Source organism: Ekhidna sp. (assembly GCF_040220215.1).
In the GTDB taxonomy this organism is placed as follows: domain Bacteria; phylum Bacteroidota; class Bacteroidia; order Cytophagales; family Cyclobacteriaceae; genus Ekhidna.
Genome location: NZ_JAVJTR010000023.1, coordinates 115,343 through 173,013 on the forward strand (window position 1 = coordinate 115,343; position 57,671 = coordinate 173,013).

At 38.5% G+C, this 57,671-nt stretch carries 55 protein-coding genes (2 of these 55 running past the window's edge); 18 read left to right on the plus strand and 37 right to left on the minus strand.

Annotated elements, in window-relative coordinates:
* Positions 1-828, plus strand: partial view of a 1,4-dihydroxy-2-naphthoyl-CoA synthase gene (locus tag RIC88_RS16080; protein WP_350218589.1) — the 3' portion only. Its footprint begins 21 nt before the window's first position; only the last 828 of its 849 coding nucleotides appear in the window; the start codon falls outside the window, past its left edge; its stop codon occupies positions 826-828.
* Between the two features lie 62 nt (positions 829-890).
* On the opposite strand, the gene RIC88_RS16085 is transcribed toward RIC88_RS16080, so the two are convergent.
* From RIC88_RS16085 to RIC88_RS16095, 3 genes are read right to left on the minus strand one after another with little or no spacing between them, the layout of a single operon-like run.
* Entirely contained in the window at positions 891-1,814 is a 924-nt protein-coding gene (locus RIC88_RS16085) for a FecR family protein (RefSeq protein WP_350218590.1), read from the minus strand.
* Positions 1,815-1,871: 57 nt separating this feature from the next.
* Positions 1,872-3,275, minus strand: coding sequence for a carboxypeptidase-like regulatory domain-containing protein (locus tag RIC88_RS16090; protein WP_350218591.1), 1,404 nt, complete (start codon positions 3,273-3,275; stop codon positions 1,872-1,874).
* Positions 3,265-3,822, minus strand: coding sequence for an RNA polymerase sigma-70 factor (locus RIC88_RS16095; protein ID WP_350218592.1), 558 nt, complete (start codon positions 3,820-3,822; stop codon positions 3,265-3,267). The genes RIC88_RS16090 and RIC88_RS16095 overlap by 11 nt, the downstream gene beginning before the upstream one ends.
* Before the next feature lie 5 nt (positions 3,823-3,827).
* Here RIC88_RS16095 and RIC88_RS16100 point away from each other — a divergent pair, with 5 nt between their 5' ends.
* The 3 genes from RIC88_RS16100 to RIC88_RS16110 all read left to right on the plus strand — a co-directional run bounded on the left by RIC88_RS16100 (position 3,828) and on the right by RIC88_RS16110 (position 5,929).
* Positions 3,828-4,847 (plus strand): AMP-binding protein, encoded by a 1,020-nt coding sequence (locus tag RIC88_RS16100; RefSeq protein ID WP_350218593.1) that lies wholly within the window; start codon positions 3,828-3,830, stop codon positions 4,845-4,847.
* Positions 4,841-5,497, plus strand: a complete 657-nt coding sequence (locus tag RIC88_RS16105) for a hypothetical protein (RefSeq protein WP_350218594.1) — start codon at positions 4,841-4,843, stop codon at positions 5,495-5,497. Before RIC88_RS16100 ends, RIC88_RS16105 begins: the two co-directional genes overlap by 7 nt.
* A gap of 87 nt (positions 5,498-5,584) precedes the next feature.
* A complete protein-coding gene (locus tag RIC88_RS16110) occupies positions 5,585-5,929 on the plus strand; it encodes a DoxX-related protein (RefSeq protein ID WP_350218595.1) in 345 nt (114 codons plus the stop codon).
* A 76-nt stretch (positions 5,930-6,005) separates the two neighbouring features.
* Here the strand turns inward: RIC88_RS16110 and RIC88_RS16115 are convergent, their stop codons facing one another.
* From RIC88_RS16115 to RIC88_RS16130, 4 genes are all read right to left on the minus strand, one after another.
* Positions 6,006-7,055 carry a PA0069 family radical SAM protein gene (locus RIC88_RS16115; RefSeq protein WP_350218596.1) on the minus strand — a complete coding sequence of 350 codons (1,050 nt, stop codon included), beginning with the start codon at positions 7,053-7,055 and terminating at the stop codon, positions 6,006-6,008.
* Positions 7,056-7,086: 31 nt separating this feature from the next.
* Positions 7,087-7,350, minus strand: a complete 264-nt coding sequence (locus RIC88_RS16120; protein WP_350218597.1) for a hypothetical protein — start codon at positions 7,348-7,350, stop codon at positions 7,087-7,089.
* 49 nt (positions 7,351-7,399) lie between these two features.
* The gene (locus RIC88_RS16125; RefSeq protein WP_350218598.1) at positions 7,400-7,936 is read right to left on the minus strand and encodes a rhomboid family intramembrane serine protease; all 537 of its coding nucleotides are present in this window, start codon (positions 7,934-7,936) and stop codon (positions 7,400-7,402) included.
* Positions 7,937-8,009: 73 nt separating this feature from the next.
* Complete coding sequence (locus tag RIC88_RS16130) at positions 8,010-8,471, minus strand: hypothetical protein (protein ID WP_350218599.1); 462 nt, start codon at positions 8,469-8,471, stop codon at positions 8,010-8,012.
* Between the two features lie 142 nt (positions 8,472-8,613).
* On the opposite strand from RIC88_RS16130, the gene RIC88_RS16135 reads away from it, so the two are divergent.
* Positions 8,614-8,937, plus strand: a complete 324-nt coding sequence (locus RIC88_RS16135) for an Hpt domain-containing protein (RefSeq protein ID WP_350218600.1) — start codon at positions 8,614-8,616, stop codon at positions 8,935-8,937.
* 3 nt (positions 8,938-8,940) lie between these two features.
* Here the strand turns inward: RIC88_RS16135 and RIC88_RS16140 are convergent, their stop codons facing one another.
* From RIC88_RS16140 to RIC88_RS16170, 7 genes are all read right to left on the minus strand, one after another.
* Positions 8,941-9,588, minus strand: a complete 648-nt coding sequence (locus RIC88_RS16140; protein WP_350218601.1) for a SanA/YdcF family protein — start codon at positions 9,586-9,588, stop codon at positions 8,941-8,943.
* Positions 9,585-10,244, minus strand: coding sequence for a TrmH family RNA methyltransferase (locus RIC88_RS16145; protein ID WP_350218602.1), 660 nt, complete (start codon positions 10,242-10,244; stop codon positions 9,585-9,587). The genes RIC88_RS16140 and RIC88_RS16145 overlap by 4 nt, the downstream gene beginning before the upstream one ends.
* Positions 10,245-12,839, minus strand: coding sequence for a DNA gyrase/topoisomerase IV subunit A (locus RIC88_RS16150; RefSeq protein ID WP_350218603.1), 2,595 nt, complete (start codon positions 12,837-12,839; stop codon positions 10,245-10,247).
* An 81-nt stretch (positions 12,840-12,920) separates the two neighbouring features.
* Positions 12,921-13,547, minus strand: coding sequence for a SatD family protein (locus RIC88_RS16155; protein ID WP_350218604.1), 627 nt, complete (start codon positions 13,545-13,547; stop codon positions 12,921-12,923).
* A 10-nt stretch (positions 13,548-13,557) separates the two neighbouring features.
* Positions 13,558-14,112, minus strand: a complete 555-nt coding sequence (locus RIC88_RS16160) for a hypothetical protein (protein ID WP_350218605.1) — start codon at positions 14,110-14,112, stop codon at positions 13,558-13,560.
* Entirely contained in the window at positions 14,112-15,992 is a 1,881-nt protein-coding gene (locus RIC88_RS16165; RefSeq protein WP_350218606.1) for a DNA topoisomerase IV subunit B, read from the minus strand. The genes RIC88_RS16160 and RIC88_RS16165 overlap by 1 nt, the downstream gene beginning before the upstream one ends.
* A gap of 141 nt (positions 15,993-16,133) precedes the next feature.
* The gene (locus RIC88_RS16170) at positions 16,134-16,550 is read right to left on the minus strand and encodes a hypothetical protein (protein ID WP_350218607.1); all 417 of its coding nucleotides are present in this window, start codon (positions 16,548-16,550) and stop codon (positions 16,134-16,136) included.
* 57 nt (positions 16,551-16,607) lie between these two features.
* Between RIC88_RS16170 and RIC88_RS16175 the strand changes: the two genes are divergently transcribed.
* On the plus strand, positions 16,608-17,813 hold the full coding sequence (locus RIC88_RS16175; RefSeq protein WP_350218608.1) for a sterol desaturase family protein: 1,206 nt from the start codon (positions 16,608-16,610) through the stop codon (positions 17,811-17,813).
* Here the strand turns inward: RIC88_RS16175 and RIC88_RS16180 are convergent.
* From RIC88_RS16180 to RIC88_RS16195, 4 genes are all read right to left on the minus strand, one after another.
* Entirely contained in the window at positions 17,810-18,328 is a 519-nt protein-coding gene (locus tag RIC88_RS16180) for an SRPBCC family protein (RefSeq protein ID WP_350218609.1), read from the minus strand. The two genes, RIC88_RS16175 and RIC88_RS16180, sit on opposite strands and share 4 nt — an antisense overlap.
* A gap of 7 nt (positions 18,329-18,335) precedes the next feature.
* Positions 18,336-18,653, minus strand: a complete 318-nt coding sequence (locus tag RIC88_RS16185) for an ArsR/SmtB family transcription factor (protein ID WP_350218610.1) — start codon at positions 18,651-18,653, stop codon at positions 18,336-18,338.
* Between the two features lie 469 nt (positions 18,654-19,122).
* A complete protein-coding gene (locus RIC88_RS16190; protein WP_350218611.1) occupies positions 19,123-21,762 on the minus strand; it encodes an ABC transporter permease in 2,640 nt (879 codons plus the stop codon).
* Positions 21,759-22,082 (minus strand): PadR family transcriptional regulator, encoded by a 324-nt coding sequence (locus RIC88_RS16195; protein WP_350218612.1) that lies wholly within the window; start codon positions 22,080-22,082, stop codon positions 21,759-21,761. The genes RIC88_RS16190 and RIC88_RS16195 overlap by 4 nt, the downstream gene beginning before the upstream one ends.
* 707 nt (positions 22,083-22,789) lie before the next feature.
* On the opposite strand from RIC88_RS16195, the gene mnmE reads away from it, so the two are divergent.
* The 5 genes from mnmE (at position 22,790) to RIC88_RS16220 (ending at position 27,255) form a co-directional block, all read left to right on the plus strand.
* Complete coding sequence (mnmE, locus tag RIC88_RS16200) at positions 22,790-24,154, plus strand: tRNA uridine-5-carboxymethylaminomethyl(34) synthesis GTPase MnmE (RefSeq protein WP_350218613.1); 1,365 nt, start codon at positions 22,790-22,792, stop codon at positions 24,152-24,154.
* A gap of 245 nt (positions 24,155-24,399) precedes the next feature.
* Complete coding sequence (locus RIC88_RS16205; RefSeq protein ID WP_350218614.1) at positions 24,400-24,759, plus strand: helix-turn-helix domain-containing protein; 360 nt, start codon at positions 24,400-24,402, stop codon at positions 24,757-24,759.
* Positions 24,756-25,907, plus strand: coding sequence for a phage integrase SAM-like domain-containing protein (locus tag RIC88_RS16210; protein WP_350218615.1), 1,152 nt, complete (start codon positions 24,756-24,758; stop codon positions 25,905-25,907). Before RIC88_RS16205 ends, RIC88_RS16210 begins: the two co-directional genes overlap by 4 nt.
* Positions 25,908-26,093: 186 nt before the next feature.
* Positions 26,094-26,408: a hypothetical protein gene (locus RIC88_RS16215; protein ID WP_350218616.1), complete on the plus strand. Its 315-nt coding sequence runs from the start codon at positions 26,094-26,096 to the stop codon at positions 26,406-26,408.
* Between the two features lie 10 nt (positions 26,409-26,418).
* Complete coding sequence (locus RIC88_RS16220) at positions 26,419-27,255, plus strand: class I SAM-dependent methyltransferase (protein ID WP_350218617.1); 837 nt, start codon at positions 26,419-26,421, stop codon at positions 27,253-27,255.
* Positions 27,256-27,495: 240 nt separating this feature from the next.
* On the opposite strand, the gene RIC88_RS16225 is transcribed toward RIC88_RS16220, so the two are convergent.
* The 13 genes from RIC88_RS16225 to RIC88_RS16285 form a co-directional block, all read right to left on the minus strand.
* Positions 27,496-28,470 carry a proline dehydrogenase family protein gene (locus tag RIC88_RS16225; RefSeq protein ID WP_350218618.1) on the minus strand — a complete coding sequence of 325 codons (975 nt, stop codon included), beginning with the start codon at positions 28,468-28,470 and terminating at the stop codon, positions 27,496-27,498.
* 331 nt (positions 28,471-28,801) lie between these two features.
* Positions 28,802-29,236, minus strand: coding sequence for an SRPBCC family protein (locus RIC88_RS16230; protein WP_350218619.1), 435 nt, complete (start codon positions 29,234-29,236; stop codon positions 28,802-28,804).
* A gap of 300 nt (positions 29,237-29,536) precedes the next feature.
* Complete coding sequence (locus tag RIC88_RS16235; protein WP_350218620.1) at positions 29,537-30,964, minus strand: serine hydrolase domain-containing protein; 1,428 nt, start codon at positions 30,962-30,964, stop codon at positions 29,537-29,539.
* Positions 30,965-30,974: 10 nt separating this feature from the next.
* On the minus strand, positions 30,975-32,564 hold the full coding sequence (locus tag RIC88_RS16240) for an alpha/beta hydrolase-fold protein (RefSeq protein ID WP_350218621.1): 1,590 nt from the start codon (positions 32,562-32,564) through the stop codon (positions 30,975-30,977).
* Between the two features lie 106 nt (positions 32,565-32,670).
* A complete protein-coding gene (locus RIC88_RS16245; RefSeq protein WP_350218622.1) occupies positions 32,671-33,558 on the minus strand; it encodes a DUF5050 domain-containing protein in 888 nt (295 codons plus the stop codon).
* A 16-nt stretch (positions 33,559-33,574) separates the two neighbouring features.
* Positions 33,575-34,465 (minus strand): TolB family protein, encoded by an 891-nt coding sequence (locus RIC88_RS16250; protein WP_350218623.1) that lies wholly within the window; start codon positions 34,463-34,465, stop codon positions 33,575-33,577.
* Position 34,466: 1 nt separating this feature from the next.
* Positions 34,467-35,315, minus strand: a complete 849-nt coding sequence (locus tag RIC88_RS16255) for a TolB family protein (RefSeq protein ID WP_350218624.1) — start codon at positions 35,313-35,315, stop codon at positions 34,467-34,469.
* A gap of 199 nt (positions 35,316-35,514) precedes the next feature.
* Positions 35,515-36,390, minus strand: a complete 876-nt coding sequence (locus RIC88_RS16260; RefSeq protein WP_350218625.1) for a TolB family protein — start codon at positions 36,388-36,390, stop codon at positions 35,515-35,517.
* 658 nt (positions 36,391-37,048) lie between these two features.
* Positions 37,049-37,531, minus strand: a complete 483-nt coding sequence (locus RIC88_RS16265) for a dioxygenase family protein (RefSeq protein ID WP_350218626.1) — start codon at positions 37,529-37,531, stop codon at positions 37,049-37,051.
* A 53-nt stretch (positions 37,532-37,584) separates the two neighbouring features.
* Positions 37,585-38,007 (minus strand): DoxX family protein, encoded by a 423-nt coding sequence (locus tag RIC88_RS16270; RefSeq protein ID WP_350218627.1) that lies wholly within the window; start codon positions 38,005-38,007, stop codon positions 37,585-37,587.
* A gap of 128 nt (positions 38,008-38,135) precedes the next feature.
* Entirely contained in the window at positions 38,136-38,786 is a 651-nt protein-coding gene (locus tag RIC88_RS16275; protein WP_350218628.1) for a DJ-1/PfpI family protein, read from the minus strand.
* An 11-nt stretch (positions 38,787-38,797) separates the two neighbouring features.
* Positions 38,798-39,415, minus strand: a complete 618-nt coding sequence (locus RIC88_RS16280; RefSeq protein ID WP_350218629.1) for a YceI family protein — start codon at positions 39,413-39,415, stop codon at positions 38,798-38,800.
* Positions 39,408-40,109 carry a dioxygenase family protein gene (locus tag RIC88_RS16285; RefSeq protein WP_350218630.1) on the minus strand — a complete coding sequence of 234 codons (702 nt, stop codon included), beginning with the start codon at positions 40,107-40,109 and terminating at the stop codon, positions 39,408-39,410. Before RIC88_RS16285 ends, RIC88_RS16280 begins: the two co-directional genes overlap by 8 nt.
* Before the next feature lie 135 nt (positions 40,110-40,244).
* Between RIC88_RS16285 and RIC88_RS16290 the strand changes: the two genes are divergently transcribed.
* Positions 40,245-41,072 carry an AraC family transcriptional regulator gene (locus tag RIC88_RS16290; RefSeq protein WP_350218631.1) on the plus strand — a complete coding sequence of 276 codons (828 nt, stop codon included), beginning with the start codon at positions 40,245-40,247 and terminating at the stop codon, positions 41,070-41,072.
* 85 nt (positions 41,073-41,157) lie between these two features.
* Here the strand turns inward: RIC88_RS16290 and RIC88_RS16295 are convergent, their stop codons facing one another.
* Positions 41,158-41,805 (minus strand): hypothetical protein, encoded by a 648-nt coding sequence (locus RIC88_RS16295; RefSeq protein WP_350218632.1) that lies wholly within the window; start codon positions 41,803-41,805, stop codon positions 41,158-41,160.
* A 150-nt stretch (positions 41,806-41,955) separates the two neighbouring features.
* Here RIC88_RS16295 and RIC88_RS16300 point away from each other — a divergent pair, with 150 nt between their 5' ends.
* On the plus strand, positions 41,956-42,195 hold the full coding sequence (locus RIC88_RS16300) for a DUF4287 domain-containing protein (protein ID WP_350218633.1): 240 nt from the start codon (positions 41,956-41,958) through the stop codon (positions 42,193-42,195).
* Between the two features lie 9 nt (positions 42,196-42,204).
* Here RIC88_RS16300 and RIC88_RS16305 read toward each other — a convergent pair whose 3' ends face one another.
* The gene (locus RIC88_RS16305; RefSeq protein WP_350218634.1) at positions 42,205-44,601 is read right to left on the minus strand and encodes an ABC transporter permease; all 2,397 of its coding nucleotides are present in this window, start codon (positions 44,599-44,601) and stop codon (positions 42,205-42,207) included.
* Between the two features lie 146 nt (positions 44,602-44,747).
* On the opposite strand from RIC88_RS16305, the gene RIC88_RS16310 reads away from it, so the two are divergent.
* The 4 genes from RIC88_RS16310 (at position 44,748) to RIC88_RS16325 (ending at position 49,018) form a co-directional block, all read left to right on the plus strand.
* Complete coding sequence (locus RIC88_RS16310) at positions 44,748-45,104, plus strand: hypothetical protein (protein ID WP_350218635.1); 357 nt, start codon at positions 44,748-44,750, stop codon at positions 45,102-45,104.
* A 329-nt stretch (positions 45,105-45,433) separates the two neighbouring features.
* Positions 45,434-45,727 (plus strand): helix-turn-helix domain-containing protein, encoded by a 294-nt coding sequence (locus tag RIC88_RS16315; protein ID WP_350218636.1) that lies wholly within the window; start codon positions 45,434-45,436, stop codon positions 45,725-45,727.
* Positions 45,728-45,816: 89 nt separating this feature from the next.
* Complete coding sequence (locus tag RIC88_RS16320) at positions 45,817-47,118, plus strand: DNA double-strand break repair nuclease NurA (RefSeq protein WP_350218637.1); 1,302 nt, start codon at positions 45,817-45,819, stop codon at positions 47,116-47,118.
* A 1-nt stretch (position 47,119) separates the two neighbouring features.
* Complete coding sequence (locus tag RIC88_RS16325) at positions 47,120-49,018, plus strand: ATP-binding protein (protein WP_350218638.1); 1,899 nt, start codon at positions 47,120-47,122, stop codon at positions 49,016-49,018.
* Between the two features lie 9 nt (positions 49,019-49,027).
* Here RIC88_RS16325 and RIC88_RS16330 read toward each other — a convergent pair whose 3' ends face one another.
* Entirely contained in the window at positions 49,028-49,927 is a 900-nt protein-coding gene (locus RIC88_RS16330; RefSeq protein WP_350218639.1) for an SANT/Myb-like DNA-binding domain-containing protein, read from the minus strand.
* A gap of 106 nt (positions 49,928-50,033) precedes the next feature.
* Between RIC88_RS16330 and RIC88_RS16335 the strand changes: the two genes are divergently transcribed.
* Entirely contained in the window at positions 50,034-51,560 is a 1,527-nt protein-coding gene (locus RIC88_RS16335) for an LA2681 family HEPN domain-containing protein (RefSeq protein WP_350218640.1), read from the plus strand.
* Between the two features lie 6 nt (positions 51,561-51,566).
* Here RIC88_RS16335 and RIC88_RS16340 read toward each other — a convergent pair whose 3' ends face one another.
* The 3 genes from RIC88_RS16340 to RIC88_RS16350 form a co-directional block, all read right to left on the minus strand.
* Complete coding sequence (locus RIC88_RS16340; RefSeq protein WP_350218641.1) at positions 51,567-54,374, minus strand: TrlF family AAA-like ATPase; 2,808 nt, start codon at positions 54,372-54,374, stop codon at positions 51,567-51,569.
* A gap of 270 nt (positions 54,375-54,644) precedes the next feature.
* Positions 54,645-56,408, minus strand: a complete 1,764-nt coding sequence (locus tag RIC88_RS16345) for a hypothetical protein (protein WP_350218642.1) — start codon at positions 56,406-56,408, stop codon at positions 54,645-54,647.
* Positions 56,409-56,419: 11 nt separating this feature from the next.
* On the minus strand, positions 56,420-57,671 hold the 3' portion of the coding sequence (locus tag RIC88_RS16350; protein WP_350218643.1) for a lamin tail domain-containing protein. Its footprint extends 74 nt past the window's final position; only the last 1,252 of its 1,326 coding nucleotides appear in the window; its start codon lies beyond the right edge, outside the window — the gene reads right to left on this strand; the stop codon is at positions 56,420-56,422.

A 57,671-nucleotide genomic window follows, 5' to 3' on the forward strand; every position in this document is an offset into this window, starting at 1 on the left:
TGGAAAACAGCCGAAGGCTTTGAAGATATTACCTACAAGAAATGCGGCAAAGTAGCCCGCATTGCCTTCAACAGGCCTGAGGTACGAAATGCTTTCAGACCTAAGACGGTTGCAGAATTGTATAAGGCGTTTCTTGATGCGCGAGAAGATGTCAACATTGGTGTAGTGCTGCTAAGTGGTGAAGGTCCCTCTGCTAAAGATGGTGGCTGGGCGTTCTGTAGCGGTGGCGATCAAAATGCAAGAGGACACCAGGGCTATGTGGATGAGGATGGCATGCCTCGCTTAAACATTCTTGAAGTGCAGCGATTGATTCGATTTATGCCTAAAGTTGTCATTGCGGTAGTCCCTGGATGGTCTGTCGGTGGCGGCCACAGCTTGCATACTGTTTGTGATTTAACGCTGGCAAGTAAAGAGCATGCCATATTTAAACAAACCGACGCTGATGTAACCAGCTTCGATGGCGGCTATGGTTCCGCTTATCTGGCTAAAATGGTAGGTCAGAAACGAGCAAGGGAAATCTTCTTTTTAGGCAGAAACTATTCTGCACAGGAAGCATTTGAAATGGGAATGGTCAATGCAGTGATCCCTCACGATCAGTTGGAAGATGAGGCCTATCAATGGGCACAGGAAATCCTGGCAAAATCCCCTACTTCCATCAAGATGCTGAAGTTTGCATTCAATCTTACTGATGATGGTATGGTTGGTCAACAGGTATTTGCCGGAGAGGCCACAAGATTGGCGTATATGACAGATGAAGCCAAGGAAGGAAGGAATGCTTTCTTAGAGAAGCGAAAGCCTGACTTCAGTGATATCAAGTGGATTCCTTGATCAAAAAAAAAGTCCCATCATGTGTTGTGATGGGACTTTTAAAGATTGTAATTATTAGTTCATTAGCACCCTTTTCCTTTGAGTATTGCTTTTCCATTGGTGTATTCAAATTCCACTCCGAATGTTCTTGCGATAATCTCAAGCGCATCTTTCGGCTTTTTCTTATTGAATTTGGCTGTTAGCTTACATTCTTTGAATGAAGGATTTTCGAAGGACACTTCTATTCCATACACATCCTCAATGACAGACTTTACCTCTGACATTCTTGAATTGTTAAAGCTAATAATCTTAGTTTTCCAGGCGAGATAATTAAGATTGTTATTGTTCTTCTTGATTATTCCCTTGTTCACGCTATTGATTAATCCCATTTCACCCTTGCTAAGAGTGACAGCCACTTCCTTTTTTCCATTTTTCATTTTTGACAGTTCCACAAGCCCAGACTCTACGCATACTTCTGTCTTGGCTCCATAAGTATCTATGAGAAAGCTTGTGCCTAACACTTCAATCTTTGCATTATCCGTGTGGATGATGAAAGGTCTGGATTCATCTCTTTCAATATCAAAATAAGCTTTACCAGTAACCCTTACCTCTCTTATATTGTCTGTAAATGCAATAACCTCAAGGCTAGATTCACCATGAAGGGAAATTTTACTTCCATCAGTAAGCTGTTTGTTTGAAAAATTGCTGTCTGTGGAGTTTTGGTTCAATACAAAAAGCAATGAAATGGCCAAGACTAACACTGCCGCACTAGCATATTTCACCCAACTTTTCATCATAAAAGGTACTTGCTTAGCTGAACTTTCTTTCAAAATTTCGCTTAGTACACCTACCGGAGCATGAATTTCAAGCCCGCTGTTTAACCAAACAGTCTTAGCCTCTAAAAATGCTTTTGCATTAGATTCAGACTCTGATCTCCATGATTCGATCAAGGATATTTCGTCCTTATCTGCTTCACCAATAAAATATTTTGCCAGTACTTCTTCCATTTTCTTCTTATCGTCTGGTTATTAACAACTTATAAGCCTATACCCCTTAAGTCTTTTTTACAAATTATCGTATTTCGGATCATAATTAATTGGGACCAGATCTGCTATCCTTTCCCATGACCAATACCCATAAGTTGTTATTCCAAACCTATCCATTATTTCACCAGACAAATCTAATCTAACAGATCCTTTCAATAACTTCAAGATTGAAATTTGATTATCTGGTTGGTGTAACAATACACCTTCTTTTGAGATTTGGTCTGGGTACAAAAGGCCTATATATTCACTTAAGCGAAGAAATTTCTCGCTCTCCTTTTCTTTTCTAAACTCAACTATCAGATAATTCTTGAAATCCAAAACATAGTGGTCCCCTTTAAATACGAGGATATCAGTAACATCTAACTCCTGGTCCTTATCAATCTCGAATTTGTCAATATTTCTTAATTGATAAACTCTAAAACCTTCTTTCTTTATATCTCCACTTAAAAGGGATTTTTTGAAATGATTAAAAGATCCATAATAGCTATCTCTTCTATTCCTTCTCCAAGATCTTTTTTCACTTCCATTTAATGGTTCAAGATTACTAAAACGCATTTTTCCTCGAAATCTTAAGTCATTCTTATTTTTTATGAAAGACTCCAAAAAATAGTTGATTCTATATCCTAACGCATCATTTCTAATTTGAATGGGCTGCTGTGCAAAAGCTATTAGCGATTCATCTGAATTATCGAAACTAAAATTAATCACCTCTGGATTTTCGATAACACATTGTTCAGCATTATTAGATTGACTTAGGATTTCCCTTCTAAAAATTGAATAATGATGCATCCAGCTATTTTCATTTTTATGTATACGATTTGAAATGACCTCAACTTCTTCCAACTGTCCCAAATCCAATTCCATTTGATGGTTTTGTATTCTTGCGCCCCCATTATTTTCCGAAATTTGATAAACAGCGTTTTCAAAACCTACATAAGAAAATACAATGTTATAAAATCCCGGAGGGATTGATTCTAGCTTATAATTACCATCTAAATCGCTGGATACCCCTATAGTAGTACCATCAAGAAAAACATTGGCGTCATTTAAAGGCTGTCCGTTTTCATCGGTCACTTTACCTGAAATGCTGAAGAAGTTCTTCTTTCTTATTACTTGCTCAGGTGGTTCATAATTCAAAATGATCTGATCTTTGAAAAAGGTATATTTTAGCCCCGTGCCAGCCAAAAGCTTGGATAAGAATTGGTCAATTGGCATATTTTCAGCTGAAATAGCATAAAGACTACCCTTTGGAAGTAAATTCGAATTGTAACTAAAGAAATAGTTTGTTTGTGCACTTATACTGTCAAAAATGACGTCAAGCCCAACATTATAGAAATCTCCATTTATTAGATCGTTCTTTCTGTTTTGACTGATGCACTGAAGTGAAATAACAATCAGGCATAGCAAGAAACTAGCTCGCATCACGTAGATTTTTAAGATCTTGCAAGCTTTCCCTTAAAACTTTTAGTGCCTTGCCCATCTGAACTTCTACTGTTTTTACTGAAATCCCCAAATGATCCGCAATTTCCTGATACTTTAATCCTTCGAACCTACTTAACTTGAAAATCTCAGAGCATCTGGGAGGAAGTTTGTCTATTTCAGCATAAATACGCTTTCTGGTTTCGTCCGGGTCTTTGATGTCAAAGTCATTCTGATAAGTAGACTCCATCATTTGAACAACATACTGACGGTAGCCATCTTTTACCTTTTCATGCTTGATTGTGTTTAGGCAGGAATTATGTACAGATCTGTACAGATAACTCTTAATGGACGAGTCCGCGGAAAGGGTGTCACACTTTTCCCAAAACTTAACAAAGACGTCTTGAACGATTTCTTCAGCCTCTTCACGAGTATCCATGAACCTTGAGGCATACAGTACCATTATTCCATAATATTGATTGAAGACGAGTTCAAATGCCCGCTTATCTTTGTTGATTAATCTACTTACTATTACCTCTTCGTTTTCCAAGCGCAGTGATTATAAAATCTAAAAATTTCGTTTTAAAGTTAGAAGAAATTCTAAAAGATAATCTTCCAACAGAAAGATATAACGAGTTAGAAAACTTTGTGTTGAAATTAATTCACAGTTGGCATTCAGGCCAGCAATCTTTTACTCATCAAACTTCCGGTTCAACAGGAAGACCCAAAAAAATAGAAATTAGTAGGGAGAAGATTGAATTAAGTGCCAGGGCTACCCTAGCTTTTATAGATCCTAAAGGCATGATTAAAACATCACTCCTTTGTTTAAATCCGGCACATATAGGGGGAGCGATGGTCATTTACAGAGCGCTGATTTTCAATCAAGACCTAACACTTACTACTCCCTCGTCCAGCCTGCTGAGTGAATTAGAAGACAATCAAATGTTTGATCTTGTCTCTATGGCTCCTCTACAATTCAAGAGCTTAAGTAAACACGAGATCGAAAGATTCAAGATAATCTTAATAGGCGGAGCTCCAATGCCAATTATAAAAAACGAGTATGCAACCTCCATCTACTCAACCTATGGCATGACCGAAACAGTGTCGCATATTGCATTGCGGCCAATTGACAAGGATATTTTTAAGACAACAGGTGATACTACTATAAAACAAGGTAGTGATCAATCACTATCTGTAAAAGGCTCCATAACAGACCACAAATGGCTGGAAACCAATGATATCATTGAGTATGTTGATCGCAATTCCTTTAAATGGATTGGGAGAAAAGATTTTATTATTAATTCAGGAGGAATAAAGGTTAATCCTGAAAAAATTGAAGACCATTTAAGTTCTCAATTCAAAAAGGCCTTTATGGTCGGATACATCCCTGACGCAAACCTTGGAAGAAGGGTTGTCATCCTGTCAAGTGAGAATCCAAAAAAAATCGACTTTTCCGGGCTTAATAAATACCATATTCCAAAAGAGATTTTTTGGAATCAAACCATTTTTCAAACAGAATCAAAAAAAATAGATCGAAGGAAGACACAAGAACATTTTGAAAAATCTTTATGGTGATCACTATATCATATCAGCCCCAACATTTGGCCCCTCCTTTCGCCTATGCGGCAGTTTTCAAATTTGAAATCGGGAGCAAGGAAATCACGGCCGAACTTACTTTAGAATATCTGGGACGTGACACAATTTCTTTAGATGAATTAAAAGCAGAAGGATTTACCAAGAATGATGATTATTCCTGGAGAGGTGTTATTGACCCGAAATGGAAAGCCGATATTCTGTCTTTTTCGACTTTACAAATTCAATCAGAACCTGATAGCGAAATTTACTTACACATCGCTATTGAGGATGAACAAAAAGGCTTTGCGAAAGACATCCAAAGTGCGGACGTCCTATTTCAAGAGTTGCTACAAGCTGTCATCGAGCAAGATCAAATAGAGGCTCCACTAAAAATTCAGCTAAGATTAAATAATAAGCCCTATGAGATAACGTGGGAATTCTCAAAAAGAGTAATTAATAAAAATGAAATAGAAAGCAAAGATTGGGAAACAGGAAGGGAAATCATGAATCATATTTATGCTCTGGATTTTGATAAATTAACAGGAATAAGAAAACCTTCTTCGGATTCTGTTTTACTGGATGAATTGTGGTATCCGATAAATGATAACATCAAGAATAATTTGATATCAAATTTGGAAAATTTGGGCTGATCGATCATGAAGGATTTTTGTGATTCATGGCTAAAAAATGTATCTTCAAGGAGATTAACATTCTATTTTCAACCTTAATTCAACCAAATGAAAAGCTTAGGATTTATAGGAAAACTCATGTATGCTGGGCCACTGGTAATGTTTGGAATAGCGCATCTGACAAGTGCCGATGATATGACGGGAATGGTGCCTGATTTTCTGCCAGCACCATTAATTTTTGTCTACTTGACAGGAATTGCGCTCATTCTGGCTGCTATAGCAATTGTCATAGGGAAAAAAGCCAAATTGGCCACACAACTTTTGGGGTTAATGCTGCTTTTATTTGCCCTACTCATACATCTGAAAAACTTTGGAAGCGATCCTTCTATCTTTTTAAGAGATATAGCATTAGCCGGGGCAGCATGGTTTATGAGTGCCCATTTAAGCGACTAATCAAAACCTTATTCTATAAATAATTATAGGTAAGTATGAAGAGGAAGCCCCTGACGATACTGTCAGGGGTTTTTTATTAGAACAAGCTGTAGCTCCCTCCCTTTCTAAAATGGGAGGTCTCTAACGGTGCAAATGATCGATCTTTGAAGTATTTCCTCTTGCTTACTTCAAATAGCTTTCTGATGACTTCTGATATTTTACCATCTCCTTTTATACGTCGACCAAACTCCACATCATTCACATTACCTCCATGTAGGTCCTGTATTTGATGCCACACTTTCTCCACCCTGTCTGGAAATGTCTTTTTAATCCAGTCATGGAAAATAGTCCCTATCTGACCATTAAGTCTTACCACCGTATAGCTGGCAAAAGAAGCTCCGGCATCTGCTGTGGCTTTTAATATTGCTGGTATTTCATGATGATTCAGTCCGGGAATGATTGGCGCGTTCATTACCCCTACAGGAATATTATTATGGGCTAGTTCCTCCATTGCCTTTAGTTTCTTTATCGCACTAGCGGTCCTGGGCTCAAGCTTTTGCCTGAGTTTTTCGTCAAGGGTTGTGATAGAGAAAATCACATGAACAAGATTAGCTGAGGCTAATTCTTTTAGAATATCGATATCCCGGACAACTAAAGCATTCTTTGTAATAATTCCTACTGGATTTTGATACTTATTGAATACTTCGAGCAGTTTTCGAGTGAGTTTAAACTGCTTTTCTAATGGCTGATAGCAATCAGTGTTACCACTTAGCATGATGGTTTTAGGTTTCCATGTAGGCTTCAGAAATTCCTTCTCCAACATTTGAGGCGCTTCGGGCTTTACAATGATCTTGGTCTCAAAATCAAGCCCTGCACTAAACCCCCAGTACTCATGAGAATTACGGGCATAGCAATATATACAACCATGTTCACAGCCTTGATACGGATTGATGGATGCAGACATACCAATGTCTGGACTCTTGTTTGTAGAAATTATCTTTTTAGGTGTCTCAGTGAATACCTCAGTCTTAGGCTTGTCAGTCAACATCTCTTCATCCAAACCATCAATTTCATCCGTGCTAATGTGATGATTTAAAAACTTGTTTGGTACGTTGATTTGCGCTCCTTTTCCTTTGATATAATCCACAATGTGAAAATACTAAAATTTTTAGTATTTTCTATTGGCACTCATCCAATTTCTTTTGAAGATTTTCAATTTTAAGACTTAGCGATTTATTCTCTAGTTCGAGGTTGTTTATTTGTTTTTTTAATTCGGTAATGTCTAAAGTTTTATTGTAGGCTACATCGGTTGTTTCGGCGCTTTGGAATGTGTCGTCTACCTTGTATTTAGCAAGTTCTTCTTCCAATACTTCATACTTTTTTTGACTAACGCACCCGGTAGCACAAACTGCAATGAACAGCAGCATAATAATCTTTTTCATATTTAATTTGTTTTAATTAAAGAGTAAAACAACATATGGATACAAATGTTTATTTGTTCCTCAGCAACATCGCAGTAACTAACCCAACAACAGCTCCCATCAAGTGAGACTCCCAGCTTACCCTATCATCGAACGAAAGTAAACCATAAGCCATACCTCCATATAGAAATATGACACTGGCGCTAATGATCACAGACTTAAAATTGCGATTGAACAAACCGAAAAAAACCAGGAAAGAAGCCAGAGCATAAATAAGGCCGCTAGCACCAATATGAAAGAAAGGTCTTCCAAAGATCCAAACTAAAAGGTTGGTGAAAAAATATGCTTGCAGAAACACCCGTTGTGCGATTCTTGGGAAGAAAAAGAAAAGGGTGCCTCCCAGGACCAATAATGGAATGGTATTGGATGCCAGGTGGTTGAAATTGCCATGCAGTAATGGAGCCATTACAATACCAATCAAGCCTGAAACCTCACGTGGATAAATCCCTAAATAGCCTAAATCCACCTTCAAATAAAACTCCACAGTAAACACAAGCCACATAAAGAAGCAGAGCCTGAGAGGTGGAACTATTCCTGACTTGTGCATTGGGTTAAATTAATTAAAAAACCCTGATCTCAATGATGAAATCAGGGTTCTAAATGTTTTACTTAGGTGTTCGCTATTCGATCTCTTTGATCATCTTCAACTCCATCAACCTGGACTCTTCATAACTCACAGAGAGATAACCAAGAACTCCACCAGAAGCTTCTGCAATCTTTTTTGCCAGGTCCTTTAGGCTTGCATGAAATTTTATGGCAAAGTTTTTGTTCACCTTAGGCAGGATGAAATTTAATTTTCTCAACTCTGTGGTAATAGCAGAAATACGTGCTTCTGTTCCTGAAGGAAGGTCATCTACCAGCTTATTAAAATTAGTTTCGAATTGCTCACTGACCAATTTGTAGAATTCAGCAAGCTGCTCTCTTGATCGGCTCTGTTTATTACGAGCGATATCAATAGCTTCTCTTCGTTCGGATTTATCAATCTTACCGTCTGCTCCGGCAATTAATATAGCTACATATACAGGGGCCTTGAGCATCACCTGTATTTCATCTTCTCTTAGGGATTCTAATTCTGGGATCATTCCTTTTTGGGATTTCAAATTTTCGGCTCGAAAATACAAAATAATTTCCGCGTAGGTGACGACATCAACCCTAAATTTTGTCTATGATTTTTACCTAGAAGAAATTGATTGATGTTAGATTTATCATCGGATTAAGCGAATTATGGAAAAAATAGATTTTACCTACTTAGAGGTTTTAAGTGAGGACGATGAATCATTCAAAGATGAGTTCATTGAAACGTTTGAAAGTACCTATCTGGAACTTGTGGAAAAGATGCGAAAAGAGCTTGAAAACAAAGACTTGGATGCACTTTCCAAATCCGCTCATCAATTGAAGCCATCTGCCAAGATGATTCAACTTCCCTGTGCTTCAACATTGGAGGAGATTCAGAACCATCCGGAAAAAGCATCTGAAGAAGTTTTGAAAGATATTGATAAGCAATGTGAAGATGCACTAAAACAATTAAAAGACTGGGTTGGAAGATGATTGCTAGATAGGAAGTTGGATTTCCTCCCCCATATATTTTGGCTCTCGCTGCAATACATAAAGATCCAAAACTGCAATTGTACGCGCAAGGATTTCCCGAATGGCAAGTAAATTCCCAACTGGCCCTCCATCATCTGCAGAAACCGCTACGGCCTCCATTCCAAAATATCGGGCGATAAAAAGGGAACGATAGCAGTGAAACTCCTGGGTAACAATTGTTACTCTACTTTGTCCAAAAACCTCCTTACATCTCACGACAGAGTCTAACGTTCTCAGACCAGCAAAATCAAGCGAAATATGTTCTTCGGGTATGTTTAGGTCCCCCAAGGCCTGCAGCATATCCCTGGGCTCGTTATAGTATTTGGTACGATTATCTCCACTTACCAGTATATGCTTGACTTTCTCATCCGCATGTAACAAAGCTGCTGTTTCCATTCGCTCCACAAAGAAACGGTTGGGTTTACCCTCAACAGTTCGTTTGCTTGTACCCAGGACCAATGCCACTTCATTTGAAGGGACTTGCACAGGATCATAGATTAGATTTTTTGTGGACTGCACAACCCAAATATTTGTCCCCAGCATGAAGAGCAATAATGTGATTGTGATCCAAAAACCCAGGCGAATAAGTTTTTTGGCGGTGATTTTTATCATACTTCAACTCCTTTCGATCTTAAAATTATATCAGATTCCCGAACAATCTTTCTGTACCACTCGGATCTAAGAACCAGCATCTCCTGATCTGTAAGTGGTGGCCATCTATTTAGCTTTGATTTTAGAACAGTCAAACAAATGGCAGCACTGACTGACAAATTAAAACTCTCGGTAAATCCACTCATAGGTATATGAACAAACCCGTCAGCCTTTTTCCCTGCCTCCTGTGTTATTCCGTCTGCTTCTGTCCCGAAAACGATGGCAGTTTTTATAGACGGATCAATGTCTTCAATCGATTGTGACTTCTCATGTAATGAAGTAGCATAAATCTGATATCCATTCTCCCTGAGTGATTGATAACATTCTGACACATTATCCTCAGCTCTATTGTGATGATGCAACGTCACCCACTTTGCAGCACCCTGACTGATGATCGGATTGACCTTGTAGTCATTCTTGTTTTTGATGAAATGAAGGTCCTGAATACCCATACATTCTGCTGTTCGCAATACCGCACTTACATTGTGAGGTTTATCAATATCCTCGAACACAAGTGTCACATGTCTTGTTCGTTGGTTAAGCACCCGCTCGATATGCGTCTGCTTATTTTCAGACACAAACTGTTCCAGGATATCGATGACCTGTTGCGGATTCATTTACTCTTTCTTTTCACCAAATAAACCTAGCTGATTTTCTTCTTCTTCTACTTCACTCTTGATTGTATTCTTGATCTCATCTAAATCGATAGTTGACTGCTTTGGTTTCTCCTTTTCCTCTTTGATCAAATCCACCGAGATGACCTGCTGTACCGGAAGTTTATTACCGATCGCTTTCCACCCTTTGATATCGATCAGATTCATTAAGTCAAGTTTCTTCTTCTCATGCTTGCGTCCATCCTTGTAAGTAACCTCTACGTCAGTATTTATTCCCTTTGAAATGAACATTAGCTTTGAACTTCTTGCTTCAGTTACAAACGAAAATTTCTTATCAGGCGTATTTGTTTCAATGATGAATCGCTTAACGAAATAATTCTTTGACTCACCATCATAGTGAATCGCATTGAAGGATGCATCTGGTTCGAGTTTATAAATACCCATCAGGCTGTTAAAATCATAATGATTGGTCAGTTCAAACGAAGTGGTCTCGTAACTTCCATCTCTGTAGAAAGCGACTATTTGATCTTCTGACTTGAAATTACCGAGGAAATCACCTCGATCCTCTCGGTTCAACCTCCCTACTGTAGGATCATACCAGATGTCTACGCCTCCAAGTGTGGATTTTCCCTCTTCCTTCAGGACAATTTTTCTTATAGGATATTTGGTCAGGATGTTTCCACCCGCTCCCCTGCCTTTGATCTCCAACTCAGAAAAGTCAAAATCAAACACTTTCTTTCTGGCCTTGCTTGCCTGTGTTAATGATACAGTAACAATCTCAGCTTCGCCATTCGGATTGGCAGTGAAGTAGTGCACCTTCCCCTTTCCTCCTTTGGTGAGATCATACTCACGATCTCTTGTTACAGAAAGCACCTGAAATCTCTTCACGTAAGAATTTCCTGACTTGGCATCTACATAAGCCATATTGTAGACCATCCTCTCATCGTTTTTCTTAAATACTCCAGCGTACAGAATATCCTTTCCAACAAAAGTTTTGTCTTGGATTCGGGTTACCACGCATTTACCTTCTTTGGTAAAAGCAATGATGTCATCAATATCCGAACATTCGCATACGAACTCATCTTTCTTCAAACCATAACCAACAAACCCATCCTGCCTGTTGACGTATAGTTTGGCGTTATTAGCTGCAACAATATTGACATTGATAGTATCAAAGTTGGTGATTTCCGTCTTACGTTCACGGTTTTTTCCATACTTGTCCAGTAAGTTTTGATAGTATGAAATAGCAAACTCAGTGAGATTATCCAGGTTGTAATCTACCAGTGAAATCTTTTCTTGTAGCTCTTTGATTTGAGCATCTACCTTGCTTGTATCAAAGCGGGTAATACTGCTCAACGGCTTATCTATGAGCCTTTTGTAATCTTCATTGGTGATTTCCCTATAGAACTGCTCAAAGAATGGACTAAACAATTTATTAAGGACTTCATAACACTTTTGGAGGTCCCCCGAATTTTCATAATCAGGATGTTTGTACATTCCCTCATTGATAAAGATTCTAAGCAAGTCACTAAAGAATATTTTTTCTTTTAGCTCTGCTTTTTCAATCTCCAGCTCCTGTCTGAGTAAATCAATGGTTTGATCTACCGACTGCTTCAGAATCTCCGAAACGCCTATGAAATGTGGTTTGTCATTAATGATGACGCATGCATTTGGTGAAATTGAAACTTCACAATCGGTGAATGCATATAAAGCATCCATGGTAATATCCGGAGAAGTGCCTGATGCCAGACTCACCAAAATTTCAATATCCTTAGCGGTATTGTCAATGACCTGTTTGATCTTGATCTTGCCTTTGTCATTGGCTTTTACAATGGACTCAATCAATGAAGTGGTAGTGGTTCCATATGGAATGTCACGAATAGCTAAGGTCGACTTATCTACCTCTTCGATAGTGGCTCGCACGCGTACTTTCCCACCTCGTTTGCCGTCATTGTAATCTGTGACGTCAATTTTACCGCCAGTCAGGAAATCGGGGTATAGTTTCACCTTCTTTCCTTTTAGGGTCGCAATACAACCTTCCAGAATCTCACAGAAATTATGTGGAAGCATTTTAGTAGAGAGCCCTACAGCAATCCCTTCTACTCCTTGAGCTAACAATAAAGGGAACTTCACCGGAAAGGTGACCGGCTCTTTTTTTCTACCATCATAGGAAAGCTGCCATTCGGTGGTTTGTGGATTGAAGATAACCTCCAGAGCAAACTTGGACAGCCTGGCCTCAATATAACGGGCAGCAGCTGCAGAGTCTCCTGTACGAACATCCCCCCAGTTACCCTGCATGTCAATTAACAGATCCTTCTGCCCCAGGTTTACAATCGCATCGCCAATGGAGGCATCTCCATGTGGGTGGTATTGCATAGCACTGCCGATGATGTTAGCGACCTTGTTATAGCGCCCATCATCCATTTCCTTCATGGCATGCAGAATCCGGCGCTGAACAGGTTTCAGGCCGTCATTGATAGCAGGGACTGCTCGCTCCAGGATTACATATGATGCATAATCCAGAAACCAGTTTTCGTACATCCCGGATATCGGGATTACATCGTGTATCTCTTCCTCGTTTTCGTGTTCTTCTCCCATTTACAAATTATTCATTACCGGATCTATGCCCGTTCACATTAAAAACTATAACTCACAAATCTGATGTTGTCAAACATAATTCTATCCATTAACCAAATGATGAATTAAGTCTTTACACAACAAATATTCATCTATCGCCAGGCTCTTCCTTCTTCTCCACAACGTAGATTCATCTTTTTGATGGATTTTGGCCAGTGCTTTATAATCATGCCCTTGTAAAAAGCCCGAAACCGTACTTCTGTCTTTAGGGTGCCAACCGTCAATGAAATGCTGCGTTACCCTCATCATCTTGTTAAGCTCAGTAGACGACTTGGTTGAAATATAGAATCTACAGGTGTCTTTCTTCATTTCATTCAACCTTTTCCTTGCGTTTATCAATCCTGAACCTAAAATTTCCTGAGCAACTTCCGGATTGATTGCTGTTTCAACCAAACCTTCATAAAGCACGTACCTTAGTTTGAAATCAAATTCCTCTTCAAGAATGTATTCCTCCATGGCAAGTATGATGTCTATCCCTGTCAAAGCAGAAGAAACTATCCCCTGAAATTCGTCACCAGGTGCTATGGTTAGTGGCGATTCTATTGACTCACTGTATATCTTGTTCGTATAGCTAACCAACACCTGAAAATCAGCCATTAGCTGATTGCTGTCTTGCTCATTACTGGCAACTAAATCCGCCATCAATATGTGTCGCTTCCTTGCCTCCATGATGCAGAGTTTAATTTATTGCGTTTTTTTTACAAAAAATCATATTTTGCGTAATTTTCACAATCAATTGCTTGGTAACAACCTTTTCAGAGCCGATCTTTTCTTTATACTCTCGATGAGCCTTTCTTACAAACGATCTGATTCGATTTAATTCGGCATCTATCCGTTTGTAGTTGAAAGGGTACCAAAGCGAGGGTTTGCAAAACACTTCATCCCCAAACTGGTCATGATGGTAAAGCTTGAATTTATATAACCCATCCAGGCTCACAATTTCAATATCCTTTACATTGTAATAGGGTATTTGAATTTCATAATCTCCCTCCTTCACATACAGATTATCTTTGTCATATTCAATTTCCCTAATCCGGCCGATTGATTTTCTTATTTCAGGAAACCAGTAGAATACTAAAAAAAGAGGATACCCTATTCCCATGATGATCCCAATGAAATCACCTTTCGTACTAAAGGCAAAAGCATAGAATGAAATAAAAAGGGTCATAAAAGTAACCATCACAATCTTGTATCCTTTCACATATCTGGATGATAATGACTTTGACCGTTCCATCAAGCAACCTCTTCGACAATTTCCTTCACTTCAGAAACCAAGTCTTTCTCCACTCTCAGCTTATCAATGATGAATTGCTGCCGGTCTGGTGTATTCTTACCCATGTAAAAGGTTAACAGATCAGTAATACTGGTGTCTTTTTGCAAGATGACCGGATCCAGACGAATATCATCACCGATGAACGCGGCGAATTCATTGGGTGAAATCTCCCCTAACCCCTTGAATCGGGTGATCTCCGGCTTATTTCCAAGCTTAGCGATAGCATTCCTTCGCTCCTCTTCGGAGTAACAATAGATCGTTTCTTTCTTGTTTCTTACGCGGAACAATGGGGTATCCAGTATGAAAATATGGTTGTTCCGTACCAATTCAGGGAAAAACTGCAGAAAGTAAGTCAGTAGTAGCAATCGAATATGCATACCATCCACATCGGCATCTGTGGCAATGACAATCTTACGATATCGCAACCCTTCCAGCCCATCCTCTATATTTAGTGCATGCTGAAGCAGGTTAAATTCTTCATTTTCATAAACCACCTTCTTCGTATGGCCAAAGCAGTTGAAAGGCTTACCACGAAGCGAAAACACAGCTTGCGTTTGCACATTTCGCGATTTGGTGATGGATCCGCTAGCTGAATCCCCCTCCGTGATAAACACCATCGTTTCGTCTTTGATGGTGTCGTCACCTTTTTTATCGTTGAAATGAATTCTGCAGTCCCTTAGCTTCTTGTTGTGAAGGTTGGCCTTCTTCGCCCGCTCATTCGCAAGCTTCTTGATTCCTGCTATTTCTTTACGCTCGCGCTCCGACTGCTGAATACGTTTCAATAAAGCATCAGCGGTCTCTGAATTCCGATGAAGAAAGTTATCCAACTCGGTCTTTACAAAATCATTGACAAATGTTCGCATAGTTGGACCTTCCGGACCTACATTTTGAGAACCCAGCTTAGTCTTCGTCTGACTTTCAAATACAGGTTCCTGTACCCGTACGGCAATCGCCCCGATGATGGCAGATCGCACATCAGAAGCCTCGAAGTTTTTTCCATAGAACTCACGGATGGTTTTAACAATCGCCTCCCTAAAGGCCGCTAAATGAGTACCACCTTGGGTCGTGTATTGACCGTTTACGAACGAGTAATATTCCTCCCCGTATTGGTTGGCATGAGTCAGAGCCACCTCAATATCATCTCCTTTTAAATGGATAATCGGGTATCGAAGATTTTCAATATCCGCCTTATTGGTCAGCAGGTCTTTCAGTCCATTTTCGGAATGATACTTCTTGCCGTTCAGAACGATGGTGAGGCCAGCGTTAAGGTAAGCATAATTCCACATCAGGTTGTCCAGGTACTCAGGAATGAAGTGGTAATTTTTGAACACGGTATCATCTGGTTCAAAGATGATCTGTGTTCCATTTCTTCCTTCCGCTTTTTGAACCTTTGCATCGTTAGAAACTTCTCCTCTTTCAAACTCCGCAATCTTAGTTTCTCCGTCACGGTAGCTCTGAACTTTAAAGTATTTTGAAAGGGCATTTACCGCTTTAGTACCTACCCCGTTCAGACCCACAGATTTTTGGAAAGCACCTGAATCGTACTTACCCCCTGTGTTAATTTTACTCACACAATCCACCACTTTTCCAAGTGGAATTCCACGACCATAATCCCGTACGGTCACCCGGTGATCCGTCACTTTCACTTCGATGGTCCGACCATGTCCCATCATGTGTTCATCGATACTGTTGTCGATGATCTCTTTTACCAATACATAGATTCCATCGTCCGGCGAGCTGCCGTCTCCCAGTTTTCCAATATACATACCGGGTCTGAGCCTGATGTGCTCTTTCCAGTCAAGGGACTTGATACTATCCTCGGTATAAATCGCTTCAGCCATGCAATAAAATCGTTATAAATGATTTAATATTCTCTAATCCAAAGTAATGATAAAAATCCAATACTTACACGTAACAACCTAATACTCAGAAGTAGTTTTACTTCAAATAAGTCAATTTAATAAACTGAAATAGAGTGAGTTCTACTTCTTTTTGAAATACAAAAAAATCAAACCGATTACCCAAATAATGATGAGAATAGGCCCCATATAATTCAAGTAAGCAAAGCTTTCCGGTTCAATATGAGCAGGGTTATTCCACACCCCAATAAAGCCAACGATCAAGGTGATGTTGAAATTGATTACGAAGATGATAGCGTTCAGCCAGGCCTGTGGTTCTTTGGGTAAGTACTTAGCTCCGAGCGAGGTGACGAGTTTCAAAATGACGTTCACCACCACAAACCCTCCTACTGTGTAATAGAAAAATGTTTGCTTATGAAAGTCCTTCAACTCCTCCACATTCAGGTCAACCATAATCGGTAGATAGGCATACACCAACAACAGAATGGCCATAAAAAAAATGATTGATAATGAGTTAAGGACTTTCGTGGCTTTAATCATGGCCGCAAATCTAATCGGACTTCCAGATTATGTGCGCTCCAATCGCTAATTTTGAATATGGATTTTAATCCCGTTATTCTTTCCATTCCTATTTACTTCCTTTTGATAGGTTTTGAATTGATTTATCAGCTGGTTAAAAAGGCGAAGGTCTATCGAACCAATGATGCAATTTCAAACATCAGTTGTGGTATTTCCTCTCAGGTGACCAATGCTTTGTGGGGGGTTTTATCTGTTGCTTTATACCAATTCGTGTATGAGTATGGTGCTGTTTTCCAAATTCCTGATACCTGGTGGACGTGGGCGATCCTCTTTATCCTCGTGGACTTTTTCTATTACTGGTTTCACCGATCCAGTCATGAAATAAATTTTCTATGGAACACAGCCCATGTGGTGCACCATCAAAGTGAAGATTACAACTTATCGGTGGCTCTCAGACAATCCTCTTTCGGAGGCGTTTTCTCTATGCTGTTTTATTTGCCGCTGGCTTTGATGGGGTTTAGCGCGTATGCATTTTTAACAGTTAAAGGACTTAATCTCATTTATCAATTCTGGATTCATACAGAAGCTATTGAGAAGCTACCCAGGTGGTTTGAGTATGTATTTAACACGCCTTCGCATCATCGGGTACATCATGGAAGGAACCCGAAATACATTGACCGGAACCATGCAGGCACGCTGATGATTTGGGATCGCATGTTTGGGACCTTTCAGGCAGAAGAAGAAAAGCCTACCTATGGAGTTACCAAGCCCACAAACACATGGAATCCTGTCTGGGCCAATGTGCTCCCGATTGTAGACATGACCAATCAGGTGAAGGCAACCCCTGGTTTCTGGAATAAGCTCAAAGTACTTTTCTACAAACCCGGATGGCAACCCGTCGAGTTGGGTGGCTATCAAATGGCGCCTGAGGTTGATAAAAAAACGTATCGCAAGTTTGATGTACACCCACACATGCCGATGATCCGGTATGTATTTGTGCAGTTTATTTTGGTGCTTGGGTTTGCCTCCTTATTTCTATTTACACAATCCAACTATACCCTTGAAATCAAGTTAGCCATGGCCGGATTCATCATGTGGTCCATTGCACAGTTAGGCATTCTTATGGAAAACCGAAGGAGTTGGATACCTGCTGAATATATTCGTCTTTTAGCATCCGGAGCACTTATCGTTTTCTTGCTAGGTGGAACTACCTCCTACATTTTAGCAGGAGGATTTGTCTTCCTGTTCAGTTTTTGGCTCTTTAAATCATCTCAAAAGGTCTAAAAGTACTTTTCACCATATTCCTGCTCGAATCCCATGTGAATACTCCAAAAGCCTTTTGGTTCTCGATTGCTCATGCGATCTACCAGAATGTCTAAGTGCGTATGCCAGCCGGCCAGTGTGCCTACCAATGCATCTTTCGTTTGTTTCAGGTTCTCATGCGTCAATGTCAGCTTTACCTGATCTCTCTGTTCTTCCAATTTGATTGTAACCAACCCTTCCCATTCCAGAACCAGCAAATAAGGAGCTTCGCTCGTTTGTACAATTGCGATTGATTCAAACCCATCACCAAAGTCTTTATATTTCTCAGGTGTAGGTTCCGAAGGTGTGCCTAGCCTAGAGTTGTGAAACACCAATTTCATTTCGCCACCGGGCTGTAAATCAGTTTCACCTCCGGCAAACCATAGGGCACGCTTTTCCCCATCGGTCAGGTATTCCCATACCCGCTCGATTGGTCCGGGCAACATCCGTTCAAATTGTAATGTGTGATCTTCAATAAGTTTTCCGTATTTATCCATGATATAGTTAGTTAATGTTGTCTTCGTCTTTTAGCAAGGCTTCCAGTTTATCCAAATTCGTATTCCAGAATCTTCGGTATTGATGAACCCACAAAGCAATCTCTCCCAGCTTGTCCAGGTTCGCATGGCAGTGACGCTCTCTTCCCTGTTTCACGGTAGATACCAGCCCGCATTCCTTGAGGATTTTCACATGCTTTGATACAGCAGGTCTGCTCATATCAAAGCTGTCTGCCAGCTCATTAACATTTCTTGGTTGATGAGAAAGAATATCCAATATCTCTCTCCTTGTTGGATCAGCCACTGCCTGAAATACATCTCGTCGCATAATATGAAACCTGTTGGTTACAAGTATACTAAAAAAGAAACCAATTAGTTACGTTTTGGAAAGAAAATTAAGGTTCTTTATGTTCAAAACATCCCTATACCCACTAAAGTGGATATTTTGTACGAATTAATAATCTAATATGGCGTGTGTCACCCTGAGCCTGTCGAAGGGTGTGGGTTGTGCGCAAGGAAATAAGAACGATAATGTCGTCTTCGAGGATCTCAGACTGACAATAAAAATCACACAAAGTTTGACAGAGTGCGATTTTAAACCAAAGAGAACCGTCATTCAAAGACTCTCCGGGCTAATCGTTGGCAGCCACAGGAATACTTTCAATTCAAGGAGACTCCTCGCCTTTTCTCCATAGCTCTAACCAACAAGAAAAGGCTCTGAGTGACGTTGAGATAGATTCTTTTGGTTTTTAGTCCACAAGTCGGGGCTCGTCAGAACCATAACCCTTATGCTATCCTCACTCCTGCCTTAAACTCTCAACCGGATTCATTAAGGATGCTCGGATCGTTTGGAAACTTATTGCCAGACCACCAATAACTAATACCGCTCCTGTGGCCAGAATAAAACTCCAGGGATTAATAACGGTACGTTCTGCGAAATTTTGCAGCCAGTAATCAATCGCAAAGTAAGCTATTGGCCAGGATAGAATAGAAGCGATAAGTGCTGTGCGAACCATATTATTAGATAGTAGCCACACCAGCGTTTGTACACTCGCTCCCAGCACTTTGCGAATGCCCACTTCTTTTCTCCGTGATGAAATATTGAAGGAGATAAGGCCGACAAGTCCTAAACAGGCAATCAGGATGGATAAAGAGGCAAGCACTGTAAATATCTTTCCGGTAGCCCTTTCATTTTGATACAGCTTTTCGTACTCATCATCGTAAAAGAAGTACTGAAACGGATGGTCGTTCGTATACTCAGACCACTTTTGTTCCATGAATTCAATTGTCTTACGAATCTCCTGACCACCATTGAGCTTTACGCTGATGTATTTTGAAGATCGATCAGGCATCAACTCAAGCGAAACGGGTACGATCGGTTGATGCAACGATTCAATGTAATAGTCCTTCATCACGCCAATAATTGTAAGGTATTCTCCTCTATGCCATGGAGAGGTCAACTTCTGACCGATGGGGTTTTCATACCCCAGGGCCTCAACTGCAGATTCGTTTATTACCACGGCATTTGAATCTGCTTTATATTCTTTGGAAAAGAATCGACCTGCTACCAATTCCAAATCCATGACCTCATCATAGTGGAAGCTGATCTGATTATTCGGGAAAAGAAACGTCTCATCACGATCTACCGAACGATACGATCGTATGCTGTATCCTTTCCCCGGTAAGGTTAGCGAATGTACCACCTGTCGAACATTGGCATTGGTTTTTAACTCATCTTCAAATACCTCTAAATGATCCTGCAATGCATCCGGTCGTTGGATGACCAGCACCTGCTCTTTATCAAAGCCCAGGTTTTTTGTAAGCATGTAATCAATCTGATTGTAGACCACCAGTGTAACGATGATGATCACGATGGAGGCCGTAAACTGAATAACCACCAACCCATTTCTCAGCCAGCCTGAAGCTCCAACTGGTGACAAAGTTGTTTTCATGGCTGTAATTGGATGGAATCGTGAAAGCACAAATGCAGGATAAGTACCTGCGAGTACACCCACTCCAATAGAGAGCGCTAATAACAAAATTAAAACCCATGAACTGGAGAAAATTCCAAAAGCAAGTTCCTTTTGAAGGATAATCTCAAAAGAAGGTTTGAGCATATAAGCCAGAAATGCCGTTAGAAAGCCTGCGAATAAAGCCAGTAATACAGATTCAAAAATGAATTGTTTGACAAGTAATGACCAACTGGAACCCATCACCTTTCGAATGCCTACTTCACGTGCTCTTGTAGCAGACTGTGCAGTGGCCATATTCACATAGTTGAAAATAGCGATGCAAAGAATGATCAATCCAATAACGCCATAGATGTAGATATAAGAGAGGTTTCCAGGTGGTACCAGCTCCTTCCCAAAATCTGACTTCAGGTGAATGTCTTTGAAAGGAAATAAGTTGTACTTCACCTGGTTTCCGGAAGCTTCCCATTCCCCAATGGATTGCCCGGTGTAATACTCAATCTGTGGAGCCATGTACTTGTAGAAAATATCCTGCATTTTCGTTTCCAGCTCCGTTACACTGGTCTGGTTATGAAGAAGTAAATACGTATGTGCATTGCTACCTATCCAGCTGTTCCCATCATACACATTCGGCAGGCTGCTCAGGGATGCGAGCATGTCAAACTGAATGTGTGAATTGGCCGGTGGGTCTGCAACCACGCCGGTGATTACATAAAAAACAGAGTCTGCTCCCAGGATTAATTTTTTACCTATGGGGTCATCGTTTCCAAAATACTTTTTGGCATAGGAATCGGTAAATACCACCGATCGGGCTTCTTTTAGGGCCTCATTTGAGCTCCCTTCGATCAAGGGAAAGCTGAACACACTAAAAAAGGAAGCATCCACATACAACAGTCCATTTTCAATGAATTTACGACCGGACTGCTCTACTAAAATGGGATCATTTTTAACTACACGGACAGCATTTTTGACCTCCGGATATTCCTCCAACATTACTTTGGCTAAAGGAGCACTGGTTGGAGCTTCCCGATTGATCTTGCCATTGATGTTAGCCACCGTGCTAGCCCGATAAAGCTGCTGATGATTCGTGTGAAAACGATCATAACTGAGCTCATTGATGATATAAAAGGCAATCAGTACAAAACTGGTTAGTCCAATAGTTAGTCCTGTGAGATTGGTCAGGAAATAACGCTTATTCCGTGCGAAGTTCCTGATGGAAGTAAAGTAGAAATTTTTAAACATAGCAATATTTGAGTTTGACCTTGATTGTTTGAATGCAAAAGGACGTACCGCGCTAAGTACATCCAGGAAATAATGAATGGACGCACGGATCTTCCCATGACGCTCCACTCTGAGGAAGTAGAGTTCTTCCAGGTCACCCTGAAGAAACTCCAGCACATGGTCCGCGCAGAACCACTTCAGCAGTTGCCGGGCAAACCCGGGAGGATTTGATCTTGTCTTTTTCAATTGGTTTTCAGGTTTAGTCCGGGAACCTGACGTGAGAAAGCCATCCGAAGCTCGTTGGCTTCTTCCAGCACTTTAATACCGTGAGAGGTAAGTCGATAATACTTTTTTCTTCTCCCCCCTCGTTCATTAGTAGCTCCTCCCTCCGATGCTTCCAGGTACCCCTTTTCCTCCAATCGATAAAGCGCTGAATGTAACGCCCCGATACTTGGGTTCTTTTGGGTTTTCTCCTTCAACATCTCCTTTACAGTGACCCCATAGGCATCATCACCCAGGGCGCCAACGGCCAGCAATACCAATTCTTCAAAAGCTCCAAGTTTCATATAAGTCCTATTTATTTCCTATTTACAAAACAAATATATAATTATTTATTTCCTATTTGCAAATGAAATACAAAAAACTAGCATAATCGTTAGATCGAAGAGTGCGGAATACGCGTAAGGATTAAGAACCAAAGATTCCCATGAATCGGGCAACTTAGGTTACCCTCCCAAGGGAATAAGGACTTAATTGAAAGATTTAATCAAATGAGAATAGTCCTTCATTACAACAAAAATTGACCTGAGTACTGTCATTATGATCCTGCCTGAGGTAGGCAAGTGCAGCGAAGGATCTGCTTAAAACTTGAGGGAGAATTAGTACTAAACCAATAGACCGCAGTAAAATGTATTTTGTTGTTAGCAGCTTTTTCTTTCCCCTCATGCCAGGGAGGCACCTACTTTTTCATTGACAAAAAGTAGCGGTCCGACGATTCGGCAAAAGTCTAGAAACCTCGAAAGCTATCAACCCACAAGGCCCGACGCTAGCCCGCCGAAGTTTCCTTCCTATCGCGCCTTCCTCATTTAAGTAACTTACACAGCCTGCGGCTATGAAATGCACCACACCAAATCGCCGGCACGGTGAAACCCGGCAAAATCACGTGTTGGGATTGCGGGGTTAGCTGGATTGATTTTGCCTTGATTTTTTTGTTACTTTTTTCATCTAAGGAAAAAAGTAAGTATCTGTCCCTTTCTCCTATACTTTTGCACCCATGTCTCACATCAATGACACAATCACAGCCCTGGCGACTCCTCCCGGGCAGGGAGCACTGGGAATTATCCGTGTTTCCGGTACCGAAACGATCCCGATTGTAAACGGGCTATTTCGAGGGAAAGACCTGACGAAGGTAGCCTCCCATACCATCCACCTGGGGACGATACGTGACGATGAAAACAAAATCATTGATGAGGTATTGGTATCGATCTTCAAGGGCCCTCACTCCTACACTAAAGAAGATGTGATTGAGATCTCCAGTCACGGCTCACAGTATATCCTGCAGAAAATCTTGAGTTTGCTGGTAAAGAAAGGAGCACGCTTAGCCAAGCCCGGTGAGTTCACCCAAAAAGCCTTTTTGAATGGCCGGTTTGACCTGGCACAGGCAGAAGCAGTCGCTGACCTGATTGCATCCGAGAGCGCCAGCATGCAGCAGACCGCTATGAAGCAGATGCGTGGTGGGTTTTCTGATGAAATCAAAAACCTGCGGGAGCAACTGGTACACTTCGCTTCCATGATCGAGTTGGAGCTGGACTTTGCGGAGGAAGATGTTGAGTTTGCTGACCGTCAGGGGTTGATTGACCTGATCAATAAGATTCAGACGCTGATCCAATCGCTGATCTCCAGCTTTGAATACGGGAACGCTATCAAAAATGGTATCCCTACTGTGATAGCAGGCAAACCCAATGCAGGCAAGTCTACCCTTCTCAATGCCTTGCTGAACGAAGAAAAGGCGATTGTCTCTGATGTAGCTGGCACCACCCGGGACTTCATTGAGGACTCCATTTATCTGGATGGGATTGCGTTTCGGTTCATAGACACGGCCGGTATCCGGGAGACGGAGGACAAAGTGGAAAGCATCGGTGTACAGCGAACGCTAGCGAAAATGAAAGAAGCCAGTTTGGTCATTTACATGATCGATCTGGCGAATGATACACCCGACAACATCCGGGAACAAATCGAAGGGCTGAAGAAATCCAGCGTCCCGAGCCTGATTGTGGGGAACAAGGTAGACGAGGCGAAACCCGAGTTAAAAGCGCTCCTGGAAGGTGAAAACGCCGTATTTATCTCTGCTAAAGGAAAAGACCACCTGGACGACCTGAAGGTCCGACTACAGGCATTTGTAGCTGATACCAAAAGCTCCAGCGATGTGATCGTCACCAACGCCAGACATCTGCAGAGCCTCCAGCAAACCGACGAGGCGCTCAACCGCGTGATCGAAGGCATCAACATGCAAATGAGCAACGACCTGGTGGCTCAGGACATCCGTTCAGCTCTCTTCCACTTAGGTGAGATTACCGGTGAGGTGACCACTGATGATTTGTTAGAAAACATTTTCTCTAAGTTCTGTATCGGGAAGTAACTTCCCCAATCATCACAAACCACAAACAAAGAAACCTTAAATACAAGCTATAAAGCTATTTATTGATGTTTTCAGGTTCTTTTTAATTCGTGTTTTCTAGCGATTTTTTGACTCCTTTTGTACCGTATTTGTACCTAATTGTTTATCTTTATATAAGGTACAAAAATGGAGAGTATATGAAACATTTTGAAACAAATTGGATCATAGTGAAACTCCAGGATACAATCTGAAATTGAGAGATCACCATGAGTTCAAACATTAGAGTTCAGAGAATTTGTCAGTACTGTGGTAATGAGTTTACTGCCAAAACAACCGTCACTAAGTATTGCGGGGATAATTGTGCAAAAAGAGCATATAAGAAGCGTAAGAAGGAAGAAAAGGTATCTAAATCGAACACTGAGACTGCAGTTATCAAAACGCTTCCTATTCTGGAAATACAGGAGAAAGACTATCTCTCATTGGAAGAAGCTGCACGGCTCTTAGGAGTTAGCCGTACTACTTTGTACCGAATGAGGCGAGATGGCGCCTTACAGTTTGGAAAAATTGGTAAGAAAAAGGTCATCTCTAGAAAATCTATCGATCAACTGGTAAATCCTAACCCATGAAAGTTACACTACGCCAAAAGAAAATCTCCAAAGGAAGAATCAGCCTATACCTCGACTTCTACCCTCCTCTTGTGGATCCGGAAACCAAGAAGTCAACCCGAAGAGAGTTTCTCAAGCTTTATCTCTACGAGAAACCTAAAGGAGTTTTTGAAAAGCAGCACAACAAGGAAACCAAAATCCAGGCACAAAGCATTTGCTCGGCTAGGCAACTTGACATCCAAGCCAGCAGATTTGATTTCATTTTTAAGAAATCCAAACAGATTGATTTCCTCCACTTCTTCAAGAATTTGGCCAACTCCAAATGGGATAGTGACGGTAACCATGCCAACTGGATGAGTGCTTACAAGTATCTGGTGAGGTTCACGCATGGCCAGTGTACAACCGTAGATATCAACCTGCAGTTCTGTGAGGATTTTAAGGAATACCTTAAAACCACCCACTCACTGAAAAGTAAGTCCAGGAAGCTCTCGCAAAACAGCCAATCTTCCTATTTCAGTAAGTTTTCGGTAGCCATCGAAGAGGCATTTAAGAAAGGACATCTGGAGGAAAACTACATGCTTAAGATTGATCGAATCAAACAGAAGGAAACAGTCAGGGAGTTCCTTACCCTGGAAGAGCTCAAAGCTCTTTTCAATACTGAGTGCGAATCTTCAGAGCTCAAGAAGGCGGCCATCTTCTCTGCTCTCACTGGTTTACGCTGGAGTGACCTTATCAACCTAACCTGGAAGGAAATCCAATACTCAGAAATCAATGGCTATTTCATTCGATTCATTCACGAAAAGACCGACCGACCACAAACGCATAATATTCCGGAGCAAGCAGTTACCACACTTGGTTATCCCAAAGCTCCAGACCAGAAGATATTTGAAGGATTGAAGTATTCAGCTTGGACAAATCTCAAACTATCCGAATGGGTAATGCGTGCCGGAATCACAAAGAAGATTACATTCCATTGCTTTCGTCACACTTACGCCACCTTGCAGCTCTCTCTAGGAACCGACATTTACACTGTTTCGAAGATGCTCAATCACAAAACGGTAAAGACTACTCAGATCTATGCAAAGGTTATTGACCAAAGAAGAAAAGAAGCTGCTGAGAGGATTCCAAATTTGAGTGAAGATTCACATAAAATGAAAATAGCCAATTGAGTCTAACAAACAACACAAAAATATCCCTCAGAAAAAATCTAGAACATACAATATATCCTCCCTCCCTCTCCAGAGCTGAACATCCATTTCGTTTTTTTCCTATCTATCCACAGTTGGAGTTATAAAATTAGACCATCCGAATAGCAAAACATAGCTCATAGTCTCTTTAAAATGAATATGTCTTAAATGGATTTGGGGGAAATGATCTTATTATTGGTTGCGACCAATGGCAAAGAACAATACTCAACGCTTGAGTTAAAAAGAGAATTAGAGACTCGGTTTGAGATAAAAAAAGGGTACTTCAAAATTCGTAATGTACTAGGTAAGTTAGAGAAAAATGGTTCTATTAATACTTGTTACAAACCTGGTACAGCGACTAGGGGCTGGAGAAAGTTGAAATGTTATTCAGTAACACCATATGGAATAAAGCTCCTAAAAAGTTTACTCAATGAAGAGTACACTTTGCTCAAACAATTAGAAAAAACGTACACAAAGTTTTAGTAACCATTTAATGAGAAAACAAACCAGTTTTTATATCCATGGAAGTTCAATAGCTGAACAAACAAGGTTATCTCAATTAAATGATCTCTTAAATCAAGAATATTTCGATGAAGTAAGTTTTGGTTTAGAATATGAAAGAGTACTGGATGTTGGCTCAGGGCTAGGACACATTGCTAGATTATTTAAAAGAAACGCCAAAAAAGCAACTGTCATTGGTATCGAAAGAGACGAGGTACAAATCAAGTCTGCTTGCAAGCATCATGATCATGATGTTTTTCCTGTCAATTACCTTCAGGGTGATATTCAGAAATTAAAATTGGTCGATGATCTTACAGAATCCTTTGATGTCGTCCACTCGCGTTTCTTACTCGAACACATCAATAAACCACTAAAAGCAATTCAGACCATGGTTCAATTAACCAGACCTGGTGGTCAAATAATTTTGGCTGATGATGATCATTCCATTTTTAGAGTTTTTCCGGAAATATCTGGATTTGAACTACTTTGGAAAGCATACGAGAAATCCTACATCAACAGGGGAAATGACCCCTATATAGGGAAAAAGCTAGTTCACCTGTTACAGAAGGCAGGTATTAAACCTGTAAGGAATGGATTTACATTTTTTGGAGGGTGCGCTGGATCCCTGAGATTTGAAGGGACCGTTAGAAATTTAGTTGAAGTTTTACGAGGAGCCAGAGAAGCGATACTAGATACAAATATGCTTTCAGATTCTGATCTAATTGATACACTTACAAACATTGAAATTTGGTCTAAAAATAACAATTCATCAATTTGGTATCCCATTAACTATGCAGTAGGTGTGAAACCTATATCCCAATCTGTTTGATTTGACAAATAACTTAAATCTTCTCATCCCCCAGGTCTGCTAGTACAAAAAAGGAGAGGAAAAAATACCTCTCCAAACTCTACTATGAAACCACACTTTTTATTCATGAAACAATCTTATCAAAATCATTACTCATCAAGAATGATTTCATGAAGTAATTAAAATCAATTATTTGGTCAGTGTGGATTACACACCCAATTTAGACATTACTTGTTCAGAAGAATAGGAAAAAAACGAAAGCTATAATCCTTGCTTCCCTATATCAACAATTGCTTGATAAACATTTTGTGGATGTTCAGCTAATCTATGCCAAAAATACAGATGCCACTGCATTCCATATATAAGATAAATGCGTGTATCATAGCCTGAATCTGTTAAGCTTGATAGCATTTGATCAGAAACACCTCTTAGCATTTCAAATTCAGTATGGGCTGAAATGGGGTCAGTAGACCTTAAAATTTCCTTTAGTCTCTCAATTATTTCACTATCATGAGTGGCTATTGATAGTTTGTTTTGAGAGGCAATGACTTGCTCACACAATAGAATAAATCGTTCAGTGAGTGCTTCACCACGTGGAATTGAATTAGCCTCATCATATGCGCCTTTTACAATCCGTATTTTTCCATTCTTACAATGATCAATAATATTCTTTAGGTCGTTTAAACTTCGTTCTAAGTAAGCTTGTATGGTAATACCAGCATTATCGTATATTTCATTAGCACTAGTATATAGTTCAAGAATATCATCTGTCCGGTCCGCCCCTTCCATACTGATCATGACGTCCAATCCGCAACTTTTTGCTCTATCCAATAACCTAAACAAATTATTTTTCGCAAAATCGCGATCTATACAAAGGCCTATATGTGATAAATCCAAAGATATAGACCCCTCTACATTATTTTCCATCAAGTCTGCCAACCGGATAAACTCCAGGCATGCGCTAATTGCCTGACTCTGATCTGTTATACTTTCGCCACAATAATCAATTGATACCTTGATGCCAGATTGATTATATACTTTGGCTGTTTCAAAACAATCCTCAACTGTTTCCCCTCCTATATACCTCTTTGCTGCTTTCAAAAGATAAGTATACATTATTTCATTCCCGAGAAATAACGATTTTAACCTTTCATCCTTTGCTATCTTTTTTAGGGAAGATGACACTCGGTTTAAATCAACACGACTCATATCATTTTTGAATGATTGTTTCTTCAAATTATTTAATCTGAACTTTTACCTCATCGGGTTCTTGCATTGGCAAATTCAATTTGCCTCAACATACACCTTAAACCCCTCATATAATCCTTGGAGCATTTTTAAACTTTTGTCATCAAATAAGCAATACAATCTTCATTCATCTTCTTTGACAGCCAGAGCATAGTCATTAATCTATCTCTAATCTAGAAACTTCCTCAGCCAATGAAAGAACAGAAACTGCTTTCTGACCAGTCCGCAGATGTTTGCCCAAGTCTAGTTTCTTTAACAAACTAAGAATAGGAAAAAAACGAAACTAGAAACATGTTATACCTGATTATGTCTGAAGTGCTTAGCTCATTTCCGCAAACTCCTTAAAACTCCTCATAAAATCCCTGGTCTGTTTTTTAAAAGTCCCCGGCATCAGCCATGCGAAAACATTCATTAGGCCACTAAACTTAAATTCAGTTTCTACTATCCATTTTGTTGAATCTGCACCCATGGCCTCAAAATTGTTTCGAACTGTATTGAGAACTCCTTTAGTTTCATATGAACCAGCAAATTCATCTGGCAAATCCCTTTTGGTAACCGTTTCAATCATCTCTACTTCACGCTTACCAATTTTATATATCAACTTGGATTTTGCCCCTTCATAACCGGCCATTCCACTCATTTGCTTAAAGCTTACCAAGTCAGGCTGCCACTCTTTCATATTCTCAGGATTGTCGAATAATTCAATTACTCTTCCTCTAGATTGCCGAATAATGATCTCTTCCTTGTATTTCATATTTTATCTAGAGATAGTACACATATAATAAGTTACATGATGCAGACCTCTACAAATAGGATAAAACCGAAATGAGCTGAGAAATGAGCAAATACCTTTCTTCAAATAATCAGCACTATAACCATCCTAATTTTTCATGAATAAATATTGCACAAAAGTTCAGTTTCGCGATCCACATGGAAATGGAGAGGATTTATGATAATGACTGTAAATCAATATTGGGTACACCTTTATAGTTTCTTATGTTCTTAAATCATATTATTTGGGCCTTATTATACCTCACTGAATTGCCTTTTTGATTCATGTTTTAAAAGACACTCTTCGCAATAAATGTGAAAACAATCGCATTGCCTGATCCTCGCGGTTACTAAGAATTACAATATAGATCTTTGGGTCTGTTAGATAATATACCGCAGCATTGGCTCCAGGCAAACTACCATGATGGCCAACAACTCGATATCCTTGCTCACTTCGTTTCATTATTCCAAATCCATATTTTGAGTCTTCTCCTGTACTGACACTTTCTGCTAAAAGGACATTCATCCATTCGCCTTCAAACAACTTGCTTTTCTGAATAGCTTTATAAAATTTAAACAAATCCGAAGTGGTTGAATAAATCCCACCTGATGGACTTGGATAGTTGAAATCAAATTGCTCCGTATTAAACAGTTTTCCTGGAACGTAATTGTATTTAAGGTCTTTATAATGGCTAAGTCCTTGCACAGCATTTGCCACGTCAAATCCTGTATTCCGCAAATCCAATTTCTTAAAGATGTTATGCCATAGAAATTCATCAAAACTACGTCCACTTACTACTTCTACGATATAGCCAAGTAAATCATATCCCTCGTTTGAATAATCGTAGTTTTCAAGTGGTTTGAAATTCATTCTTCTTCCCTCATTCAAGCTGTCCAGATAATTAACCTGTAGATTAATCAACTCTTCTAAGCTGGTAGCAAATCTGCTCTTATTTACAAAATTCCTATTGTCATCAAGTTCTATTCCCGAAGTATGAAGCAGAAGATGCTTTATTGTCACCTGTTGTGATATATCAGATGGATATTCCTTCACATATTTTGATATTGGATCATTTATAGAAATGTGTCCTTGCTGCACCAACTGAACAATGGCAATAGAAGTAAACAATTTACTCACAGAAGCAATCTTAATTTGATCACCTTTTCCTACATCTCCAAAGCTTTTATCATAGTGAACTTTATCATCTCTGGCGATAAGAATTGAACCAGAAAACAACCCATTTTCAGCCATTCCTTGAAGATAAGTGTCAAGATATTTTGAGAGGTTTCTAAATTTAATCTTGGGAGTATTATGGTTTTGTGGAGGTGAGTATTTCCAAACACCATGTCCTAAAAGCTTTTCACCACTTTTGGAAGTTACAAGCAATAGTGATAACCATTCATTGGAGTAAACTCCTTTTAAATTGTATTTAGGAGATTGATAAGTACTATCGAAATAGGAGGAATAAAGTTGAAGCTGTCCAAACTCATCATACAGTTTCAGAAAATAATCCCGAAAGCTCTCAACCAATTCTGTACTATCTGATACCCTTGCTTGATAATTATCAATGATAAAAGCCTGCATTACCTCTGACGATGCAGAGTTATAGGCTTTAAGCCAATTACCTATGAATGCTTCATTGTGTACTTGTGCCGTCAATTTGACATTCATCAATATGCCAAGCGCAACGATAAGAAACGTTTTTATCATACTTCATTAATTATTCTCCCATTCTTTTCTCACTAAATGCTTGATCCAAAACCCTAAAAAACTCACTCATATCATCATCCCATGGTGTCCATCCGTGTTCTTTTCTTGGTCTTCCCCAGAGAAACTCCCCGCCATAGTAGGGGTTCTTAGTGCTTTCCAGGAAAGCCTCCAGTTCATAAGTAGGCTCATTCAAATAATAACTATCCATGTCGGGAGTAACAAAGTGCAACTTCCCTACTAATGACGGCCCTACTTCACTCCAATTATCCTTTAGATATTGAAGAACATCGTGTCTACGCATATATTCAGCAGTTACGGAATCGATCCTTCCTGTTCGTTTATCATAAAATGGTCGTGGATATCCATCTTCATCAACAGGACAAAATGCCGCGGAAAAAGAATCAAACTCGCTGGATGATCTTCCTTTTGAACCAAGCACTCTTTCAAATTGATTGTACTGTTTGACAGTTAGGTATGGTTGACCAAATTCATTACGATAGGTAGGCTTATCAATAGTATTCCATGTATAGCGCGTTGAATAAAAATTTGTGTCCTCATAGATATTGTTGAGCTGAAAATGTGAAAAATCGACAACATCGGGAGCAAAGGCCCACAAGCCTCCAAAAAAGTCCGGGTAGAAAACTTGTAGCCTGGTGGCTATTAACCCACCGGAGGATCCACCAAATAGAATTCTTTTACCAGATGATTTTTCGATCCTGAAATGCTCTTCAAGATGTGGTATCAGCTCCTTCATTATTGCATCCTGTATAGGTCCACAATTTTCAGAATTTGCAGCAAAACAATGACTATTGTAGGGATTAGGATGCATCAGATGAACAATCAGCATCTGAGGAAATACCGGCTCCATCCACTTTTGAAAAAAGTCGGATGATTCATCAAAGTAATGAGACTGGTATTCTTCAAAATAACCCGTATGGTAGGCTACTGGATATTTTCTTACCGAATTATCATGATAGGTGTTGGGGAGCGCCAAATATGCACCTACAAACATATCCTGACCCCAAAATTCCGAAAGCAGTTCACTCTTAATTTTAACTTTCTTCACATACTCACTTTCTATCATATGGCTTACCAGAGGAAGTACTCTACTCAATGTGAGGTTAAGTTTGATCGGCTCTCCTTCCTTAACCTCAATCGTGTCCACTTCACTCACCAGATTGCCAGGAGACACTTTAAATATTTGTCCCTCCCACTGATCGTTAGGCAACCAAACCGATTGTCCATCTGATCGGTCAAACTTTGTATAGACATTGAGAATCGCTTGTACATAGTATTTTCCAGGAGGCACATCTTGAAACTGCTCATAAGGATAACCTAATGCAAATGGATCGAATGTGATTGCACCACCGTTATTCACTTCACTAATATCCATACCGAACATTGGCGATGAATTTGCCCAATGACCAATTTGCATTCTTGGCTCACGATCCCCAAATCTGCCAAATGCAATTAGCAATCTACCAGTATAAGTCTCTTGATGGTTACTTTCAATTGTAACTTGAATACTTGGCTTTTTTGTTTGTGTACAATTACACAAAACAATAACAACACCAATCATAAGTATATTTCTTTTATTCATACCGGCATAGGATCGTTAATTTGAAGATAACTCAGCAGTAGAGTCTTTCAAAAAGTAAGAAACATTTAATACAACAACCCCACTGAAGTCGGTCGAACATTGACAACTAGTGGTTTGTTAACCTTTGCACATTGGTTCCGTCTGCATTCATCAGATAAATATCCTGATTATTATCACGATTAGAAACAAATAAGAGCTTTTTGCTATCTGATGACCAATTAGGAGCACTGTCAACAGCTTCATTTTTTGTCAAATTAATTTGATTGGTGCCATCTGAGTTCATTACATAAACCTCATACTGCCCCTCATGATCAGAATTAAATGCAATTAATTTGCCATCCGGTGACCATTTGGGGTCACTACCTACACGCGACAACAGAATTGGATTCTTTCCATTCGCATCCATACGAAAAAGTTGCCACGGTTCAGATCTGGATGCACGAGAGCTAAAAACAATGTACTTCCCATCAGGTGACCAGTCTGGTTGGGAATCATCTCCAGGTCGATTCGTAAGTCGCATTTGATTCGACCCATCTTCATTCATAACATAGATTTCACTATTACCGTCTCTGTCAGAATTAAAAGCAATTCTTTTGCCATCCGGAGACCATTTTGGCACCATATCCCTGCTACCACTCTGAGTTAGATTGACAGGATCATTTCCATTAGTTTTCATTAAATAGATTTCGAAGTTTCCATCTCTTTTGGTGACAAAGGCAACTTTCGAACCATCAGGAGAAACCGATGGCAACAGCTCAATCGAATCCCCTGATATAAAGACACTTTGATCCGTGCCGTCTGGGTTCATTCTATAAATTTCACGATTGCCTTCATCACGATTTGAAACAAAAAGAATGTAACTATCATCTGAGGCCCAGCGAGGTTGCATATCTGAGGCCGGTCTGTTTTGTTGTCCATTACAATCCAAAAAAGATACTACCCAAAAACCAACGAATACAGTAGGTTTTAAGATCATGGATGCTAAATGATTCATTTAATTTTAATTTAAATCAGTCAAAAATTTTCTTCGATTCAAATAGTCGTTTTTTGTGCTTGTTTTCCATATTCAACAAACTTAAACCTTGACTATCAACAGACACAAACAGTAATTTTTTACCATTTGGTGAAGGTGACACAAGACCGCCACTTTTATTCATGATTTGCACTTTCTCTGAACCATCGGGCTTAATTGACATTACCTCTCCTTCATTTCGGACATAGACAATCCGTCCATCAGCTGACCATGTGGGAAAAATGTTGTGATTAGTATCATTGGTTAGATTCCTATGAAATGACCCTTCCCGATCTGTGAGATAGATCTGGTCCATATTATCTCCCCTCTCATGATAATAAACAATAAAATCAGAGCCTGGAGACCATTCAGGATTATAGCATTTAGCATCAATATCCCTCGTAATGTTTCTAATTGCTCCGGAAGATATTACTAACACATATAAGTCTTCCTTTCCCTCTTTATCATTGTAGAAAACTATGGACTTGCCATCTGGAGACCAACTTGGGCCGGAATCTTTATATTCTGAAGTAACCAAAGCATTGCTGACTTTACTTCTCACATCCCACAAGTATAAATTTGAATTTTTCCCATCTCTTTTATCATAAACAATTCTGTCACCATTAGGTGAAATATCAAAATAAAGAGTCCCGGAATCAATTTGTATCAGAGATTTAGATTTCAAACTATACATATAAAGCCCCCACTTATCTGATGAATAATCTGACCAATCTGATTTTACCCTGATCGCAGTGAAAGCAATGGTTTCCCCATCTGGTGTCCATTCAAGGTCTTGAAAAACAATTTTATACTCCTGAGAAACAACTAAATGAGATGAGAAAAGAATAAATAGACAGGAAAAAACAAGAGCATATTTGATAAACTTCATATCACTTTGATTCTTCAATTAGTTTGATAGTCTTACCAGACTTCATATGCTTTTTTTCAATGCTCACTCCTCTACGATATAAAAGCCAATTGCCGTCAGAAGAGATCTGTCCATAATAGCATTCATCATTTTCACTATTTGAACTAGTGAGTTGCTCCTCATTATTTCCATCTTTATCTATTGAATAGATTTGGGATACCCCACCATTCTTACTAGAGTAATAAGTAATCACTAATCCGTCCGGACTCCAATAAGGAGCTGAGCTGCTTCCGTCAGTAGTTAATTGATTTGGCTTTCCACCTGCAACTGAAATAGTATAGATATTATAATCCATTCGATACACTATAAGATCACCATCCGGAGACCAATTTGGGAAAGAGCATCTTTTTTCATTGAAGGTCAATTGCGTAACCTCATCTGTTTTTAAATCTAAAATGAAAATATTATCAACTCCATTTCGATCGGAATTAAAAACAATCTTATTTCCATCTGGCGACCATGAACCATACCGATCTTTTGCCTTATCAGAAGTTAATCTTTTAACCGAGCTTCCATCGGCATTCATAACATAGATATCTGAATTACCACCACGATCAGACCAAAAGAGCACCCTTCTTCCATCAGGAGACCAACGAGGAAACCATTCATTGCTGCCATCACTAGTAAGACGTTTAACTTCTGTTCCATCTGCTTTCATAGTGTAGATATCTGAATGATCATTCTTGTAAATTACAAAGGCAATCTGCCTAGAATCAAGAGACCAATTTGGCTCTGTTTGGGCATTAACGTAGGTACAATTGGCCAATATAAAACCAACTTGTAGAATTGAATAAAATAGCCTCAATTTCATAGTTTTAAGAGTTTTAATTTGGTAATTTCAACCTATTCTTGAAATCACCGCCAATTTCAATATTGAGCTAAATCTCAAGTTTTTCTCTTTGTATTAATTGTACAAAAACGAAAGTCATTTAAAGCTATGAGTTACTGTTTTGATATTACACATGAGAGATTAACTAATTTCAAACTCCCTTATTACTTACGTTTGAATTTTATAATGCAAACCTTGTAATGTTGCCACTCTCAATATTCAAAATACAAATAGCGTATTTCTGCTTTCCATCATCCAGGTCTATGACATTGAATAGAATATTTTCCAAATCAGGAGAAATTTCAGCTCTCATTTTTCCATTATTCGAATCCGTTAATTGGCGATGGTTGAGCCCATCATAATTCATAAGATAGATTTGCTGAGATTCTGAAGTATAAGAAATATAAACGATCGTTTCACCATTATAAGACACTGATCCCAGCAGGCTATGTTTATTGCTATTTGTCAATTTTTTAACTTTAGGTTGCTCTATGTGTGTCTCATATAGTTGATAACTGCCATTTCGTGAAGATTGAAATATGATTGTTTTATTATCGGGCATCCAACAGGGAGCGAAATCATTATTTGAATCACGAGTTATTTGTTTTATACCCGTGCCATCCCTTTTCATAATATATATATCTGTATTTCCTTGTCGTCTACCTTCAAATGCAATCATAGTTCCATCGGGTGACCATCTATGTGTTCCATCTAATTCTTCGTTTTGCGTAAGCTGCTTTAAACCAGCTCCATCCAGATTCATTACAAAAATTTCAAAATCACCATCCCTATTAGATGCAAAAGAGATACTTTTTCCATCCGGAGACCATGCAGGCATTCCATCGTAAGAGGGATCATACGTCAGCTGTTTTAAGTTGCTGCCATCAGCCTCCATTACATAAATATCGAAGTTGCCACTACGATCTGAGTAAAATAATATTTGAGAACCATCTGGTGACCAGCGAGGATCATGATAGTTAAATTTAGCTTGGGGTTCATGAAGAATTCCATTGCTACTGAGTCTGAGGATTAGAACAAAAAGTAAAAGCAATTTCATCGATACAATTAAAATTAAATGATACACATAGAATAGCTAAGCAAGTGTGATATCATAAGAATTAATTGTACAAAAACGAAGACCCTGTCTATAATTTTCTAGGCCCTAAAATCCTGAAACACTTAAATTAACAGACAACTTTCTTTTGTTATTTGTCTTCTTGAAAGGTTAATTGCTCGACATTTCCTGTGGACAAGTTTTTTAAAAAAAATATCACTTTTATTTTCATCTCCTCTAATAAGCAATAACTTTTTATCTGTAGGACACAGTTGGCCATAATATGCTTTTTTGAAATCTTTGGTAATAATTTGAACATCACTTCCATAGGATTCATTGAATATACTTGAGCACTCCCACCTCTTTTTGATCCAAAAAGAATTTTACTTAGGTGACCAAAATGGTGATGAAGTGGTTCCATCCTGAATTAATTGCAGATTCTTTTTTGCAGAAAAATTATACAGGTAAATCTCTTGGGATCTGCTTTGACCACCCCTATATATAATCTTGAATCCTAAATATCAGCATTGCCATCGCCTATTACCACATAAGTTATTTTAGCTCCATCAGGGGACCAGCAAGGTTCTGATTTATATTGTCCTTGTAAACTCGAGTTCGCTAGTAATAAGATTAATACATTCAGTAATATTTTCAAATCCCATTATTTAGGTTCAAGCTTAATTGTAGTATTAACTACCCACTTTTCACTTTTTTTATTCTGAAGTTCAAGAATTATAGCATCTTTATTCACTGCAATTTCTTTTCTCAAGTCATCACTAACCCATCCTTCAAATAAAAATTCAAACTTCCATTCTTCATATCCCCTTGCTCTTGCAACTACATGAATATGTTTTCCATCAACTTCACCCGGATAGTTACCAGGAACAATTGTTTCAATTAAGAATGAACCACTGTTATCCGTTGCTAGCTTCCCCCTTATTTTTGCATAGCTGGGCATTCCAAGCAAAGTACTATTATAATTTCCTGATGTATCAGCCTGGTATAAAAAAAGAGATGCTTTTATTGGCTCCAGAGTTTCAGCATCAACTACAAGACCTTTGATGACTATTCGTTCACCAGGTTCGTCCTTAGACAGGATAATTTCTCCCTCACCTGTATTGCAATGCGCATTTCCAATTGACAAACTGAGATAGCTAATCAAAATAATACCAGCAAAAAAGTACAGTTTATTACGACTCATGATTTCCCCAATTTTGATAATGAATATTTTCCACTTCCTGAAAAGAAAAGAGCGATAAGACTTAGAAGGTAAACCAATGGAAGTTCTTTATCCATCAATTGGTCATTGGCATGAAAAACAAAAAATGCAATTGACATAGTAACAATGAGTGGGATTAGAGAAGCACGCATAAATACCCCAAGAATTATGAGAATTGAACAACAGAATTCTGAGATAACTGCTAGTAGCAGCATATTAAAACCTCCTATACCAATTGGATCAAAATCATCAAAAAAAGACGTATTTCCATCAAGAAGATCACTTAGCTTACCTATACCATGCAGAAGAATGAGTCCACCGATAGATAACCTTAAAATCAAAAGAGATACATCAATGTCTATTGGATGTGAACCTATTATTTGCTTTAATCTTTCATTCATATTTTATACCTAAATCACTTAATTATTTGCTGGACAGTGAGCTCAAGTAGCTATACTCATTCGCTTTCATATACCTTAAAGAAATGCGCAGGCTAGTTGGGATAATTGGATAAAACCGAAATCAACAATCATTTTTCAGGATACTTCCAACCGTTACCCTGGTATTCAAGATGATCCGCCACAATTTGAGCTTGTCCTCTTCCAAAATAGATCTCCAAAATATGAAGAGCTAGATCAATTCCTGATGTGAGTCCTCCCGAAGTATATATTTTATCACTCACTCTGGTAAAGCGTACGTTTTCAATCCAATTAACAGAAGGGAACTCTTTTTTAAACCTTTCAACTGCACCATGATGTGTAGTTGCAGTTTTTCCGTCAAGAAGCCCTGTTTTAGCAAGGTGTTTTGCTCCTGTACATACTGACATTAGATAATCAACTTCAGGATAAACTTTCTTTAACCATTCAGTTAACGTTAGAGAACCTCGCTGAGCTGGGATAATCACAATGTCTGGAACAGGGGAATCTTCAAATGTAAAATCAGCCACTCTTCCATCAACAACTTCTCTCGTCTCACTTACAGTGAAGATGTTAAACCTTTTCATATGTCGATTCTCAGTGGAATCAAAATGCCATGTTTGGAAAACGGCTTGGGGTCCAACATAATCTATTTCAGTTGTGTTCTTTGATATAACACAAGCTACCTGTATTCGCTTGTTGTTTTGGGCACAAATTACACCCACATTCAACATCATACAAGCTACTGAAATGGCTATTCTCATTGAAAATATAGTTAATTCAAATACAGCTCAACTTTAATTTTGAAGTCAGAATCAACTAACTTTTGTTCAAGCCAGGAACCTTGCTCGCCAATTTTCCATTCACTTCGATCAATTTGTATTTCAGCACTGAAAAAGTCTCCATTCATAGTAGATATAAACTCAAGCGGATTAGAAATTCCCATAATAGTCATATCTCCTACAATTTCCACTTTTCCATTGTTCATTTCTTTTACTCCAACTATTTTAAAAGTTGATTCAGGATACTCCTTAGTGTTGAAATCACTATTTAAATGTTTCGTCAGGTTCTTACGGGGAATCGAATCACTAAGCGGAATGTCAGTATTATAAATGGATTTCATGTTAGCAACAAACTGACCACCTTCCAGTTTCTTGTTCGAGAATGTCAAATATCCACTCTTAAACTTCACTGTTCCTTCATGACTACCAGCTCCCATTAACTTAGTCCCTCTCCACTTAATGATTGATTTCTCAAGATCAATATCAACCCTTTCACCTGACTGATCAGATGATTTTTGAGATGTAAATGAACTCAAAGCAACACTGCTTTCTTGATGGGAGTTCTGACAACTAACAACCAAAAGTGCGAGCAATAACAATATCTTATTCATATCCGGGTACATTTTTACCAAGCTCAATATCACGATACCCAACACTTAATTCACCCTCCTGAATCAACTCAAGAACATTTCCTCCGCCACCTAAACCGCCAAGTGATTCGATTTCCTCTTTGGTTACTAGTGGATCATCTGCAAACCAATAATCATCAATCCAGTAATATTTTCCGTTTGGTTCGAAAATAATTGGATGGATATGGGCCGGTCCATCATAGTTTCCAGGCTTCAACGTATAGAAAGTATACTCGCCTTCTTCGTTTGTCTTAATCCAACCTCTCAAATATCCATGTCTCTGTCCCCACCCTGTTTCATCGCCTTTAGTTGGATAAACACCATCTTTATTCGTATGATAGATATACAACACTACCCCACATGCAGGTTCTGTTCCTCCAGACTTATACACTTTACCAGTCACTTTGAGTTTAATTTCCGCATCGTCAAATCCCGGTAAAGTATCAATATGATTTATGTCAGGACCTGGGAACTCCAGCACACCCTCACATCCTTCACAAGTGCTGATTAATCTGGCCTCATCTATAGACCCAACGGAACAAGGCAAAGAATTAAAATCATCATCATTTAAATCTGGTTCATTCCCACTTGATTTATCACAATCAATTAGCAAAAAACCTAAAAACATCCCAACAAGCAAGCGAAGTAACATAGCAAAAATGGTTAGTCGCTTCAAAAGAGGAGTTTATTAACACCAATTCCTTGTATAAAAACGAACTAATTGTTGGGATTCAGGCAATTTTTCCTTAATTATTAACAACCATTCCTAAAAATAACTAACCGAATGGGATGATTAACCGTTAAGTAACCCATGCAATTCAATGAATACGTTCCTTGCGAGAAATACTCTTCTTTAGTAAAGTGTTTTTGGTCAATCAATGGCGAGGCTCAAAACAAATTAGAGCGTATTGTGCCCGGAGGTTGTGCCGAGATTCTCTTCAATCTTGGTGACCCATTGACGATCGAAAAGGGATCGGATGTATTTGAATTCAAAAACGTAATCATTGGAGGCCAAATTACCGGTCATGTAAATATCCCTTTGAAAGGGAATATTGATATTTTTGCAATTCGTTTTTATCCCTCCACAGCACATCAGGTGCTTAGGTCAGACATGGACGACCTCAATGATTCATTTTACGGATATTCTGAAGTTGTTTCAAATAAACAAATCCCTTCTTTGGATCATATGCTAGTTGCAGGAAATGATAAGAATCGAATTCAGGCCTTAAACACTTTTCTGGAAAGATGTCTTTCCACTTATGATAGCTCCAGGCAAGTAAGGGTAAACCAGTGTATAGATGCACTCAACAAGCAAACTGATCATTTCTCAAAATACGATTTAGCTGCTGAATTAAAAGTCACATCAAGAAGGGTGGAACAGATATTTTCAGAACTAATAGGACTAAGACCTAAGCTATTCTGGAGAATCAAAAGACTTCAAAAAATTGTAAATGAAATGCGCCTTGGAATGCATCATAACCTTACACAGCTAGCCTACCATTTTGATTATTTTGACCAAGCCCATTTCAATCGCGATTTCAAGATGCTTACTGGAATTCCACCTAAAGAGTACCTCAACGAACAACCATTCCTAAGCAGTAAATTCACTGATCCCGAAGGGTTGTCCCAAGCACTCTAAATAGACCTTGGAACACCCCTCCAATTTCAGTGAAAAAATCAACCACCTTCACTCACTATCACATTTTATTTTTCAAGCTTTAATATCAAATCAATGACAATCCGGTCATCCTTTCTTTAACTGGAATAATTATTTTAACCGGTACTTTGGTCGGTTCAACATCAACCATTGCATACTCCATAATAGTTGGTGCCACCTGCACATAACCATGCATGGTTAACCAGGCATCCATAGCCAATCCCTCCTTCCCTGCATTTTCAACAATAGTCTCTACAGTTATGGCCTTAGTTGACCCTATTTTCTTAAGCTGATAAGGTGCTTCGGGATACTTCAGGTCATCTAAAGGAACACTAAGTTCCTCTTCTGAAGCTCTAACCTGGAAAGTATCCCCATCCTCATGAACCATAGCCGGATCCCCTGGAATCACTCGAATTCCTACATCCCAAACCAAACTATCAGACGGTACAGCATCAGGATCAAATGGATAAATACCAAGACAGGTTCCCACAATTCGATAATTCTCACCCACATAGTTCATAAGCTCGGTTAATGCTTTAGGATGCTGACTATAATCTCCACGATACTGAATAAACAGGATATTGGATTCAGGGATATCCTCGATCTGGATCTTTTCACCAATATCATTTATGGCTTGAAACTTTGGATCAATTTCTTTTACACGATTGCAGGAGTTAAATCCAATAACTAAAAGGATTAAAAGAAAGATTTTCATTGATTGGCTGATTTTTAGTAATCGCAACTTGCTCCAAATACTTCTAAAAAGATTGTATAAATACGAAATACACAGTTAGGTGTATCTTCGGATTTTCACAAGTATACCGGGCGGATACATAATAATTTAGGCAAAAATATTCGCACCGCAATGTTCAGTAATCAGGAAGATATCAAAAGCTTTATAAACGAATTAAAAAAGGGCACAGGGGTTAGTCTTTTAGCATGGATGCAACTCATCAAGGAATCCGGAATAGTTCAACAAAAAGAGCTGGTAGAGTGGTTATGCAGAGAACATGGTCGTGACCATTACGAAGCTGAAAGGATTTGCTCGGTCTATCTTAATTTTACAAAATATGGAACGCCATATTCAAATAAACAAGAAAACTAATAGCTCACACTACTCATACCTTAGAGAATCTACTGGATTAGTAAGTGCCGCCCTGATTACTTGAGTACTTACTGTAGCAATCGCAATAAACAAGCCCAGTACACCTGCCAAAGCAAACACCCACCAATGGATATCAATGCGATAAGAAAAATTTTCCAACCACTTGCTCATGAAATACCAGGCAATTGGCCAGGAAATAACGTTAGCTACTAAAACTAATTTTATAAAATCCCTTGATAGAAGACCTACTAAATTCGATTGTGTTGCCCCGCAAACTTTTCGAATTCCAATTTCCTTTGTGCGTTTCTTCACATTATACATTGCAATTCCATAAAGTCCAAGGCAGGCAATAAAAATTGCCAGTACCGAAAATAACCCAAACACAGCCTTGGTGGTCTCTTCCTTCTGATAAAGTGAATTGAGTTCTTCATCAAGGTAGGAAAATGTATAGGGTTGGTCGGGGGCAATTTCCTTCCAGGAATCCTCAATGAAAGCATGTAGTTTCTCATGATCCTCAGAACTATAACGAACAGCAAACAAACCTCTACCACCAAGTACAAAAGCCATCGGACTAATCCGTTGATGCAAGGACTCAAAATGAAAATTTTCCATTACACCTACCACATTGTAAGTATATTGATGCTGGGGGTAAGACATAACAAGATTTTTACCGATGGGATCATCCCATCCCAACTCCTCCACTGCAGCTTCATTGATAATGATCGCCTGATCATCAGTTGCAAAACCCTTTGAAAAGTTTCTACCTTCAGAAACCTCAATCTTCAGTGTTGGCAAAAAATCATAATCCGCATACAACATCTGCATTTGATGCTCCTCATCAGTAGCGTTTTCAGGAAAAAATAACATGTGACCGGTCCCTAGCCCAGGGGCCGAGCTTGCTACTGAAACACTCACAATATCACTATGAGCCTGCAAGCGAGCCTTAAATACTTCTATATTATCTCCTAGTGCCCAGCTCCGATTGATTAAAATCACATTTTCTTTATCAAATCCTAATCTCTTATTGGTCATGTATTGCATTTGGCTGTATACTACAACGGTTGCGATAATTAATGCACATGATATGGCAAATTGAAAAACAACGAGAGAATTGCGAAAACCTTTACCCTTCTTACTTGAAAGCATCATAGTAGATAGACCTCTTAAAGCCGGGAGTGGATGAAAAGAAGAAAGTACAAAGGCAGGGTAAGTTCCAGCAACGAGCCCAACTAAAAGCCCCAATAGCAACAAGGTTGGTAGCATCCACCACTTACCAAAGAAATCAATATCAATTTGGTTGCCCACAAATGCACTTAAGTAGTTCATTGGCCACTTAATTAAAAGAAGAGCAAACACTAAAGCAAGCATGCCTAACAGGACAGCTTCAGTGAGAAACTGACGGGTCAATTGGGAACGATGTGCTCCTAAGACTTTCCTAAGACCTACTTCCTTCGCTCGATCTAGGGATCGTGCTATAGTATGATTGATGAAGTTGATACATGCAATTAGTAAAATAAAGATTGCAATTGCTGAAAAAAGATACACATAGGTAGCACTACCATTTGGTTCCAATTCCCTTGTTAAGTTGGAATGAAGATGTATGTCTTTCAGTGGTTGAAGGAAATAACGAAAAGCATTTCCTTCTGAGAGATATTGATCATAGCTTTCGACCTGGGTACTTAGATGTTTCTCAGTAATTGAAGGAAATTTGTGCTCCAGGGCTTGTGCTGAAGTATTCTTATCTACAAGGATATAAGTGTAAGTTCTTGGTCGTAACCAATCATCAGATCCATGTTGTGATTGTAAACTCCGGGAGGCAAGAAAATCATATTGAAAATGCGCAGGACCTGGTGGCTCGGCTACAATTCCGGTAACAATAAAATCTCCAAATCGATCAATATTAAGGATATTACCAAGTGGTTCATCTTCACCAAAGTATTTCTTTGCCATTGCAGTCGTAATCACAATTGCATTGGGTGCAGTGAAAACGGTTCCGGGATCACCTTCTATAAGAGGAACCGTAAACACTTGGAAAAAATTAGCATCTGTAAAAATGAATCGATCCTCGTTAAAGTGTTTGTCTTGGTACCGAACCACGACATTAATATTCCGATTTATGCATGTTGCCAATTCTACCTCTGGAAGTTCCTCGATCAGAGCATTAGCAAGCGGAGCTGGTGTTATGGCATAATCTGTTTTTGTATCAGGAAAGCTCCTCTCCAATGCAACACGATAGATTCGATCAACATTAGAATGATACATATCATAAGACAACTCATATTGTACATAGCTCATAATCTGTAGAAAACATGCTATTCCAATAGCTAGACCTAAGATGTTACTAAGTGATTGAAATCTAGATTTTGCAAAATTCCTAATGGCAATCTTGATATAGTTTTTGAGCATCGGAGTATCTTTTGAAGAAACTCAAAATAAGAAAGTGACTTATTGTAGTAATTGGATAAAACCGAAATCATATTCAATATAAAGTCCACTTCGCTTTTTTCCAATGATTCCCGTTGGCTAGCCTCCTCCTTTGTGTATGAATAATTATGTCTGAAAAGCAAGAAGTAGATATCAATCTGAACATCAACCTCGATGTAGCCAATTCAAATGCCGTTGCTGCCCATGCCAATACCAGAATTCAACTAGGCAAAGTTGAAACAGACATGTCTGTGGCACAACTGGCATATTTTTGCAGGATTATGTATGACCTTAAATACTTTCAAAATAAGAATCAAACAGAAATGCTAAAGGTCGCAGCTCATAATTTCACTACTTCTAATGCCCAGGAAATATCACTTAAAAGCTTGAAGGCCAAGTACTGCAATGTTGATAACAGTACAAAAGCAAATGTCAAGAAAAGATTGATTGAAATGCTCAATTATGTAAACAAGAAAGAAAACTAGGGGTTACACAACGGTTACATTTTCCTCGTTCCAATCTATCTTTAAATAACCTAAACACAGAATTTGAATAGGGAAGTCAATACATGAGTAATTCTAATTTTGTATATGCCTTGAGTTGCCTACATCCTATTGCAAACGATTACAATGAAACAAGGTATTTCGCCTGTACTGAAATGACATCTTAAAATATTTTTGGAATTTTTAGCATTCTAAGACTTTCAGAACCAACGGGTTGTTTTATGGTTACACAACCCCTGTATCTGCCTTTATATGGTCTAAATGAGCAATTTTGATCCTCATTAAAACCTAATCGCTACTATTGGAACCTAATGCAGGTAGAACTCATTACGAAGAAAGACCTTGAAGAATTTAAAAAAGAGGTATTTGACACGCTATCCTATCTTTTGGACAATGGCCACAAAAGTAAGAGATGGCTCAAATCGGAAGAAGTGCAGGAAATGCTCAGCATCTCCCCTTCTACCCTCCAAAACCTACGCCAATCCCGCAAGATTCCCTTCACCCGGTTAGGCGGAGTGTACTACTACCCCGAACAAGGAATCATTGATGAGTTGGAGAAGAATTTGAAAAAAGCCAAAACCCAATTATCAATCAAAAAAACTTAATATCATAATACGTTAATGTTATTAATAGCACTTTCATTATTATAGTTTTTATGCTACTTTGGTAAATAATGGTTTTTAGTTAGAATGATTTGGATAAACCAATAATAAGCTCGTTTACAGATATTCTCAAGTGCCTAAACTCAAATGAGAATTACAAAAAATCTCCACCAACTGGTCCCCCGGACAATTGGCCAAATGGAATTGTCACTTCTGATCAATTTGAGGATTTAAATACTAACACCTTTGGAGAAGACCCAATTAAAAATTCACCTTATGAAGTAGAAACACTTGACTTAGTTGAAAACGATGGAATACTTCCAAAGTTTGTCGAGTATCCTAGTTCAGATATGCTTGAGGATATAAATATCTCAGCAATTGATGGAAGTAACGAGCGAATAGAAAGAGGTGCTTTTTTTTTGATATTGGTGAGATCAGCCCTTGTAAACTTCAGATATAACAAAGCAGGACATAGACCTTATTTCTATCAGTCTACAAAAGATGTTAGTGCAATTACGCTAGCAGATTCAAATATTTTCGATCGTGATAAATTAAATATCACAACATCATATAGAGTTGAGGAAGATGACGATGAGATTAGAAACTATATTCAAGGTCATTTAAGAAGTCTTGAGAAGGAACCCATTTTTATCAAATATAATCGTCAGAAAAATCTTAAGAGCCCAGCATCGCATGCATTGGGCTGGGGTGTTAAATTGATGCAGACGCTAGAGCTAATTGCATTAAAAGATGTTGATACAAAATATCGGTCAATCTGTATAAAGGATGGCCCAATCTTTTCTCCTAGCGTTTCCAAAAGAGATACAAAAAGCCTTCTTTCCATTCTCAAATCGTGGGACAATCAAGTCCTTATTGGCTGCTCAAAAAGAATTCAAGATTCTAGACTTTTAACTCAACTACTCTTTCAAAAGGGTAACCTTAGGAATGCCTGGTTTAAAGGACAAGCAATTAAAGAATCTAGCATCAAAAGCATTTCATCAGATAAAATCATCTTATCAAGAATATTAAAGCCAGGTGAGAGAACTCCATTAATCAAAGGAATTCCTGATACTAGAAAGAGCATAGTTGATCCGAATTCAGATATTGGTGGCGATCGAGACTATATGCCACTAAACTGCTACTATTTAAGCAGAACAAAGCCTCACACTTATATAAGGATGGAGATCCCAGCATTATTTTATAATAAGAATCCTCGATTTGTAGAGGAAGCTATAAGTATTGCGGCCTGGCAACATGAATTGGGTAGAATAGCACCGTTAGTTCAATTGCTAGCTGATAAAAGATGTTCTCTCAGCTCTGAAAAAGAAATAATGGAAAGATTAACAAATGCTGCCCTTTTAGATAAAGAACTAGAATTTTTACAAGACTATTGATATGGAAAATCACTTAGGAAAAAGAGTTTATGCAACTCCATATGACGATATAAGAACACCCTTTACAATTGATGAAAATGGTGCATTTGCTGAGTTTATTATACAAAAACCTGAAGAGATCAAACAAGATGATATCGTACTTGGAGCAAACGTTTTGATATTTGACATAAAGCGTGAATTAGAAAGTGATTCTACACCATTCTGGATTTCTGGAAGAATTGTGGGTTTGAAAGCTATATCCCCATTCAATCCGGAAAGAGAGACACGCCTTTATCAGGAAGATGAAACTGAAAGCCCCTATAAGGTATTGGAAAACATTCCGGGTGGCCCCCACCATCATCAACCAATGGTTATTAGAGTTGAACTCGATTATCAGCTTGATTTAAGAAGCAAAGCAGATAGCGAAAGTGTTCCTAAATATGATGATTCGCCTATTCAACGGCCGCCATCTTCTTTCAGTAGAATGTTTATCCCAGAAATAAGCACCCCGAAAGAACAAAATGAACCAACATTAAAGCGCATATTGAACCTGAGGGATGAAGGAGTCCTACTTGGTGCTGTTGGTTCTGGTAATTCTCCTTTTCGGAAGAATGGAAATTTTCTTTTCTATAGATGGGATGTGTTTGATCTTGAAAATAAACATCTATTTGTTGTTGGAGAGAGTGGCTCAGGAAAAACAGTATTTCTGAAAAATTTGGCGTTCGAACTAAGAGATATTAAAAACAGATATGAGGCGATAAATAATAGAGTAATAATGCTGGATGTTCAAGGAGATATTGCGCAACTACTACTTCCTGAAGTTGAAGGAATAACGTTAGAACCAAAAATACCTTGGCAGAAGGTAGCAAATGAATTACCAGATAGAAGCCATGTTACTCCAGAATATATAGACAAAACGCTAGGAGGGATATCTGCTGAAGATTTCAGGTTAATAATTCCAAAGAGCAAAGGAGGAAAAATGACTAAAAATGCATCTGCATTAAAACTTCTCTGCAATAAAAGAGGAATCGAAGTGATTGAAACTGGGTTAAGATTGAAGGATCTTAGTACTCCGTCTGAAGTAGAGTATTTGATGAGAATTAACTCACAGCAAGCTGTGATGATATTGGATCAGTATGCTGAAGCCTTCAAAAGTAAAGATGACTATGATATATCAATCGAATCTTTACGCATTGCAATAAATTCTACTTTAAAAAAACATCAAGACAAGCAAACAATCCCAAGCAAAATCACCGGAACTTCTTATTATAGAAGTTCTTTTGATGCGGCTTTAAGAGCATTGGATGCCCTTGATAATTACTTTGATATCGATGAAGAGTCCGTTAAAGCTGAGAGAAGTCCTTTGGAGCACTTAAGAGAGCCTGGTACAACAATCGTTTATTTAGCTGACCTCAATCAAGAAGAAAGACTAATGTGGGAAATGCAACTAGTAAAATGGTTAAATGAAAATAATGATACTTTGAACGAGGAGGACGGAGAAGGAGAGACTTATGTATTCATAGATGAAGCACACCAAATAATCCCCTCAAGACCTGTTGGTATTGCAGATAAAGATACTTTTGATAGGTTAAGATCAAATTTTGAAAGGTTAGCACGGGAAGGCAGAAAGTTTGGAATTAACCTAATCCTAAGTACACAGAGTCCAAAAGACTTGCATGAAATTGTACCAGATCAATGTCCAAACAAAGTTGTTATGAAGATAAATCCTAGAAATGCAGAATATGCTTATTTGGATAAAGAATTAGCACTCATTGCTAGTCGCTTTAATTATGGTCAATTTTGGTTTCAAAGCCCTTTTAATGGAACTCCTAATTGGTTAAGAATACATAGTCTAGCAACACCATTACCACATGATTCGGTTAAATCATATTTTCCTAAAATTCGAAAGGAAGCTAAGTAGGTTCTTGTGCTATATCTTTTCTAGCAGGTTAAGGCAGTCAGCGGTGGCCATAGGTTTACTTATCTCATAGTGCCTTCTGAGCATACCATGAAATTTGTCTCCTAACCAAGTTTCCTCTATCAATTCTGGCCAATATGATTTAGTTGTTTCATTATGAGCTCTTAAGGCAGCTACTTTTACCGCTTTATCAAGTTCTTGGCTCATATTTTCAACTGATATTGGTAAAGGATTCGAATTGATATCCCTATGGAGAAAGAGCCTCCTCAATACATCTTCTCTCTGAAATCTCATAGAATGAAATTCACCATGAGTAATCACCAAATTTTTGGGATTTAACATCAACAAGAAATAGGCCAGTGTAGGTAGTGTTGAGCCACATGTGTCAAGATCTACGAGATCTGCTTTAATTCCATTTGCTCTCAGGTCTGCAGCAGCTCCTATAGTGTCTCCAATGTAATAGAAAATCTCCTTCTCTCCCTTTTTAAAGCGATACCAATTGTATCTTTTCTTAACTTGTTTGAATCCATGTCTCTTAGCTTCTTTTCTGAACTGTTCAATCTTTGACTTCATCAATTCGGCTGAAAAAACTTGATCCGCTTTATCTGACCAAATAAACGTCTGATGACCAGCTCCTGCATATGCATCAAATACAATTTTCGGATTAGTCTTAAATGCAATTCTTTCAGTAAAAAGCTCCTTGTCTCCTCTATATGAATTCCCAAAAATGTCATGTTTAATTTTCAATTTTCGAGCCTTATTCCTTATAGAAGGAAGACCTCTATTTGGGAAAAGATCTTGCAGTTTTTTTGAATCAAACTCATACTTCTTGAGATACTTTAGAAGTTTTCGTTCCTCCTCAATGTCCCATGGTACTTTAGGATTATGCGCCTTCCTTCTTTCTAATTTCATTGGATTATTTGCAACGCAAAGGTCAAATTTATTAATTAACCACAAGATCCTCAATTTACTTGTAAGATCATAAAATAGATTACGCTTTTTATTAATATTATGTGACATGGAAACTGATAAGCAAAAGGAATTAATTACGCTTCTAAACGTTAAATCCATAGAATCATATAATGAGGATGAAAGCCTTGATATAATTCTTAATCTGATCGAATACTCATTCGAACTTGACACAGATAATGGCACAAAGAGAGCGATAGAGCTTACTAAAGGAATTAATCCAGAAAGTCAGTTTCCAACAAAAAGAACTCTATTTCATTATTTTATAAGTATTGCTTGGAGTGATATCAGAATAAAAAACAATGGTGTACCAGAGTCTTGGGAATGGAATCATTCAGAATACGAACAGGAAATAATTCATCTTCGAAATGCATTAAAATACTTCAATCCTGAAACAATTGATCATCCTGTAATACGTCTATGTCAAATACACACTAACCTCGCAAACAGCATGGATTTTTGTGGCCGTTTCGTTTCTGCTTTTGAAAACTGGAATGCTGCTATTGATATAGATAATCAATTCGCTATGGCCTTAGGGGCAAAAGGAAACAGTATGATTTATCATGGACTAAACAGCTTGTACGACAAAGGGCATCAATCAATTTATCTTGGCTTAGGTTACCAATACTTAAAGCAATCAATCAAGCATCCACTGGAGTCATACGCCCTTAAACAATATACGGACAAGATTAAATACCTTGGAATCAAGTATCCATGGGTTAATGAATATGACCCGAATTTAAATGAGACAGAGAACTGTTCATCCGAAGAAAAAGAATATAGAGATTGGTGCCTAAACAAAACTTTATTCTTAAATCCATTAAATGACATTGGATATTTCAAAGTTGCTAAGCACGATCCTTTTGCGCTACCCTCAATGATCATAGGTACTGAAAAAGCCGGGTCATATCACAGCTTCTTTAATCAAATCAAGCAAGAATATGTTAGTTCACGACTGTTCCTTTTCAAAGGCTTAAATGATCTAGAAAATCATTTTGCAGATAAAGGAGTTCTAAAATATGACCTCCTAGATCAATCCATCCAATCAGTTAAGCTTGAGCAGGTTAAAATATCTTATAGAATTGCATACTCAATATTCGATAAAATAAGTTATTTCCTCAATTACTACCTTGACCTAAAAATTCCTGAACGAAGAGTTAACTTTCGGTCTATTTGGTTTGATAAAAATGAGGAATTAAAAGATGTATTTAAAGCTAAGCCTAACTTGATGTTTAGGGCACTTTATTGGATTAGTAAAGACCTCTTTTATAAAAACTCTGATTACACCTCAGCTCTTGAACCGGATGCTGCAGAGTTTGCTAAAATCAGAAACCATATCGAGCACAAAGGTTTTAGAGTATTTGAAGATTCAACATTTAAAGGATTAGAACTCCCAGTTTTTGAGGATAGAATATCCTACTCGCTATCATATAATGAGTTCGTTGGAAAAACTCAGAAATTGCTAAAACTGGCTCGTGAAGCTATCATGTATTTATCACTTGGCATCCGATGGGAAGAGAGAATACGCAGCACTAGTAATGATTCAGATCCAGCTATTCAAATTAATGTGTTCTAAATTCGACTAAAATCCGTATTTCTCTTTCCTAAGTTTGAATGCCTTCTCTCCTCCTTCCATGACTGATGTAATTTCATCTTTTACTTCCTTGGAGTCTATTGAACCTTGAGCTTTAATAGTTCCTCGTGTCTGATCACTTGCTTCTCTATAGTCGCAGCAAATAACCAATTCTGCATCTCCATTCACAACTAGATTGGCATTGTGACTTGTAAATATCAATTGTCTCCTTCTTTTGGAAGACCAAACGCTCTTGATGATATCATCTATAGCTCTATTATCAATATCATCTTCTGGTTGATCTATTAATAATGGAGCACCTGGTTGACTTAATAGTACCGTTAAAAGTGCTGTTGCTTGTTGTCCCGCAGAAGCTTCTGAAAATGGCATCTCATCACCCATTGCATTGCCTGTGCAGTACTTAAATTCCGGATTGAATTCCAATTGCTTAGTTGACAGTCTAATCCATGTATCAGGCTTCATTTGAGAAGCAAGTTTTTCAAGGTTATTCTCATTCAACCCACATGATGTTAGGTTAGGAGTCTCGGGTAACTCTATTTCTTTATTTTCAGAAATGGTCAGTTCGGCAATGGCTTGAAACTCATCCATAATATCAAGAAAAGTATCAAGTGGATTCTCTGCATCTTGAATAATCTCAACTATAGAATTGATTTTATCCTTCGAGATTCTAGTTCCAGCAAACACAGAGGTTAACTCATCAGTAAAGTCTTTTAAATCAAGGTTTTTTGTTACTTCTGCACGAATAAGCCCATTTGAGAGTTCTGAAAAATTTTCTGCCTGCTCATTCAGCAGTTTGATTTTTTTTGTATGCAGATCCATCCATTTATCTCTCTCATCTTTAAATAAGCTTTCTGGATTTCCAAGTTCCTTCATTTGATTGTTCCGCTCACCAAGTACACGATTGATTTCCGCTATTCTTGATTCAACTCGTCTAATCTCTTGCAATTGCTGCTGATTGCTTGCAGACTTTTCCTTAGCCTCCTCATAGACTTTTTCGTATTTTGATTTTGCTTCTTCCCACCTTTTAACATGACCGTTAAGGTCAGATAGACTTTCTTCTGAGAAAACAGATTTTAATCCTTCAACAGCTTTAGAAATTTCTTCAAACTTTAACAAACGTTCAGAGTCTATGGAGTCAATTAATTCTTTATTCTCCAATTCATCTGTACTCCTAAGTGATTCGGGATATCGTGTGAGTAAATCTAAAAGTTCATCTGCTTTTTCTTCAAAAACGGTTAGCTCTCTGTTGGTATTGGAAATAATTATTTCTTCTTGATCATACTTTTGTCGTTTATTTATAATCTCTTGATCTTCTTCTGACATCCCTGTTAATGATGCCTTCAAACTTTTTATCTGAGTATTTAGAGACAGAATCTCTAGTTTGTATTGTTCAATTTCCAGCTGTATCTCTTTTTTTCTTATAAGCTTGTCATACACAGATTTAATTCTTTGAATACAATCATGAAGTTGTGATCTAATATTCTTCAATTGAGTCTCAATTGGCTTCTGAATGAATCTTTTTAATTCATTTGTTTTGACACCAACTCCACTCAGTTGTTTTTGGCTATATGCCTGTATAGGAAGTACTTGACGGATATCATCTTCGGAAACTTGTTGAAATTCCCCATTTTCGATTTTTAATAAAATAATATTTGATTTTGAGCTTCTTTTAACTATGTGCTTGGAACCATTTACTAAGAAGGTTATCCGCACTTCTCCGTCAAATGGAACCAAAGTTCTGTTTATCAAATTCTGTCTTCTTCTATGAATTTCCTCTAAATCTTCAGGATCAGCACTAGCGTCAAATTCATCACATAAGCCCCACCTCAAATATTCTAATATGGTCGATTTTCCGGTTCCTCTTCCTCCTATAAGTGCGTCATATTGTTGGTTTAATTCGAGGGAAAACGATCCCATGAATTTAGAATTTGTAACATCTATTTCAGTGATAAATATTTGTGGGAGTTCTGGTTGAGCTTGAGACATCCTTGATTCTGATGCCAGGCAAGCCTGACGTAAAGCCTCAGCTGTTGGGTTCGCCCATTTTACCCAAGTTGTGTGATCACCAAGACTGGAAAAATCCTCTCTCCTGCTGTCTGATGTTTGAAATATAGCTACTGCCTTATTTCCATAATTCCGATCTTGACCACTTAAGATATTACGATTGCCTGTACCAAGACTCTCAATTGAGCCATCGAGATACGTTCCAACACAGGGCATTTTCTTATAATGTTCAGCAAACCCAGACCTCAAAAGCGTCCTGTGACCACCATCGCTAACATGTGGTAAAATTATGTACTTGCCTTTTAGAATATCGATTGTATCAAGTTTGACATGGAGATCATTAAGGTCTTTAACCACATCGGAGGAAATATTATTAGTTTGAGCTGTTGATGGCTGATCATCTGGATTTGGATTAATTGATAGTTTATTTAAGATTCTTGAAAACTGATCTTCAGGAAAATTTGCATCCAAAATCAAAAGAGCTTGACAGGGTGGATTAGACAGAGATAGTTCCAATCCAGGAAAAACTACGATCCTCTGATTTGATTGAATTGGATTGCCAACATCATCTACTTCATTAGCTGCTGCTTCTTTGATGAATCGAAAAAAGGCAAAATCATGATGATCAGTTATTGCAACTGCATCTAATTTATTTTCTCGACAAGCTTTAATAAACGATTCTCCATATGCAGCTCTTTCCTCGTCAGAAGTAGGTTTAGAGCCCGACCAATTAAGATCCCTGGGTGTATGTACTTGAAAGTCACATTTAAAAAAATGAGCACCTTTATCCATTATTTGAAAGATTTTCTTTAAGTTATTATTTCACGCATAACAAACCAAATAGTAATCTTTACTGAATTCCTTTTCATTTACATGCTGACCATCAAATCATGACAATCCATAGACCCGACTTTTCTAATTACTTATCTCATTTTACATCAAACAGACAAACGTACTCCCTCTCTCATTGCACTACGCTTCACTCCTTTAGTCATACCCTTGCCTTTCCTGCCCTAACCCCAAGCGCAGTTTAAGCTATGTTCTTCTTGATACTAAATTATACTACCTTATTTCCTCTGTTGAATCCTTCATCACTTGGATATACCATAGCCTATCATCCATTCTAACTTCATTGAGTTTGGCTAGCTCGTCCAATTCACTCCAGGTGGAGGTACCACTTAATGATATTTCACCTATACCCTGCTTCGTATCAATTAAAGCTGTAATAAGATTGCCCAGCGTAGTAGAAGATACAGGGTTATTATACATATCGTATAGTGCAATTCGAGATGCAAGTGGAGCTAAAGGCTTTGAGAAGTAAGAATAGGGATTATCACGAAACATAGCCTTAGTCCCTGGTTTAGAGGAAAAGATCACCGCATTCTGCTCCTTTCGATAAGGAAACCTTTCTCCAATCTTCCACACCGCCTCAGCCAGCTGTTGGGTTTCATTTGTGATATAAAACTCATTACCTGTATACAATAACTGAGACCCATCTTGCCCTGCCATCTGCATACTCACTCGTGACAGTGCCTCCTGCATCTCATCATTCGGATAACATGCATCCAACATTAATGTGAAAGGTACACCGGTCATTTCAAAACTATTATATAGCGTCTCTGCAAGCAAGTTACCATCCCCTGCAGATGATTGATCAGGGCTTAAAGCAAGAGCAGCCTTTTCGGCAAAATCCTTGTCAATATTTCCATTCAACAACACCATTTCTCCATTAGGTAGAGACAGAGCATGTCCTGCATAATAGACTATTAAATGATCTACAGGATTTTCAAGTAATTGCAAACTTAAATCGATGGTCCAGTTCATAATACTATCGTCACTGATTGGCTGAGTTTCCGTACTTACCAAAGACTTATTAAAGACTGGGTCATACTTAGACAATATTGCATTTACAGTTTGAGCACTTTCTACCGCTTCAGGTACATTGATTGTGGCTAGCTTACTATAATGCCCGGATCCAATCGTAACCAACCCCCATCGTATATCGCTACCCGCATTAGGTAAATTAGGAATGAACCGCTCAGGTCCACCTTGATTCAGCTCAGCAATTTCCTGTTTAGTTAAAGGAGTGAGTTGAACATCTGCCCCATCTGGCCCAAGATGGTTGATAATAAAATCAACAGCCACACCTTCAAAGGCTATGATAATTCGTTCGTTAAGATTAACTCTTATTCCTTTACTCTCACTAATACCACCATCAAGAGTGATTTTCTTATTCCTTTTACTTACTTCTTTAGCCTCTTTACTAATCTCTTTTAGAATTTCAGCTCCCTTTTCATCCTTAGCAGAAATGTTATAAGACACAATCCCTTCGTATGCTTTATTTAAGATGATAGGTTTATTTCCTTTGTCTGCAGCATTTCTTACGGTTTCATTTTCCTCTACGTATGCTTTCAAATTAGACAGATCAATCTCAAGTATCCTACCCTTCTTTATCTCAATTTCCAGTCCAAAATGCTGTTTGTTCTTAAACATAGCATCTAAAAAACCAGCAGAAACCTGACTTTCAAAATCTGAAAAATTATCAAGTGTAGCAGAAATATCGAAAGGCTTTCCTCTCTTAATATTTGCATCTGCACTATCATTCGTATGGAGTACGGTCAAAGTTCTCCCTAAGGGAATCAAGACTGTTCCGGGATACCTCGAAGGGGATGGAGGCATGTTTAAGACAAGATCCTTTTCATGAGTATTGAATATATCGGCCAGGGCACTCCTTAAATCCTTTTTCCCTATAAGAGGCGATACAAAAACCCAGGCAATAGCAATTACTAAAAGAATGATTACGGTGATTATAGCTTTCTTTTTCATAGTATCATTATTCAAAAACGAATAGCAACTCCACTACTCACTTGACTATCTCTGTAGCTCGCAAAATCAATCAAGTCCCCGTTATCATCAAGCAGTTCAATCTCATCACCAGTGTTATTTAGAGGCATTTTGTCTCCTGTAAGCATAATCTTCTTCTCTGAGTTTGCATCTATTGTCCCGTCTAAAGGGTGAGTATTTCCAGCCTTATCACGAAAACTCCAACCCGTTAGATCAACAGGTGCACTAGAAGAGTTTTTGAGAATAATATATTCGTTACCAGTATCATCTCCTTCTGGATTAGGCAATGCTTCAACAATAGTTACCCCATCAGATGATGTGTTATCTACTTCACCACCCAGCATAAATTCAGCATATACGGGCAAGTGATCAGAGGCTCGTGTAGAATTGTTACCATTAACACTTGATGCATCATCAAACACCGTAAATGAACCAGCCATGTATTTATCCTTCATATGCATGGGGATAAGGATTTGATCAAACATGCAATCACCAATATTATCGTTAGTCAACCTGCTATCATAATTCAATTGCCTGATACCTGGCCGGGTAGTATTTATTCTATTCCTGTCATTTGGCAATCTATCAGAGTTATTCCGACCAAACGTTACATGATCTAAAGCATAAAGGGGCTCAGAGAGGTTGAGCATGAAAGGCCCCTGATCATTTTCCATCACAGTAGGCATATTTGGATCACCTGACTCCAAAATATTCATAATTGCGTCATCAGGGCTGTCATTAAAGTCGCCTAAAAGAATAAAGTCTTTATCATCAAAATCTCTTTCAAATACTTTTATCATTTCTTTAGCAGCGCCAGCCCTTCTGTAGTCGGTATTTCGCCTGCCTCCTACTCTGGCCTTTGTGTGAGCAACCATGAGATAAAAACTTTCAGATGAGTTAGGTATTCCTATTTCAATACATAGTAAATCTCTTTTTCCTGGGAAATAGGTACTGCTTCCATCAGAGAACAGGAAATGCTCTTCATCAGCATCATAAGTTGAGCTATTAAATCCCTTGATGGTAAAATCCTTCTTGGCCACTATGGCCAGATCTTGTCTGTCCCCACTATCATCATCAATGATAATATGCCATTCATTTGGAGGAAAAAACAGTTCGAGTGCATCCCTGTCTTCTATTTCTTGAAGACCAATAACATCTGCATCCAGAGCATCTAATACAGCTTCAAGGTTAGCTTTTCGATCGTCACTTACTTCATCATTAAGGAACTTAATGTTATAAGAAGCA

What these genes read in the sequence shown, in the direction of transcription:
- RIC88_RS16085 (WP_350218590.1), bottom strand. Translation starts at nt 1,814, where the DNA reads ATGGAAGAAGTACTGGCAAAATATTTTATTGGTGAAGCAGATAAGGAC.
- RIC88_RS16090 (WP_350218591.1), bottom strand. Translation starts at nt 3,275, where the DNA reads ATGCGAGCTAGTTTCTTGCTATGCCTGATTGTTATTTCACTTCAGTGC.
- RIC88_RS16105 (WP_350218594.1), top strand. Translation starts at nt 4,841, where the DNA reads ATGGTGATCACTATATCATATCAGCCCCAACATTTGGCCCCTCCTTTC.
- RIC88_RS16110 (WP_350218595.1), top strand. Translation starts at nt 5,585, where the DNA reads ATGAAAAGCTTAGGATTTATAGGAAAACTCATGTATGCTGGGCCACTG.
- RIC88_RS16120 (WP_350218597.1), bottom strand. Translation starts at nt 7,350, where the DNA reads ATGAAAAAGATTATTATGCTGCTGTTCATTGCAGTTTGTGCTACCGGG.
- RIC88_RS16125 (WP_350218598.1), bottom strand. Translation starts at nt 7,936, where the DNA reads ATGCACAAGTCAGGAATAGTTCCACCTCTCAGGCTCTGCTTCTTTATG.
- RIC88_RS16130 (WP_350218599.1), bottom strand. Translation starts at nt 8,471, where the DNA reads ATGATCCCAGAATTAGAATCCCTAAGAGAAGATGAAATACAGGTGATG.
- RIC88_RS16135 (WP_350218600.1), top strand. Translation starts at nt 8,614, where the DNA reads ATGGAAAAAATAGATTTTACCTACTTAGAGGTTTTAAGTGAGGACGAT.
- RIC88_RS16140 (WP_350218601.1), bottom strand. Translation starts at nt 9,588, where the DNA reads ATGATAAAAATCACCGCCAAAAAACTTATTCGCCTGGGTTTTTGGATC.
- RIC88_RS16145 (WP_350218602.1), bottom strand. Translation starts at nt 10,244, where the DNA reads ATGAATCCGCAACAGGTCATCGATATCCTGGAACAGTTTGTGTCTGAA.
- RIC88_RS16150 (WP_350218603.1), bottom strand. Translation starts at nt 12,839, where the DNA reads ATGGGAGAAGAACACGAAAACGAGGAAGAGATACACGATGTAATCCCG.
- RIC88_RS16155 (WP_350218604.1), bottom strand. Translation starts at nt 13,547, where the DNA reads ATGGAGGCAAGGAAGCGACACATATTGATGGCGGATTTAGTTGCCAGT.
- RIC88_RS16160 (WP_350218605.1), bottom strand. Translation starts at nt 14,112, where the DNA reads ATGGAACGGTCAAAGTCATTATCATCCAGATATGTGAAAGGATACAAG.
- RIC88_RS16165 (WP_350218606.1), bottom strand. Translation starts at nt 15,992, where the DNA reads ATGGCTGAAGCGATTTATACCGAGGATAGTATCAAGTCCCTTGACTGG.
- RIC88_RS16170 (WP_350218607.1), bottom strand. Translation starts at nt 16,550, where the DNA reads ATGATTAAAGCCACGAAAGTCCTTAACTCATTATCAATCATTTTTTTT.
- RIC88_RS16175 (WP_350218608.1), top strand. Translation starts at nt 16,608, where the DNA reads ATGGATTTTAATCCCGTTATTCTTTCCATTCCTATTTACTTCCTTTTG.
- RIC88_RS16180 (WP_350218609.1), bottom strand. Translation starts at nt 18,328, where the DNA reads ATGGATAAATACGGAAAACTTATTGAAGATCACACATTACAATTTGAA.
- RIC88_RS16185 (WP_350218610.1), bottom strand. Translation starts at nt 18,653, where the DNA reads ATGCGACGAGATGTATTTCAGGCAGTGGCTGATCCAACAAGGAGAGAG.
- RIC88_RS16195 (WP_350218612.1), bottom strand. Translation starts at nt 22,082, where the DNA reads ATGAAACTTGGAGCTTTTGAAGAATTGGTATTGCTGGCCGTTGGCGCC.
- mnmE (WP_350218613.1), top strand. Translation starts at nt 22,790, where the DNA reads ATGTCTCACATCAATGACACAATCACAGCCCTGGCGACTCCTCCCGGG.
- RIC88_RS16205 (WP_350218614.1), top strand. Translation starts at nt 24,400, where the DNA reads ATGAGTTCAAACATTAGAGTTCAGAGAATTTGTCAGTACTGTGGTAAT.
- RIC88_RS16210 (WP_350218615.1), top strand. Translation starts at nt 24,756, where the DNA reads ATGAAAGTTACACTACGCCAAAAGAAAATCTCCAAAGGAAGAATCAGC.
- RIC88_RS16215 (WP_350218616.1), top strand. Translation starts at nt 26,094, where the DNA reads ATGGATTTGGGGGAAATGATCTTATTATTGGTTGCGACCAATGGCAAA.
- RIC88_RS16220 (WP_350218617.1), top strand. Translation starts at nt 26,419, where the DNA reads ATGAGAAAACAAACCAGTTTTTATATCCATGGAAGTTCAATAGCTGAA.
- RIC88_RS16230 (WP_350218619.1), bottom strand. Translation starts at nt 29,236, where the DNA reads ATGAAATACAAGGAAGAGATCATTATTCGGCAATCTAGAGGAAGAGTA.
- RIC88_RS16235 (WP_350218620.1), bottom strand. Translation starts at nt 30,964, where the DNA reads ATGATAAAAACGTTTCTTATCGTTGCGCTTGGCATATTGATGAATGTC.
- RIC88_RS16240 (WP_350218621.1), bottom strand. Translation starts at nt 32,564, where the DNA reads ATGAATAAAAGAAATATACTTATGATTGGTGTTGTTATTGTTTTGTGT.
- RIC88_RS16245 (WP_350218622.1), bottom strand. Translation starts at nt 33,558, where the DNA reads ATGAATCATTTAGCATCCATGATCTTAAAACCTACTGTATTCGTTGGT.
- RIC88_RS16250 (WP_350218623.1), bottom strand. Translation starts at nt 34,465, where the DNA reads ATGAAGTTTATCAAATATGCTCTTGTTTTTTCCTGTCTATTTATTCTT.
- RIC88_RS16255 (WP_350218624.1), bottom strand. Translation starts at nt 35,315, where the DNA reads ATGAAATTGAGGCTATTTTATTCAATTCTACAAGTTGGTTTTATATTG.
- RIC88_RS16260 (WP_350218625.1), bottom strand. Translation starts at nt 36,390, where the DNA reads ATGAAATTGCTTTTACTTTTTGTTCTAATCCTCAGACTCAGTAGCAAT.
- RIC88_RS16270 (WP_350218627.1), bottom strand. Translation starts at nt 38,007, where the DNA reads ATGAATGAAAGATTAAAGCAAATAATAGGTTCACATCCAATAGACATT.
- RIC88_RS16275 (WP_350218628.1), bottom strand. Translation starts at nt 38,786, where the DNA reads ATGAGAATAGCCATTTCAGTAGCTTGTATGATGTTGAATGTGGGTGTA.
- RIC88_RS16280 (WP_350218629.1), bottom strand. Translation starts at nt 39,415, where the DNA reads ATGAATAAGATATTGTTATTGCTCGCACTTTTGGTTGTTAGTTGTCAG.
- RIC88_RS16290 (WP_350218631.1), top strand. Translation starts at nt 40,245, where the DNA reads ATGCAATTCAATGAATACGTTCCTTGCGAGAAATACTCTTCTTTAGTA.
- RIC88_RS16295 (WP_350218632.1), bottom strand. Translation starts at nt 41,805, where the DNA reads ATGAAAATCTTTCTTTTAATCCTTTTAGTTATTGGATTTAACTCCTGC.
- RIC88_RS16300 (WP_350218633.1), top strand. Translation starts at nt 41,956, where the DNA reads ATGTTCAGTAATCAGGAAGATATCAAAAGCTTTATAAACGAATTAAAA.
- RIC88_RS16305 (WP_350218634.1), bottom strand. Translation starts at nt 44,601, where the DNA reads ATGCTCAAAAACTATATCAAGATTGCCATTAGGAATTTTGCAAAATCT.
- RIC88_RS16310 (WP_350218635.1), top strand. Translation starts at nt 44,748, where the DNA reads ATGTCTGAAAAGCAAGAAGTAGATATCAATCTGAACATCAACCTCGAT.
- RIC88_RS16315 (WP_350218636.1), top strand. Translation starts at nt 45,434, where the DNA reads ATGCAGGTAGAACTCATTACGAAGAAAGACCTTGAAGAATTTAAAAAA.
- RIC88_RS16325 (WP_350218638.1), top strand. Translation starts at nt 47,120, where the DNA reads ATGGAAAATCACTTAGGAAAAAGAGTTTATGCAACTCCATATGACGAT.
- RIC88_RS16330 (WP_350218639.1), bottom strand. Translation starts at nt 49,927, where the DNA reads ATGAAATTAGAAAGAAGGAAGGCGCATAATCCTAAAGTACCATGGGAC.
- RIC88_RS16335 (WP_350218640.1), top strand. Translation starts at nt 50,034, where the DNA reads ATGGAAACTGATAAGCAAAAGGAATTAATTACGCTTCTAAACGTTAAA.
- RIC88_RS16340 (WP_350218641.1), bottom strand. Translation starts at nt 54,374, where the DNA reads ATGGATAAAGGTGCTCATTTTTTTAAATGTGACTTTCAAGTACATACA.
- RIC88_RS16345 (WP_350218642.1), bottom strand. Translation starts at nt 56,408, where the DNA reads ATGAAAAAGAAAGCTATAATCACCGTAATCATTCTTTTAGTAATTGCT.